We start from the raw sequence: 53,743 nt of genomic DNA on the forward strand, positions 1-53,743 counted from the left end.
CTCTCGATGTTCTCGGAGGTCGGCTCCAGCTGCGCCTCGCGCACCTCCGTGGCCGCCTGGTCGAGCAGATGGGAAGCCACCCGCAGCAGCTGGTGGAGGGGCTTGAGGTTCGTCATGGCCGGGCCGTCTGGCCGCCGGCCCTGCGTGCAAGAAAGAGGTCGGGCGGCGATGCCTGCTGCTGCTGCTCGGCCTCCTTCAGTTTTTCGGCCAGTTGGCGCTCGCGCTCCGCGATGGCGAGGCTCTTGGCCATGTCGTGGCCGTGCTCCTTCACCGAGAAGGCCTTGCACACGCTGCCCTTGCCCGCGGTGAACGTGGTCGCCAGCCAGTAGCCGGGATGGCCCGCGTTGGGCATCTTGAACTGCACCCCGCTCACGCCGCTGGAGTTGGTGATGCGGGTGATCTCGGACTTGGTGCGCTTGGTGGTGCGCGGCCCCGGCGGCTGCAGCGTCAGGCCCTGGCGGATCGCCTCTTCGGCCGGATGCAGCCGCGCGAGGCCGGACATGCGGTCCAGCTGCTTCTCGCGCTCCTCGATGGCGAGGGCCTGCGCCGCGCTGCCCACCGCGTCGACCGGAAAGTCGGTGCGAAGGATTTCGTCCTGCCCGATGTAGGTTTTTGCGACCCATGCCCGCACCCGGCCGCCGGACGCGACCTGGCAGAAGACGCCGGAGACGCCCGTGGTGTTGTTGGCCCGCAGTTTTTCGGCCCGCGTGCGCCGCGCCACCGGCGGCACGCTGCGCACCACTGCGTCGCGCCAGTCCTGTGCCTGCAGCAGCGCCTGCTCCAGGCTGCCGTAGCTGGCCTTGCCGAATTGCCGGTAGTAACGGGTGCCGTTGCGCACGAGCGAGACTTCAAAGCCCCAGGGGCGAGGGGCGATGCCGTACATGGCGGCGGGGTTGGGGATACCTCTGGGCATTTCTTCAGACGCGCTGCTTCTTTCAGCATTTCTGCTGGGGGCTCCCTGGCGGGTTTGGGCTGTTCTGTCAGCCATGCTAGGGATTGCGCGGGGGTGGCGGTATCACCGATTTCCGTAGTCCTGAGGCGACTGGACGGAAGGCCGCGGGTGCGCGCCGGCAGCGGGCTGCCCCACGGCAACGCTGTGCCATTGCGGCGCGGTGGGGGGACGGGGCGCTGGAACTACCGAATCACGCCCAGCCGTCGCGCAATCGCCACCGCCTGCGTCCGACTCTTCGCATCCAGCTTCATATTGATATTCCGCAGGTGCGTCCGCACCGTGCTGTCCGACACGAACAGCTTCTCCGCCATCGCATTGTTCGAGTACCCCTCGGCCAGCAGCTGCAGCACCCGAATCTCCTTGCGCGTCAGCGGCTCCTTGATCCCGTCGCCGGCCGGCGCCGCTTCCACATCGACCGCCGCCATCGGCCCCATCGCCTGCAGCAATCGCTGCAGGTAGTCCGCAAGGATCGGATCGCCGCGCGTCGAAGGGGACGCCGCAGCCTCCTGGGCAGCCGCATTCGCATACCGCTGCACCAGCATCCCCACCGCCGGCCCTTCATCGAGGATCAACCGCATGAAGCCTTCCTGGCTCGCCGTCTGCAGCACGGCGCTGATCTCATCGATCGCGGCGGCGACGTCGCCCGCGCGCTGCAGCGCCATCGCGCGCAGCACGCGCAGCTTCAGCACGCGGCGATAGCGGTTCGATGCGACGGCCGCATGCATCTCGGCATCGAGCACCGTCAGCGCCGCGCGCGCATCGCCGAACGCGATGTCCCAGCGCGCCTTCGCCAGCGCCAGGTAGTCGAGGTCATGCGCGGGCAGGCGCTGTCGCCGCTCGCGCGCCCACAGCTCCGGATCGTCCGCGCGCAACAGCTCATCGCGTGACGCGGGTCCGTTGCCCTGCAGCAGCAGCATGCGCGAGCGCTCCAGCTTCGCGCCGGCCACCACGCGGGGCAGTTGCCGGTGATGCCCGAGGTATTCGAGTTCGGTCAGCGCCTGCACGGCGGCGTCGATGTCGCCCGCATGGAACGCGATGCGCGAGCGCATGACGTGGCTCAGGATCATGTGGTCCGGCAGGCCGACGTCGCGCGCGAGCGGCAGGTACACGTTCAGCAGGTGATCGGCCTGCGGCAACTGGTTCGACTCGTACACGACGCCGGCATACAGCACGCCCGCCCAGGCATTGCCGTGGCTGTGGTTGTAGGAGACGGCATGCGTCGTATCGACCGCCATGCGCAGCCGCGCGGTCGCCTGCCGCAGCCGGCCTTCGTGCAGGTCGAACAGGCCCGCCAGCGATTCGGTGTACATGCGGTTGAAGGTGCTGTTCCCTTGCTCCCGCCGCGCGGCATCGAGCAGCCGCTGCGCCTCCCGCTGGTCGCCGCGCACGGCGAGGATGTGCGCCATCGCGTTGAGCAGCACGCTGTCGGCAAAGGGCAAGCCCGTTGGCAGCCGCGCGAGGCTGGTGCGGCCCACTTCGTAGGCCTCGTCGTGCCGGTCCTGCATCGCGAGCAGCAGCGGCACGAGCGTGTGCGCGCTCGCACGCACTTCAGGGATCTCGCTGTCGATGCAGCCCGATTGCTCGAGCATCTGCATCGCCTCCCACGGCCCGTGCGTGAAGCAGGTGGCCCACAGCGCGATGGGCTGCAGGAACGGGTGCGCGCGCAACTGGTGTTCCGGAATGGCGGAGAACCATCGCGCCAGCATGCGCATGCGGCCTTGCTCGAGAAACTGCCCCGCGTAGCTGTCGAGCAGCGTCAGCGCATGCGGATGGTCGCCGCCTTCGATGGCGTGGTCGATGGCGGGCACCGGCCGGTCCTGCGATTCGTACCAGCCCGAGGCCGCGAGGTGCAGCCGCTCGATCTCGCCGGGGTGCTCGCGCGCCAGTTGCGCGCGCAGGAAGTCGGCGAACAGGCTGTGATAGCGCCACGCGCGGCCGTCTCCGCTCACGGGTGTCAGGAAGAGATTGGCCGCGGCCAGCCGCTCCAGGATGGCCGCGCAGTCGATGCGCGGGTTGAGCGCCTGGCACACCGAGGCATCGAGCTGCCGCAGGATGCTGGTACGCAGCAGGAAGTCGCGAATCTCCTTGGGCTGGTGCGCGAGCACGTCTTCGGCCAGGTACTCGGCCACCGCGCGGTCGGAGCCCGAGAAGCGCTCGACAAAGCCGGTCTCGGTGCCGTGCCGCTCCAGCGCCATCGACGCGAGCCAGATGGCGGCCACCCAGCCCTCGGTCTTGCGGTGCAGCTGCGAGAGCAGGTCGGCCGGCAGCGTCTGCAAGCCTTGCGATGTCTGCGATGCATGGGCCTGCCGCAGGCCGAAGAAGGCGCTGGTTTCCTCCAGCGTGAAGCGCAGGCGATCGGTGTCGATCTCCATCAGCTGGCCGCGTGCGCGCAGCCGGCCCAGGCTCAGGTCGGGCAGGCTGCGCGAGCCGATCACGATCTGCCCGCGGCGCGGCAGCTGCTCGATGATTTCGCGCACGAGCCCGAGCACGGCGGGCTCCTGCACCACCTCGAAGTCGTCGAGGAACAGGGTGAAGGGCGCGTCGTGCGCGGCCAGCGCGGCGACCGCATCGAAGGGGCCGTTGGTGCGGGGCTCTTCCACGCCCAGGCGCTGCGCGGCCTCGGCCAGGCAATTGAGAAAGCGCGAGACGTCGTTGTCGGCGCGGTCCAGCGTGAGCCAGGCGGTGGCGGTGCCTTGCGCCTCCATGCGCTCGCGGATCTGCGCCATGGCCGTGGTCTTGCCGAAGCCGGCCGGGGCACGCACCAGCACCAGCTTCACACCGGCCGCGGCAACCTCTTCGCCGATGGTGGTGCGCGGCACCTGCGTGGCCACGAACGCCGGCGGGTTCAGCTTGGTTTCGAGAATCCGGGGAGAGGGCGGTGGAGAAGCAGGGGAAGGCATCGCAAACGGGGGAGTGAGCGCCTTGAAATTCCGTCGCTTCCGACGATTCCGGCGGTCGATTCTGCTGCCTAAACTGGTTTTCGAACAACCTTCCGGAGACAAGCCAAGATGCAACTCGATGCCAGTATTTCCGCCGTCGTCACTGGCGGTGCCTCGGGCCTGGGCGCCGCCACCGCGCGCCGCCTGGCCAGCCACGGCGTGAAGGTCGCGCTGTTCGACCTCAACGCCGAGCAGGGCGAGGCGCTCGCCAGGGAGCTGGGCGGCGTGTTCTGCAAGGTCGACGTGACCTCCGAAGAGCAGGTCGACGCGGCCTTCGTCAAGGCCCGGGCGGCGCACGGGCAGGAGCGGGTGCTGGTCAACTGCGCGGGCACCGGCAACGCGGTCAAGACCGCGAGCCGCGACAAGGCGACGGGCGAGATCAAGCACTTTCCGCTCGCCAATTTCGATCGCATCATCCAGATCAACCTGGTGGGCACCTTCCGATGCATCGCCAAGTCGGCGGCCGGCATGCTGACGCTCGACATGCTGCAGGACGGCGAGCGCGGCGCCATCGTCAACACCGCCTCGGTGGCGGCGCAGGACGGGCAGATGGGGCAGGCGGCCTACACCGCGTCGAAGGCCGGCATCGTCGGCATGACGCTGCCGATTGCGCGCGACCTGATGAGCGAAGGCATCCGCGTGAACACGATCCTGCCGGGCATCTTCGACACGCCGCTCCTGCAGGGCGCGCCCGACAACGTGAAGGCGGCGCTCGCGGCGTCGGTGCCCTTCCCCAAGCGACTCGGAAATCCGGCGGAGTACGCGACACTGGCCGAGCTGATGATCACCAACGGCTATTTCAACGGTGAGAGCGTGCGGCTGGACGGTGCCATCCGCATGGCGCCGCGGTAAGACAATCTTTTTCGCCAACCAACAACTGGAGACCCGAATGCCCGAAGCCTATATCGTCGCCGCCGCCCGCACCGCAGGCGGCCGCCGCAACGGCCGCCTGTCCGGCTGGCACCCCGCCGACCTCGCCGCGCAGGTGCTCAACGCGCTGGTCGAGCGCACCGACGTCGACCCCGCACTGGTCGAGGACGTCATCATGGGCTGCGTCGGCCAGGTGGGCGAGCAGGCCTCGAACATCGCGCGCAACGCGGTGCTGGCCTCTCGGCTGCCCGAGTCGGTGCCGGCGACTTCGGTCGATCGGCAGTGCGGCTCGTCGCAGCAGGCGCTGCATTTCGCGGCGCAGGCCGTGATGTCGGGCAGCATGGACATCGTCATCGCTGCCGGCGTCGAGAGCATGACGCGCGTGCCCATGGGCACGCCGAACATCCTGCCGATGAAGAACGGCCTGGGCTTCTATGTGAGCCCGCTCATGCAGAAGCGCTACCCCGACATCCAGTTCAGCCAGTTCACCGGCGCCGAGATGATCGCGAAGAACTACGGCATCGAGAAATCCGAGCTCGATGCCTACGCGCTGCGCAGCCACCGCAACGCCATCGCCGCGACGAAGGCGGGCCTGTTCGATGCCGAGATCGTGCCCGTGGCCGCGCGCCTGAACGACGGCACCGAGCCGGGCGACATGCACACCACCGACGAAGGCATCCGCTATGACGCCACGCTGGAGAGCATCGCCGGCGTGAAGCTGATTGCCGAAGGCGGCCGCTGCACCGCGGCCACCGCGAGCCAGATCTGCGACGGCGCGAGCGGGGTGATGGTGGTGAACGAGCGCGGGCTCAAGGCGCTGGGCGTGAAGCCGCTCGCGCGCATCCACCACATGAGCGTGATGGGGCACGACCCGGTGATCATGCTGGAGGCACCGCTGCCCGCCACACAGCGCGCCTTGAAGAAGGCCGGCATGAAGATCGAGGACATCGACCTGTACGAGGTCAACGAAGCCTTCGCGCCGGTGCCGCTGGCCTGGCTGCAGGCATTGGGTGCCGACCCGGAACGTCTGAACGTCAACGGCGGTGCGATTGCGCTGGGCCACCCGCTGGGCGCCTCGGGCACCAAGCTGATGACCACGCTGGTCCACGCGCTCGCGCAGCGCGGCAAGCGCTATGGGCTGCAGACGATGTGCGAAGGCGGCGGCATGGCGAACGTGACGATCATCGAACGGCTTTGAGGGCGGGCGCCAGCAAGCACTCAGGCCTGCCAGGCCTTCAGCGCGGCCCGCAGGCATTCCTCGAAGCCCCGCTCGACGCGCGACGGGTTCACCGACTCGATGCCCAGCGCCTCGTGCGTGACGCCGTGTTCGCCCGAGCGCTGGTCGTAGGAAGACACGTGGTGCACCTGCCGTGTCGCCGCAAAGGCACGCAGCGTGAAGACCGACTCCCGCGAAGCCAGGTCCGCCAGCCTCACACCGGCGACCGGCGAGAAGCGCACCGAGATGTAGGGCTTGTACGGGTTGGCCAGGTCGTCGTCGACGATCGCATCGTGCCGCGAGGCGACGAGGTCCGCGACGAAGGCGTCGAGCAGCGGCCTCACGTCCGCCTCGACCCGCGTCTTGAACTCCGAAAGAAACGCTTCGCGCGCGACCTGCGTGTTGACGGCGGCGGCGGCCTTGCTGGCGGCACGCGCGGCGATCGCGGCCTTGTGTTCTTCGATTGCTTTCTTGACCAGCGACATGGGGTGCTTCAGGTGTGTGCGTTCGCGTTCGCCCGAGGCGTCGAATGCTCGGTTCAGGATCGGGGGCGGGAGGGGCCCGGGAGATTCTTCAATGCAGAAAAATCGGGCGCGGCGACTGTAACGGCGCAACCTGGCTGTCCCCTGCGCAAAGGAAAAAAGTATCGCCTGGCGATACCGAAGGTAGCAGTCAGGGGCGTGGCTTGAGCGGCTTGCGCGCGATATGGATCGCCACGATGCCGAGCGACAGCCGCTCGAACGCGACCTCCGCGAACCCCATGTCCCGGAGTTCGGCGGCCAGCCCTTCGGCCGTGGGGAAATCCTGGATGCCCTTGAGCAGGTAGCGGTAGGCCGAGGCATCGCCGCCGGTCGCCGCCCATCCGATGACGGGCATGCACACGGCCATGTAGCCGAGGTAGGCGCGGTGAAGCCAGCGCACGGAAATGTTCGATGCTTCCAGTGCGATGAAGCGGCCGCCCGGCTTCAGCACGCGGAGTGCTTCGCGCAGCGCCAGCTTGCGCTCGCAGATCTTGAGGCCCAGCGAGATGGAATAGAGATCGACGCTGTTGTCCGCGATCTCCGGCATCGCGTGCGCATCGAGCACCCGGAACTCGACGGGCACCTTCAACTGCGTGGCACGCCGACGCGCGATCGCGAGCATCTGCGGGCTGATGTCCGTGGCGACGATCTTCTGGCCGGACTGCAGGCCTTTGCGCTGCGCCACCTTCAGGACGACGTCGCCTGTGCCTGCGGCGACGTCGAGGAGATCGGTCCACGGCTCTTGCGCGATGAGCGCTGCCACCCTTCGCTTCCACAGCCGATGAATGCCGAAGCTGAAGAGGTCCGACAGGAGGTCGTAGCGTCCGGCGATGCGGCCGAACACGTCATCTTCCTGCGTATGAAAGTCGGCGGCGTTGTTCATGGGCTCATGCGCTCCGGGAAAACAACCGGAACGGCGAGCTCAGCAAGCAGCCGAGCCACAGCGACGCGAGCCCATCCGATGCCTTGTCGTGCCAGCCGTGCTTGTCGTCCCACAGCAGCGCGTCGTCTTCGATCTGCACGCTCCACGTCGCATCGGCGAGCACTTCGCGGCGGATTCGGTTGAGGCAACCGACCCAGTGGCGTGCGCCCTTGTGCATGGCGAAGGGCTTGTTGTCGGGGAGCGCGGTTGCGCCCGAAAGCACCTCTTCGCCCTTGAGGCGGGAGGTTGCGTAGAGAGTGAAGCTTTCCCAGTTGAGGCCCTTGCCTGTGTGGGCGTAGCGCTCGATTTCGGTGGCGACATCGAACGATTGCACGATCGCGTCGATGCGCTGTACTTCGATGGGGGTCAGCGGCGTGGCCCGCTTCGCGGTGTAGTAGATGCTGAAGCCCATGGTGTTCTCGTTTTGATTGAAGCCCGTGTGCGGCGGGATTCTGCGACAGGAGTCAGATATCCACGACCTGCGTCGAGAGAACGATGAAAGTGCTTTCTCCAGTCGTGGACTCCACTCCATCCGGATGGGTCGTTCCAACGCGAAGCAACGAGCGCCCATTCGCGTCTACCCACTCTGCTTGGACTTCGCACGCGACGGCACCTGAAAGCGGATAGCTGCTCTGGGGGCCAATGCTTTCTGCCGTGACGACTGGGGCTTTCTCCGTGAAGAGATGGAGCCGACCTTCGGCATCGATCAATCTGCATTCGACCCATCCGGGCTGGTGGTCATCGATCCAGCGGGAGATCTCGACGGAGATGGCCTTCATCTGTGCTTTCCTATCGCGCGCTCACCGGTGGCGCCTTGCGCCGGATTCTGCCTGTGAGCCCGGCATTCGCTTACCGTAACCGCAGCCGAACGTCCCTTCGAATCGCCCCACTCGCAAGCACGATCCCCGGCACCACCAGTGTCAACGCCATCACCACCGCCACCGTGATGGGCTCGCCCATGAAGAAAGCCGCCCCGAGCGTCGTCAGCACCGGCACGGCCGCCGCCGACAGCGAGGCGCGTGCCGCGCCGAGGTGCGAGATGGCCACCCCGTAGATGACCAGGCCGAGCGTGCCGGCGACCACGCCTTGTCCCACGGCCTGCAGCGCCACATCGGGCCAGGGTGCGCCGAGCAGCCGCGGTATGCCTGTGAAGCACAGCAGCGGCAGCAGCAACAGCGTCGACCAGCCGTTGACGAAGGCCGCACCCTGCCATGCTGTCAGGCCGCAGTGTCCGAACGCGAGTGAGTAGACGGCCCAGAGCATCGCGGCGCCGAGAAAGAGCAGGTCACCTTGCCAGCTCAGCGAGCCCGGCCGGAAGCTGCCCACCGCGAAGAGCGCCATGCCGAGGGCGATGCAGCAGAGACCGATCAATCGGACGCCTTGCACCCTCTCTCCCTTGTGGATGCGCGCGCCGATGGCCGTGAAGAGCGGCAGGCTGCCGGCCATGAAGATGCCCATGTGACTGGCCGGCGCCCACTGCGCGCCGGCGAGCACCAGCAACCCGAAGGGCAGTCCGCCGCCGATGACCAGCAGCGCGAGCGCAATGCGTGGCGCCTTGGGCGAACCTGGCGTCTTGCCGAACAGGAAGGGGCAGAGCAGCAGCGCTGGAATGCCGTAGCGCAGCAGCGCGATGTCCAGCGGGCCGAGCGTGGTGGTGACACCGTGGCGCGAGATGAGTTGCCAGGCGCTGCCCACGAGCGCCGCGGCCAGTGCGGCGAAGAGGCCGATGGGAAGGTTGCGGTCCATCGGGCGAGTCTCGCGACGGCCCGGCGCGAAAGCTATCAGATTCGTGCGCCCTGGCCGAGCAGGCGGCGGGCCTCGCCCAGCGTGACGCCGACCTCCTGTTTGAATACCGCACCCAGGTGGCTCTGGCTGCAGTAGCCGAGGTCGTGCGCGATGCCGGCGAGGTCGCGGTCGCCATCGACTAGGCGTTCCATTGCCGTGGCCAGACGCAGATGCTGGCGATATTGATGCAGGCTGAGGCCGGTCTGCTTCCTGAAACTGCGTGCCATGTGGAATGGAGAGCGCGAGACCGCATCGGCGATTTCGTGCAGCGACAGGCCTGCATGCCGGTCGGCAGTTTCCGCCAGCAATCGCCGGGCGCTGGCGGCGGGGCCTGTCAGCGGCGCCAGTCGTCGTGCAGAGCGCAGTTCGTCGACCAGCGAAGCGATGGACGATGCATCCTCGCTGCCCGATCGAAGCTGCTGCTGTGCGGCATGGACGCGATAGAGCGACCTCGGCGAGAGCAAGGAGAAGGCCGGCTCCGGATGCCCTGAGATCAATGGATGCCGGCTGACGACCACGCTGCGTCGCGTGGCCTGCGCGCCCGGTCGCAACTGGTAGACCGCCGCGTCGCCGAAGCTGATGGCGGTCAGCCCATCGACCAGCCAGGTGTCGTTGCCGAAGCGCAGGTCCAGCATCGCGCGGCTGATCGGAAAGACGATGCGCTGCGACGCCATGACGTACGGCGCACTCCATTCATGGCCGTGCGCGTGGGAGCGAACATGCGCCACCTCGAACTCGCGTCCGGTGTAGAGGAGGGTGCGTTCCTGGGGCATGGCGTGCGTGCGAAGTCGTGGGCGGCAGTGTCAGGCAAACGGATACGGCCCGTCCAGCTTTCCGACATGGCTCACATGGCTCACCATGCCCTCTGCCTCATCCCACAGGTGCAGCATGCAGCCCGGCCGCCCCAGGTAGGACGCGGGCGCCGCATCGGGCGCGAGCTGCAGCGCGATCTCGGTCGTGCTGCTCGGGCACGAACAGACGACGGTGCCCGCCCAGCGCCTGAGCATCGTGCGGTGTACATGCCCGCAGAGCACCAGCTCGATGTTGCCGACGCTTCGCACGATGGCTTCGAGCGGTGCCGTGTCGATGTACCGGTAGCTGTCCATGTACGGAATGCCGCTGGTGAAAGGCGGGTGGTGCAGCATCAGCAGCGTCGGCTTCTCGCGGTCGGATTCGAGCGTGCGCTGCAGCCACGCAAGGCCCTCGGCATCGACATGGCCGTGGTGAAGACCGGGAATGCACGAGTCGAGCGCGACGATGCGCACCGGGTGCGTGTCGATGCAATAGTGCAGCGCGCCCGTGGCGGGCATGTAGGCGTGGTCGGCGAAGGCAGCACGGAAGTTCTCGCGATGGTCGTGGTTGCCGGGAATGACGAGGTAAGGGATCGAGAGCTTTGCGAGCAGACGGCGGGCTTCCGCGTATTCCTCGGGGCGGCCTTCATCGACGAGGTCGCCGGTCAGCAGCACCAGGTCGGGTCGCCGGTCGAGCGCGTGCAGGTGCGCGATGGCCTCTTCGAGCATCCGGTTCGAATCGACCACGCCCTGGTACAGCTGGCCGGCAGGCCGGACATGGGGATCGGAGATCTGGGCGATGAGCATGGGACGGAGTTTCGTGGGTTCCTCCTGCCAAGCAGGATTCGTTCCCTCTGCCGATGTCCTGTCGATCAGATGCCGATGAATTCGGCCACTTCGCCCAGTGGTGCGCGCTCCGTCACCAGCGCATCGAGCGGCTTGCTGCGGTCCGCATACCCGATGGCCATGCCGGTGAACAGCATGCGCTCGGGCGGCAGTTCGATGAACTGGCCGATGGTCTGCGGATAGATCGCCCAGCATTCCTGCGGGCAGCTGTCGAGCCCTTCGGCGCGCAGCAGCAGCATCACGTTCTGCAACATCATCCCGAGGTCGGACCACTGCGGCGGACCCATGCGGCGGTCCACCGTGCAGAACAGTGCGAGCGGCGCACCGAAGAACTGGTAGTTGCGCGCAAACCATTGGCGGCGCGCGGCCTTGTCCTCGCGCGGAATGCCCAGGCGCGCATACATCGCCTCGCCGACCGCGAAGCGGCGGTCGCGGTAGGGTGCGACGAGCTCGCGCGGGTAGATGTCGTATTCGCTGCCTTCGCCGGTCGGCATTTCCTGCACGCGCGTGCGCATGAGCGCCTTGAGTTCGTCGAGCCGCTCGCCGCCCACCACGTGCAGGTGCCAGGGCTGCAGGTTGCCGCCCGAGGGCGCGCGAAGCGCTTCCTGCAGCACGCGGCGGATGACGTCGGGCGCCACGGGCCGGTCGAGGAATTCGCGCACCGATCGACGGCTCGCAACGGCTTCGTACACGTTCATGCTTTGGCTTTCATTCGGGAGGAGAGCGGGGATGGGTTCATCTTGAATGAGGTCGATGCTAGGGACAACCCCGGGGTGCTCAATCGTCCGTTCCGACGATGTGGCATGCAAAGGCCCCTGCCTACGATGCAGCCGGCCGCTGCATGAGATTCCCCCGGCGCACAGGAGACAAGAACATGTTCGGATTGATGCAAGACCGCCCGCTGTTGATCTCTTCGCTGATCGACCATGCGGCCACCTTTCACCCGCATGCCGAGATCGTCGGGCGCACGGTGGAGGGGCCGGTTCATCGCACCAACTATGGCGAGGTGCAGCGCCGCGCGAAGCAGGTGGCCAACGCGATGAAGGTGCTGGGCATCGAGCCTGGCGACCGCGTGGGCACGCTCGCATGGAACACGTACCGCCACCTCGCGCTGTACTACGGCGTCTCGGGTTCGGGCGCGGTGCTGCACACGGTGAACCCGCGGCTCTTTCCGGAGCAGATCGACTACATCGTCAACCATGCAGAAGACAAGGTGCTGTTCTTCGACACCACCTTCGCGCCGCTGGTCGAGAAGCTCGCGCCGCAGCTCAAGTCCGTGCGTGCCTTCATCGCGATGACCGACCGCGCGCACATGCCCGCCATCGATGTGCCCAACCTGCTGTGCTACGACGAGCTCGTCGACGCGCAGAGCGAGCACTACACCTGGCCCGAGTTCGACGAGCGCACCGCCTCGTCGCTCTGCTACACCTCGGGCACCACGGGCAACCCCAAGGGCGTCTTGTATTCGCATCGCTCCACCGTGCTGCATTCGCTGATGGAGTGCGCGCCCGACACCTTCGGCGTCAACTCGCAGATGACGCTGCTGCTCGCGGTGCCGATGTTCCACGCCAACGCATGGGGCATGCCGTATGCGGCGGCCATGACCGGCATGAAGCTGGTGATGCCCGGCCCGCACATGGACCCCCAGAGCCTGTACGAGCTGATGCGCGATGAAAAAGTCGGCTTCTCGCAGGCCGTGCCGACCATCTGGCTGATGCTGTTCCAGTACTTCGATGCGCACCCCGAAATCGACACGCACGCCGTCGGCCTGAAGCGCATCGGTGTGGGCGGCGCGGCCACGCCGCGCGCCATGATCGAGCGCTTCGAGCGCGACTTCGGCGCCGACTTCGTGCAGGGCTGGGGCATGACCGAGACCAGCCCGATCGGCGTGATCGGCAACCTGCTGCCCAAGCACCGCACGCTATCGAAGGAGGAGCAGACCACGGTGAAGATGAAGCAGGGCCGCGGTGTGTGGGGCGTGGAGATCAAGATCGTCGGCGAGGACGGCCAACGCCTGCCGCACGACGGCAAGGCCTTCGGCCACCTGCATGTGCGCGGGCCGTGGATCGCGAGTGGTTACTTCAAGGGCGAGGGCGGCAGCGTGCTCGACGTCGAAGGGTTCTTTCCGACGGGCGACGTCGCCAACATCGACGAAGACGGCTATGTGCAGCTGGTCGATCGCGCGAAGGACGTCATCAAGTCGGGCGGCGAGTGGATTTCATCCATCGACTTGGAGAACGCCGCGAGCGCGCATCCAGCCGTGGCCGAGGCCGCGGTGATCGGCATCGCGCATCCGAAGTGGCAAGAGAGGCCGTTGCTCATCGTGGTGAAGCGCGCGGGCGCGGAGGTCACGGGCGAGGAACTGCTCACTTTTCTTTCGACGCGCGTGGCGAAGTGGTGGCTGCCCGACGACGTGGCTTTCGTCGACAGCCTGCCGCATACAGCCACCGGGAAGCTGCTCAAGACGAAGCTGCGGGAAATGTTCAAGGGATATGTCGCGGCGAAGTCAGTTTGATGACTTGTTCGATTTTTCTGTGGACAACTCTGTGGGTTGCCGGAGGAGGGCGACCGTCAAAGCGAGCATTGACGGGCCTTCCCACCACGTTGCCTGTTGAATGAGCAGCCCTTCGGCCGGCAGGGAACCCGGGCTACGCAAACCGGTGGGTTCGTGACCGGCATAGGGGGAAATCCTCAGCAGATTTCTTGTGCGATGCGCGGCGGTCTTAGGTAATATCGCCGGCCGTTCGTGTGCAGCGTTTGAACGAGCGATCAATCGCTCGCGACGTTGCTCAGTGCCTGTGCTCGCCGTGCGCGGCAGCGGGCTTGGCCGCGCTGTTGAGCGCGCGCACCGGCGCCTTTACCTCCAGCGTTTCGCGCTTGCCGTCCTGGCCTTCGAACACCAGCGTGAGCGGCACCGTGTCGCCTTCCTTCACCTGCTGCTTGAGGTCGAGCAGCATCACGTGATAGCCGCCCGGTTTGAGTTCGACCGTCTTGCCCGCGGGCAGCACGACCGAGGGCACCTGGCGCATGCGCATCACGCCGTCCTGCATGGCCATCTCGTGGACCTCGACGATGGGCGTGACGGGCGAGCTGGCCGAGATGAGTTTCGTGTCCTTCGCGGCGTTGAGCTGCATGAACGCGCCCGTGGCCTGCTGCTGCGGCACGGTGGCGCGGACCCACGCCTCCTTGACGGTGACCTGCGCGTGCGCGGTGGCCACGAGGAACGAAGCGGCGGAGAGGGCGAGGATGCGGGCGATGGGGGGCATGTTCGTCATGAGGGAAATCTCCTTGATTGATTGATTGAATGAATGAATGAGTGAATGGATCGCGTCGAACTGAAGTTCAGGCGGTCGTCTTGAGAATCTTGCGCAGGTCTTCGGCGCATTCCGGCGCGCCCTGTTCGTGGCGCAGCACCAGCCGGATTTGTCCTTGCGGGTCGTACACGTAGCTGAAGGCCGAATGGTCCATCGTGTACGAGGAACCGGTGGGCACTTTCTTGTAATAGGCCTTGAAGGCCTTGGCCGTCTCGCTGGTTCTCTGCAGGTCGCCGTAGAGGCCGATGAAGCTCGCATCGAAAGCGTTCGTGTAGGCCTTGAGCACGACGGGCGTGTCGCGCTCCGGATCGACGGTGACGAAGATCACCTGCAGGCGCTCGCCGTCGGCGCCGAGCATGTGGCGGATCTCGGCGGCGCGCAGCAGCGCGGTGGGGCAGACGTCGGGGCATTGCGTGAAGCCGAAGAACAGCATCACGGCCTTGCCCTTGAAGTCGGCCACGGTGCGCTCGCGGCCGTCGGGGTCGGTCAGGCGGAAGTCCTGCGCGTAGTTGGCGCCGGTGATGTCGATGCCGTTGAAGCTCACGGGCAGCACCTTGCCGCAAGCGGCGAGGGACAGCGCGGCGAGGCCGCCGCCGGCAACGAGCAGATGGCGGCGTGAAAATTGTCGAGGTCGTGTCGTGTGCATGAAAGCTCTCTCTGGCGGTCGCACGAACGCGAGCGCATGAATGGCGGGAACGCGCGATGTGCGGCAACCACCATCGAGGCGGCATCTCACATGCGCAGGAACCGGAAGCGAATCAGCAAAGAGCGGGAGGCCCGCGCGCCGGTGGCGGCGCTGCGGTGATGGTGGCGATGTGCGTGTGCGCAACCGACGCGGCCGCGTGGACCGCGGGCACGACGGCCGGCAGCGAGACGCCGGGCGTTGCGGGTGGTGCGCCGCCGAGCACGCACAGCGGGCAGTCGAGATGACCGGTGCCCAGCTCGCGCGCGCCGTCATCGGTGTGCACGATGGCCTTGACCGAACCGCTGGCCGAACAGACCAGCTCCATCGACAGCGGATGCACCATCGGCGAGGCGATGGCCGCGCCGATAGACAGTGCGAACCACAGCAGCGCCCATCGGATCAACGGCACGCCGGGACGCCGCCAGACCGCATGGGCTGCGTGCCTGTTCGGTGCGGCGTGGAAGGGCGTGGGCATTGGCGTGGATTATCGGCGACGTGTGCGGCCGGGGGCCTGTGCCTGCACTTCGCGGATGAAAGGGCTTTGCTTATGCTCGGCCCCATGAATCAACTTCGAATCTCCACCGCGATCGAGGATATGGACGTGCCGCTCATCCATCGCTTCCTGTCGGAAGAGTCGGCATGGGCGCGGCAGATTCCGATCGAGACCGTGCGCACGTCCATCCGCAATTCGCTGAACTTCGGCGGCTTTCTTGGCGACTCGCAAGTGGCGTTTGCGCGGGTCGTGTCCGACTACGCGACCTTTGCGTACCTCGTCGATGTGTTCGTGCTGAAGGAACATCGCGGCAAGGGGTACAGCGCGGCGCTGGTCGCTGCGGTGATGGCCCATCCGCAACTGCAGGGGCTGCGGCGCTTCATGCTGGCAACCGGCGATGCGCATGGGCTCTACGCGAAGTTCGGCTTCACGCCGCCGTCGCGGCCGCAGACGCTCATGGAGAAGTACGTGCCGGATGTCTATGCGCGTGCGCCCTGAACGGACGATGCGAACGCATGCCCAAGTCTCCCAACCCTGCATTCGACCTGCCGCGCGTTGCCGATGCCGGCATGCGCGAGCTGCATCCCGAAGACGGCGCGCTGCTGCTCATGCACTTTGCATTCCGCGGTCTCGTGGTGAAGGCTGACGCGTTCCTTGCGGAGCAAGGGCTGTCGCGCGTTCATCACCGTCTGCTGTACGCGGTGGCGCGCGCCGACGGCATCTCGATCGGGCAACTGATCGAGATGCTCGGCGTGAGCAAGCAGGCGCTGCACCGACCGCTCAAGTTCCTGCAGGACGAGGGCTACGTCGTTGCGGAACGCGATCCGCAGCAGCACCGGTCAAAGCAACTGCGCCTGACGGTGCGAGGCGCCCGCATCGAGAAACAGGCCTCCGCGCATGAGCGCGAGGCGATGGAGACGGCGTTGCGCGGCGTGTCGGCTGGCGAACAGGACGCGTGGCGCAAGATCATGATCGTGCTGGCGCGGATGGCATGACAGCACGGGTGGGGCTTGGGTAAGATCCTCAGGTCAACTTTATTGACCTGAAGGAGCGCCGATGCAAACCACCGCCTGGACCGTGCTGCTGATCCTGAACACCTTGTGGTTCGGCCTCGGCGCATTCCACTTCTCGCTGAAGCCGGAAGCCTCGGCCAGTTCGCTGGTGCCTCGCGACCAGCGCGCGAGCCCGCTGTTTCGCACGCTGAGCGATTCGATCCGCTTTCTGGGCGGTCTCAATTTCGGATTCATGGTGCTGTGCGCGATGCTGCTGGTGTTCGCCGACCTCTTTCCGCACGCGCTGCAGCAGGCATTCTTTGCAGCGGTGATCGCCGTGGCGCACGCGAGCCAGTTTGCGGCCAACGTTCCGATGATCGGCAAGTGGCGTCGCAATGCACCAGGTGCGTGGCGCGTGCTCGAAGGGCCGATGCTCTTCATCTTCGCGACGGACGGCGCGCTCATGCTCGCGAATGCGGCTTTCGCTGCATGGGTTGCGATGCGATAAGTCTTTCGGAAATTCGATACTTCGCCATTTCGCTTACAGATCCTGGCATGCAGGGGTGTTTACGATTTAGTCACAATGCGGGCATGCCAAACATTGCATCCATCCTCAAAGCCGAAATCTCACGCGTTGCCAGGAAAGAAGTGCGCGCGGAGATCGACATCCTCAAGAAGGCATCCGCCAACCATCGCGCCTCGATCGCGGCATTGCGTCGACAGGTGAGTGCGTTGGAGAAAGAGTTGCGACGTGCCGCCAAGGGCTCCGCGCGGCGGGCACCCGCCGACGATGCCGATGCGGCGGGCGAATCGGCGCCGAAGCGGCGATTCAGCGCGGCGCGGCTGGCTGCGCATCGCGGAAAGCTCGGTCTCTCCGCTGCGTCCTACGGAAAGCTGGTGGGCGTGTCGGGCCAGACGATCTATCACTGGGAGCAGGGGAAGGCCCGGCCGCGCGCGGCGCAGCTCCAGAGGCTTGCCGCTGTCAGAGATCTAGGCAAGCAGGAAGTGGCTGAGCGGTTGGGCGCCGAGTAGGCGCATCGGCCGCAAGCTGGCGGCCAATCGCTTCACCAGGGCTTCCACCAAGGCCGCACAGATTGCCAGTCGGCCAGAGGGCGGGTGTCCAGATCATGGGCTGCAATCGGCGCTCCGCCGCGCAGCCTTCGCACCTCCACTTCGAGCGCATGGGCGATGCCCCGCGCGTCGCGATCGCCTCGAAGCGCGCGCCGTCGCCACTCGGCCGCCTGGGCTGCCAAGCCGTGGGAGTCCGGATCTTCCATTTCGAGCATGGAACGGATTTTTCATTTCCGCGAGCGACTTCCTGTAGGCAAAAGGAGTAAGCCTCTGTACGAAGAGATACAGATAGCTTCGCGCCGGCATCGGACGCGGGTCGAAAGCCGAGCGCAGTTGGCAGGATCTACGGCTTCTCGGTCCTTGTGATGCACCTTGGATGTTCGTAGGCTCGCGGTTTCGAAAGGAAGAACCATGAGCACCAACACGGTCAGACTGCATCGCGTCCTCGCCGCGAAACCAGAAAAGGTCTATCGGGCATTCCTCGATGCCGACGCCAAGGCGCGTTGGCTGCCGCCCAACGGTTTCACCGGGAAGGTCCACGAGATGGACGCCAGGGTGGGTGGCAAGTACAGGATGTCGTTCACCAACTTCACCACGGGCAAGAGCCACTCGTTCGGTGGTGAATATGTCGAACTCGTGCCGAATCAACTGTTGCGCTACACCGATGTTTTCGACGATCCCAATCTGCCCGGGAAGATTCAGGTGACCGTCACGTTGAAGCAGGTGTCGGTCGGCACCGAGCTGAGCATCGTCCAGGAAGGGCTGCCCGAGGTGATTCCTGTAGAGGCCTGTTATCTCGGCTGGCAGGAGTCGCTGCGCAACCTGGCGAGGTTGGTCGAGCCGGAGATCAACGAGTAGCGTTGCAGCAGGCTGCGGTCTCAGAGCGCCAGCAGCCATCCGGCGACTGCGGCCAGCGCGACGACCAGCACCGGCGAAAGACGCGCGTAGACCAGCAGCCCGAATGCCGCCAGTGCCAACCCGAAATCAGCCGGCGAGTGGATGGCGCTCGTCCACACCGGATCGTAGAGCGCCGCCAGCAGGACGCCGACGACTGCGGCATTGACGCCGGCCATCGCGCGCTGGATGCCGTCGCGTTGGCGCAAGGTCTCCCAGAAAGGGAGTGCGCCGATCACCAGCAGCGCAGCGGGAAGAAAGATGGCCAGGAGCAACGCCAGCCCGCCCAGCCAGCCGCCGAACGGGCTGGCCATGACGGCGCCAAGGAAGGCTGCGAACGTGAACAGAGGACCCGGCACCGCCTGGGCGGCGCCGTAGCCCGCCAGGAACACATCGTTGGAGACCAGGCCGGTGGGCACCACGCCGGCTTGCAGCAACGGAAGCACGACATGTCCGCCGCCGAAGACCAGGGCCCCTGCCTTGTAGAACCCGGCGACGGCGGACAGCGCCGGTGATTGCATCGCCGCGGCCAGCAACGGCAATGCTGCGAGCAGGACCACGAAGAGAACCAGCAGGGCAGTACCGGTCACCTTGCTCACCCCGTAGTCGCGGTGTTGTGCTGCGGGAAGCTGACCCAGCTTCAGCGCCCATCGCCCGACCAGGCCCCCCGCGACGATGGCTGCGATCTGTCCCATCGCCGTGGGAACTGCCAGCACCAGCAGCGCCGCGACGATGGCCACGCCCGCACGCAGGCGATCCGGGCACAGCGACCTGGCCATTCCCCACACCGCCTGTGCGACGACGGCGACCGCGACGACCTTCAGGCCATGCACGGCGCCCGATTGCGAAAGGGCCGCCCATCGCGTGACGCCGGCCGCAAAGAGGATGAGCGCCGCCGCCGAAGGCAGCGTGAAGCCGATCCACGCCGCCATCGCACCGCCCCAGCCCGCGCGCCCCAGTCCCAGCGCGATGCCGACCTGGCTGCTCGCGGGGCCGGGCAGGAACTGGCACAGCGCCACCAGGTCCGAGTAGCTCTTGTCGTCCAGCCACCCGCGGCGCTCGACGAACTCTGCGCGGAAGTAGCCCAGGTGCGCCACCGGTCCGCCGAAAGAAGTCAGGCCGAGCTTGAGGAATGCGAGGAAGACTTCGAGGACCGTGCCGCGTGAGCGGTGTTCCGGTTCGGGTTGCTGCGACAGGTTCATGAGAGTGGCGTCTTGGGCAAGACCAGACGAAAAAAAGCCCTAAGTAGTTGATCTACCTAGGGCTTTTGACTTTAGCGGAGAACCGCGAAAGTAGTGTTGGTGGCTCTTCACGGACTCGAACCGCGGACCTGTGGATTATGATTCCATCGCTCTAACCGACTGAGCTAAAGAGCCGTTTCAGCGTTTTGCGCTGAGCCCAAAATTATAGCCCAGTCCGCAGGACCAGTTCAACCACCCGCCGGCAACTTGCCCAATTCTTCCGATACCAGCCGCACGATCAGCCGGTCCAGCGTCTGGACCGAGTAGTTCGCCACGTCGTGCCGCGTCTCCGAACCCGGCCCGCTCGCGGGGCTCGAGCCCTCCTTGTAAGTCAGGAACACGAAGCGACCGCCCGTGTACTGGGCGATCTGGCGCTGGATGTATTCGCCCTGCTTGTCGAGCCCTGAGGCGCCCACGCTGAACACCTTGATGCCTTTGCCCAGCGCCGCGACCATGCTGTCGTCGTACTGCGGACCGCTGTAGTCCAGGTGCGGCGGCGCATCGGCCAGCAGCACGACGAGGCGGGTGGTGCCGGTGCCGCGCCAGCTCAGCTGGTGCACCGTTTCGGCCAGCGCCTCGTTCATCGCCTCGGGGTAGTCACCGCCGCCCGCGGCTTGCAACGCGTTCAGCACGCCCTGGAAGGCATCGAGGTTGTCGGTGAAATCGTGCCGGCGCACGACGAAGTCGTCGGTGACGTCGCGGTAGGCCACCAGCCCGAAGCAGGTGTCGGGGCGGCTCGGCAGCCGTGCCACCTCGTCGGCGATGGTGCGCAGCGTGGTCTTGAGCCTGGCGATCTCGTCGGCCATCGAGCCCGTGGCGTCGATGAGAAAGACCAGGTCGAGTTGCGTGCGCGCGGGCGCGGCGCCGGGCTTGTCGATCACCACGTCGACCGCGCTCTTCTGGCCGCGCCGCAGGAAGGCGGTGCCTTGCCGGCCGTTCTTGCGGACCGTGACCTCGTACATCCGGCTGTGCGTCCTGTCGAAGGCGAGCGGATGCAGCCAGGCGCGCCCGCCCGCATCGGTGCGGGCCCACATGGCGGCGCCGCTGGGCGCCTGCACCGCGACTTCGGCATCGGGCACCACGGCACCGCGCGCGTCGCGCACCTGGAGCAGGTAGCGCATGCTGATGTCGCGCTCGCGGTGGGCCACCTGGGTGCGGCCGCGGAAGTTCAGGTATTCGCTGAAGTCGGCGTTGTCGTCGACCATGCCGGCGGTGACGGGCTCGTTCGCCGGGCGGCCGGCCTGGGCGATGCTGGCGCGCGAGGTCGGCGGTGCCGGCGATACAGGCGCCACGGCGATCGGTGCCGGCGCAGAGTCCGCCACGGGAGGCAGGGCCGCGCTCAGCTCGCGGGCACTCGATCCGTAGGCCTTCGTCTCGGCCGCCGCAGCCGGTGTCGGCTTGCGCAATGCCCCGGACGGCGTGGCGTCGAGGCGCCCCATCGTCGGCGCAGGGGTGGGCCTGGGCCTTTCGAGCTGAGCGTTCCGCACGCCCGGCGTCTCATGGGTCTGCACCGGCCGCGCGCAATGGGTGGCCGAGGGTGCCTGGAAGTTCGGTTCGGTCTGCGAGATCTGCAGGGCAGGTTGGGGCCAACGCGCGTTGGCGCCCGTGGCCGGGATTTCGGTCGCGCCGCAGGCGCTCAACAGGAGCTGGGCGCACAGCAGCACGACCAGCGGACGGCGAAAACGGGGAGCGAAGGGCTGGGCCATGAAGGACTCCGGGTTGTGGGATGCAGGCTGATACGGCCGGCCTGCGGCCACGGGGTTAGGCCGTGCGACTTTTTTTCTGGAGGCGAACCCCGATGCCCTCCGCCGTCCGTACAAGCTCAGGTGAAAATCCGCCGATGTCTGCGCTCCCCCGCGCCCCTTCCGCCAAAGCCGCCACCGAGCGCGACGCCATGCCCGACGATCAGTTGATGCTGGCCTACGCTCATGGTGACGCCGCCGCCTTCGACGTGCTCTATGCACGCCACGAGGGCGGGCTGTTCCGCTTCGTCAAGCGCCTGCTGGGCGCACGGCTCGCGGCGCAGGCCGACGAGGTGTTCCAGGACACCTGGGTGCGCATCATCTCGGCGCGCGACAGCTTCTCGCCGCAGGGCGCCGCGTGGCGCACCTGGGCTTTCACGATCGCGCACAACCTTGCGATGGACCGGCTGCGCGTGAGCGGGCGCGAGGTGACGCTCGACGCGCATCCGGACGACGACGGCGATGCCGTGCCCACGCTCGACCGCGGCGTGCGCGGCGCGGTCGATGCCGCGGCGCATCCGTCCGCCGAAGAGCTCGCCTTTTGGCGCGCCGCCGGCCGGCGTCTCCTGGCCTGCCTCGACGAGCTGCCGGCCGACCAGCGCGCCGCGTTCCTGCTGCATCACGAAGACGGCCTGACCGTCGAGGCGCTGGCGGCGAGCCTGGAGATCGGTTTCGAGACGGTGCGCAGCCGCCTGCGCTACGGGCTGCAGAAATTGCGCGGCTGCATGGAACGCTACCTGTCGGTGCTGGAGCAACGCGCATGAGCAACGACATCGATCTTCAAGGCAAGGACGACGGCGACCTGCGCGACCTGGCGCTGCGCCGCGCGCTCGACCATGCGCCCGACCGCGATGCAACGCCCGATCCGCGCACGCGCGATGCGATTCTGAAAATGGCGCACAACCTGGCCGCTGCGCCCGCATCGGCGCCGGCCTCCGCCGCCAACAACGCGAGCGCCGCGCCCTGGTGGCGCCGGCTGTTCGGCGGAGGCGACACGCGCGCGCGCATGCCCTGGAATGCGGCCTTTGCCACCGTGCTCGTCGCCGGCTTCGTGACCGTGCTGTGGCACCGCGAGCCGATTCCCGACGCGAGGCTCGATGGCGAGGCGAAGGTCGCCAGCGCGCCGGCACCCGCTGCGGCGCCGACGCCACCTTCGGCAGAGGCCGCATCGCAAGCGCCCAGCCCTGCCATCGCCGCGCAGCAGGCACCGGCCGCGCCAGCCCCAGTGGAACCCGCGCGCGATGCTGCAGCCAAGGAAGCGCCGGAGCGCGCCACGGCCGATGCCGCACGCAAGCTGCCACCGGCATCGGCTCTTGCCCGCAAACAAGCCGCCCCCGCGCCCGAGACGAAGGTAGCGCCCGCAGAATCGGTGCCGCCTCCCGCGCCGGCCATTGCACAAGCGCCTGTAGCGCCTGCCCCGCCGTCGGCCGCCATCGCAGCTGCGGCGCCGCCACCGGCACCCGCGGCACCTGCGGCGGAGGCGCCGGCCATCGCCGAATCACCGGCGCGCACACGCCAGAAGAGCGAAAGCGTGCAGGAAGAAAGAGAGCTGGAGAGGCGCAGTGCGTATGCCGCTGCGACTGCGCCCCGGGCGGCGCCTGCCCCCATCGCCGTGCCCGAAGGAAGCTCGCCCGCGATCGCGGCTGCGCCCGCCGCGCCGGCCGCACCTGGTGCCGCACCGCCCTTGCGCCGCGAATCAGCGGGCAGCGCCTCCGGGTCGGTTGCGCTGGGAGGCAGTCCGAATGCAGACGTTTCCGGTGCTGTGCGCGATGCGGCCCCGCCGCGTGCCGCAGCTGCCAAGGCAGCCAGGTCGCAGGCCGGGGCTTCATCGTTCTCCGCGCTGGACCGCTGGACGTCCTTCGATTTCATGCGCGCAGGCCTGGGCGTGCGCCACGCACGCGGCGACATCGAAGGCCTGGCGGCATTGGTGAATACGGTGGCCCGCTCGGCCACGGCGGCCGATGCCCAACTGGCGGCGCCGGTCGAGGCGCGCCTGTCGCTCTATCAGGGCGGCACGCTGATCGCCGTGCTCGAGATCGCAGGCGACCAGGTGCGCTGGACGCCGCAGCCCGGCGGCACCGCAACGGTCGGTACGCCGCCGTCGCAGACGCTCGCCGCGCTGCGGGCGCTGCTGACGCGCTAACCAATAGTCGCGCGCCGAAACGCCTCAGGCGTTCTTGAAATCAGGCGCCCGCTTGTTCAGGAAGGCGTCCATGCCTTCCTTCTGGTCCACCGTGGCGAACAGCGCGTGGAACAGCCGGCGCTCGAACATCACGCCGTCGCTCAAGCCGCTTTCGAAGGCGCGGTTGACCGATTCCTTGGCCGCCATCACCGAGATCTGCGAGAAGCCGCAGATCACCAGCGCCGCGCCCAGCGCCTCGTCGGCGAGTTTTTCGTAGGGCACCACGCGGCTCACGAGGCCGGCGCGCTCGGCTTCGGCGGCGTCCATCATGCGGGCGGTGAGTACCATGTCCATCGCCTTGCTCTTGCCCACCGCGCGCGGCAGGCGCTGCGTGCCGCCGGCGCCGGGGATCACGCCGATCTTGATTTCGGGCTGGCCGAACTTGGCGGTGTCGGCCGCGATGATGAAGTCGCACATCATCGCCAGCTCGCAGCCGCCACCGAGCGCAAAGCCGGCAACCGCGCCGATCACGGGCTTGCGGATCGTGCGGATGGTCTCCCAGTTGCGGGTGATGTAGTCGCCCTTGTAGGTGTCGATGAAGCTGTACTTGGCCATCGCCGCGATGTCGGCGCCAGCCGCGAACGCGCGCTCGCTGCCGGTGAGGATGATGCAGCCGATGGCGTCGTCGGCGTCGAAGGCCTTGAGCGCCTGGCCCAGCTCGGTCATGAGCGCGTCGTTGAGCGCGTTCAGGGCCTTGGGGCGGTTGAGGGTGATGATGCCGACCTTGCCTGCTTCGGTCCGCACTTCGATGTTTTCGTAGCTCATGGTGTCTCCGGGAGAGGTGGGAAAAATTCGTTCGGGCCACTATACCGAGCAAGGCTTCTGGCCTGCTGACACCTGAATCCTTCCAATTGAGAATCGCTCTCATCTAGAATGGCCGCATGGAGTTCCCGATGCAAGAACATGCCGTGTTGCTGCGGGCGTATGCCCGGGTGCAGGAACGCTGCTCGCGCCTGCTGGCCGAACAGGCTGCGCTGGTCGAGCGGCTCGAGGCGCAGATCGTGCGCCTGCGCGGCGCGCTGGTGGCGCGCGATTCGGCGATCGCGATGGTGCGTGAAGAGCTCGCGGTGCGAGCGGCCGTGGGTGGCGCGCTGCCCAAGCGCCTGCACGCGCTGCTGTCGCCAGCCGGCCGGCGCCACGAGATGCCGCCCACGCCCGAAGCGCCCGGCGATCTGCGCGAAAAGGCTGTGCTGTGCGTCGGCCGTGAAGAAGAGGCGCCGTCGCTCGCACGGCAACTGGTCGAAATCGCCGGCGGGCGCTACCTGCATCACGACGGCGGCGACGATGCCGACGACCCCGCGCTCGAAGCCGGCCTGCGCGCCGCCGATCTTGTGATCTGCCAGACGGGCTGCGTGAGCCACGGTGCCTACTGGCGCGTGCAGGACCATTGCCGGCGTACCGGCAAGCCCTGCGTGCTGGTGGGCGAGCCGCAGCCGATGCTGTTCGTTCGGCAGCAACCCGCGGCGACCGAAAAAGTCGATTAGCCGGCCAGCCAGCCGGTGACTTTGGCGGCGTCGTGCGTAAAGAGGCGCCAGGTCGTCACGCCTGTCGGCAACGTGAGCGGCAGCCGGAGCAGCTTGCGGTCGCGCGCGACGATGGCAGTGAACTTCGTTGCATCGCCCAGGTACAGCGCGAGGTCGTCGAGCTTGGCGATGCGCCAGGCCTGTGACGATTTTTTCTTGCCGACGGCGGGCAGCTCGATGCCGATCCACTCGTCGTTGGCGGAGAACCCGGCCTTTTCAGCCGCACCGCCGCGCAGCACCACCTTCACCTGCACGCTGCCGTTGGCTTCGGCCACGCGCAGGCCGAGCACCTGCGCCTGCTGCGACGGGTCCTCGAGCGTCGCCACGCCATGCGCGCGGAGCAGTTGCGAGAGCGGCAGCTCCTCGGTCGAATGCACCCAGCGTGCGAGTTCCTGGGCATACGAGCGGCCGCTCACGGCTTCGAGTGCGGCCGCGATGTCCGCTTCGCTGATCGGCCCGCCACTGCTGTGCGTCCACAGGTGGCGCATCACGTCGTCGAGCGAGCCCTTGCCCTCGTGGCGCAGCGTGAGGTCGAAGCACAGCGCCACCAGCGCGCCCTTGGTGTAGTAGCTCACCGTGCTGTTGGGCGTCTGCTCGTCCTGGCGGTAGTACTTGACCCAGGCGTCGAAGCTCGCGTCGGCCACCGGCTGCACGAGCCGGCCCGGCGTCTGCTGCACCTGGTTGATGGTCTTGTTGAGGAGGCGCAGGTAGGCCGCGTCGTCGATGCGGCCCGCACGGCGCAGCAGCAGGTCGTCGTAGTAGCTGGTGAAGCCCTCGAAGAACCACAGCAACTGCGTGTAGTTCTCGCGGCTGTAGTCGTAGTGGGCGAACTCCGCCGGCCGCATCCGCTTGACGTTCCAGGTGTGGAAGTACTCGTGGCTGATGAGGCCCATCAGCGTGGTGTAGCCCTCGGGCTGCTTCTTCTTTTCACCGCGCTGCGGCAGGTCGCGGCGGTTGCAGATGAGCGCCGTGGAATGGCGGTGCTCCAGCCCGCCGTAGCCGTCGTCCACCGCGTTCAGCATGAAGACATAGCGGTCGATCGGCAGCTTCGGTCCGCCGCGCTTGCCGGCCTTGTCGCCGTGCCAGAAACGCATCTCGGCTTCGCAGATGGCCTTGGTGTCGGCAATGAGCCGGTCGCCGTCGAACGAGGCGGCGGCGCCTGCGATCACGAAGCGGTGCGGCACGCCGCAGGCGTCGAATTCGGCGCTCCAGAAGGCGCCCATTTCGACCGGACTGTCGGCCAGCTCGTCGTAGCCGCTCGCCTGGTAGCTGCCGAAGCCCTGCTTGTCGACCTTCGAAGGCACGAGCGCGGTGGCGCATGCCCAGGCGGTGCCGTCGGCCGTCGATGACGGGGCGACGATGTCGAGCGCATGCGGCGCATCGGTCTGCCCTTCGACGCGCAGGCACAGGCTGGTGCCGTTGAAGAAACCGCGTTCGGCGTCGAGCCAGGCAGTGCGCACCGAGTTGTCGTACGCGCAGACCTGGTAGTGCAGCACCAGCGGCTGACCCGGCGCGCAATCGACCAGCCAGCTGCATTTGTCGACCTGCGTCAGCGTGGGTTTGCGGCGTCCCTGCGTGGCGCGCAGGCCCTGCAGGTTCTTGGCGAATTCGCGTACGAGGTAACTGCCCGGAATCCACACCGGCAGCGTCACCCGCTGCAGCGCGGCGGGCGCGTCGATGGTCAACGTGACCGAGAAGAGATGCGCATGCAGGTCCGCGCATTCGATGCGGTAGCGCACGCCCGCAGCGGGCGCGGACGCGGCGCGCCGCGTAACGGCTTTCGTCGCCATCAGCTGGCGGAAGCGGCGAGTTGCTTCTCGACCTGCTCTGCGGGAATGGCGCCCGGCGTGCGCGTGCCGTTGCTGAAGATCAGCGTGGGCGTGCCGGTGATGTTGTACTTGCGGCCGAACTCGACGTTGCGCTGCAGCGCGGTCACGTCGCAGCTGCTCGCCGCCGTGGCGGGCTTGGCGTTGCCTTCCATCCAGTCGCTCCAGGCCTTGCCCTTGTCCTTGCTGCACCAGATGTCGCGCGACTTGGCGCTCGAATCGGCGCCGAGCACCGGGTAGAGGAACAGGTAGACGGTGACGTTGTCGATCGTCTTCATGTCCTTCTCGAAGCGCTTGCAGTAGCCGCAGTTCGGATCTTCGAACACCGCCAGCTTGCGCTTGCCGTTGCCGCGCACGATCTTGATCGAGTCCTTCAGCGGCAGCTTGTCGAAGGCGACTTCGCTGAGCTTCTCGACGCGCTCCTCTGTGAGGTTGCGGCGCGTCTTCACGTCGATCAGGTTGCCCTGGATCAGGTAGCTGCCCTGCTCGTCGGTGTAGAAGATCTGCGAGCCGTTCACGCGCACTTCGTAGAGCCCGTTGACCGGCGATTTCGTCACTTCGTCGATCGCCGGGAACTGCGGAATGTGCGTGGGGAGGTTCTTGCGAATCTCGGCTTCGCCGGCGGCGGCGGTCATGACCGCGCCCAGCGTGCAGGCGGCGAGAAGAAGGGTGCGAGCGAGGGTCATCGAGAAGTCCGTGCTATTCATTCGGGTATGGGGTGTCATGCCTTCAAGCCCATGGCTTGTGCGGTGATCCAGTGCTTGACGAGGCGCGTGCGGTCGAATCCGCGCATGCCCCAGTTGCGCAACGCAGGCAGTGGGCCCAGGTTGTGCGAGAAAAGTTGCTGCAGGCCGTCCGTCGCCAGGCTCATCTGCAGCACGTCGGCGCGGCGGGCACGTTCGTAGCGGCGCAGGAGGCGTGCATCGCCCACGCTGCGCCAGTAGTCGCGCGTCTTGATCACTTCGGCCAGTGCTGCTGCATCGGCCAGGCCGAGGTTCAAGCCCTGGCCCGCGAGCGGATGCACCGTGTGGGCGGCATCGCCCGCGAGTGCCCACGACCGGTTCGGCTGCCCGGGCATCGCGCCGGTCCAGCGGTCGGCGATGGCGCGCGCGAGCGGCCAGGCCGCGCGTTCGCTCGCGAGCTTGAGCGCACCGAGCGCGCCTTGGCTGGCTTCGGTCACCGCGGCGTTGAATTCGTCGTCGCCCTGTGCGAGCAGTGCCGGTGCGCGCAGCTGGTCGACCGACCACACCAGCGCGACCGTCTTGCCGTGCGTGCCGCCCAGCGGCAGCAGCGCGAGCACCTCGCCCTTGTCGTTGAACCACTGGCGCGCGATGCCGTCGTGCGACTGCTCGGCTTCGAGGCGCGCGGCGACCGCGTGCTGCGGATAGCGCGTGAATTCGTAGCTCACGCCGAGCGCTTCGCGCGTGGCGCTGGCCTTGCCTTCGCACACCACCGTGAGCGGTGCGGGCACGGGCACGGGCTCGGTCACGACTTCGATCTGCGGTTGGAAGCGCACCGCATCGGCCAGTTGCTGCTCGAGCGCCGGTACATCGACGATCCAGGCCAGCGCATCGACCTTCTGGCGTGCCGCGCTGAACTGCACGCGGCCGCCTTCGTCGCCATGCACCAGCATCTCGCGCACCGGTGTGGCATGGGCCGCATCAGGCCAGGCGCGCAGCGATTCGAGAAGAGTGCGGGAGGCGGTGTTGAGCGCGTAGGCGCGGATGTCCTGTTTGCCCTGCGCAGTTGGTGGCACCACGAGCGCCACGCGCACGCGCTCGCGAGCGAGCAGCAGGGCCAGCGTACGGCCGACGATGCCGGCGCCGCGAATGCAAACTTCTGGGGGGAGGGCCATCTGACAATTGTAGGAGTTGCCCGTTCGCCGGCGCCCTGCGCCTGCCCCCGGTGGGCGAGGGGCTTCCCGACGGCGCGGATGCGGGACAATCGCGGTCGCTTTCCAAGGATCCAAGGAACCCCACCGTGTCGCAGCCCGTTTTCGACCTCGAAGCCACCATCTCGCGCCTGTTCGTCTACCCCGTCAAGTCATGTGCCGGTGTCGAGCTGAATGAAATGCTGCTGACCGAAACCGGCCTGGAGTTCGACCGGGCCTGGATGGTGGTCGATGCCAACGGCGAATTCGTCACCCAGCGCCAGATCCCGCGCATGGCGCTCATCAAGCCGCAGATGAAGCACATGGAAGTGGTGCTGCGCGCCCCCGGCATGCTGGCCCTGCACCTGGCCTTCGACCGGGTCGAGAAGCCGGTGCGCGTGCGCGTGTGGAAAGACGAAGTGGCTGCCTACGACATGGGCGACATCGCCGCCCAGTGGTTCAGCGATTTCCTCTCCGAGCCCGGCAAGCCGCAGACCTTGCGGCTGGTGCGCTTCGACCCCGAGCAGAAACGCCTGTCGAGCCTCAAGTGGACCGACGGTGTCGAGGCGCTGAACCAGTTTGCCGACGGCTATCCGCTGCTGGTGGCGAGCGAGGGTTCGCTGGCCGAACTCAACGGACGGCTCGCGGCGGCGGGGCACGAAGCGGTCGGCATCGAGCGCTTCCGGCCCAACATCGTGCTGGCCGGCATCGAGTCGCATGACGAAGACCGCGTCGATGCGCTGCACGTCACCACGGGCGAAGGCGAAGCCGAACTGAAGCCGGTCAAGCCCTGCACGCGCTGCCCGATTCCCGACATCGACCCGGCCACCGCCGTCAGCAGCCCTGAGGTCGGCAACGTGCTGCGCACCTACCGCGCGGATGCGCGCGTCGATGGGGGCATCACCTTCGGCATGAACTGCATCGTGGTGCAGGGCGTCGAATACATGCTCAAGGTCGGGCAGACCGTGGGCGCGAACTACCGGTTCGAATGACTCAGAACGTCACGCCGGCGCACAGCACGATGTTGGCGTAGGGCGTGCATTCGCCGGTGCGGATGACGGCTCTGGCCCGTGCGCTCAGGCGTTTGAGTTCCTCGTGCGAGATCGTCTCCGGCACCACGGCCAATTGGCCCTCGCACCATGCGGGCAGCGTGCCGGCGGGCAGTTGCTCCACCGCCTCGCGCGCCAGCAGCGCGCGCTCCACCTGCATCTCCGACAGCACGGCCTTGAGCACGTCTGCAACGCGCGGAATGCCGGGCGTGAGCGCGAGGTCGATGCGCTTCGGGCCATCGGGAATCGGCAGGCCCGCATCGCCGATGACCACCATGTCGCCATGCCCCAGCGCGGCAATCACTTGCGAGAGTTCGGCGTGCAACAGGGGAGAGCGTTTCACAGCGTGATCCAGTCGGGAGGCAGGGGACTCTGCAGCACGGCGTCGCGCTGCGGAATGGAGGGTTGGGCGCCGGACTGCTGGATGCAGAGCGCCGCAGCGCGGATGCCCAGGCGCACGGCTTCGTCGAACGATTGGCCTTCGCCCAGCGCCACGGCCAGCGCACCGAGAAAAGTGTCGCCGGCGGCGGTGGTGTCGACCGCCTGCACCTTCGGCGCGGGATGGTGACGCGCACCATCGGCGTCGACGGCCACCGCGCCGCGCGAACCGAGCGTGACGACCACGCGCGCGATGCCCTTGGCGCGCAGCGCCTTGCCGGCCAGCGCGGCTTCCTGAGGACTGTCGGCGGACTGGCCGCACAGCGTCTGCGCTTCGATCTCGTTGACCACCAGCGTGTCGATGCGCGGCCAGAGCGGCTCGGCAATCGCCTGCACCGGCGACGGGTTGAGCAGCACCTTGCAGCCCGCTTCATGCGCCACCGAGATCGCGCGCGCGATCTGGTCCATCGGCGTCTCGAACTGCATCACGAGAAAGGCCGCGCCCTGTACTTGCTGGCGCAGCGCCGCTTCGTCGATTTCGACCTTCGCGTTGGCGCCGGGAATCATCACGATGCGGTTCTGCCCGCTGTCTTCCACCAGGATCAGCGCCGTTCCTGTGGGCTCGGCATCGACCGTGCGCAGCGCGGCAGTGTCGATGCCGTCGCGCTCCAGCGATTCGCGCAGCGCGCGGCCGTGGGCGTCGTTGCCCACGCAGCCGATCATGCGCACCTGTCCGCCTTCGCGCGCGCAGCTCACCGCCTGGTTGGCGCCCTTGCCGCCGGGAATGTTGGCGATCGAATGGCCGATCAGGGTTTCGCCCGCGGCCGGTGCATGGGGGACGCGCAGCACCAGGTCCATGTTGAGGCTGCCGAGCACCACGATGCGTGGTGCCGACGAATCGGGGCTGCGGGAAGAAGGCTTCGAACTCACGGGGTGCGGGACTTTCGGTTTTCCGTTGAAGGCGCCGCGCCGGAGGCGGGCGTCGAAGAAGAAGGCGCGGGCGCGGTGGCTTCCTTGAAGCTCGCATGGCGCGCGGTCGAGGCGCGCACCCGCAACTCGGGCTGCAGCACCACCTTGCGCGCATCGCGCCGCTTGCCGCCCACGCGCTCCAGCAGCATGTCGACCGCCAGCGCGCCGATGCGCTCCTTGGGCTGTGCCACGGTGGTGAGTGGCGGGCTGGTGTAGGCCGAGAGTTCGATGTCGTCGAAGCCGACGATCGAGAGCTCGTCGGGCACGTGCACGCCGCTTTCGTGCGCGGCGCGCAATGCGCCGATGGCCATCAGGTCGTTGCAGACGAACACGGCCGAAGGCGGATGTTCGGTGCGCAGGATGGCGTGCATCGCCTCGTAGCCGCTCTGGCTGGTGAACGCGCCGCGCCACAGCAGCGCATCGGCGTTCGGTGTGGTTCCGGCCTCGGCCAGCGCCATGCGCCAGCCTTCGATGCGCTGCTCGCTGGGCGTGAGGCCCACCGGTCCGCCGATGCAGGCGATGCGCTTGTGGCCGAGCGACAAGAGGTGCCGCACCGCGAGCAGGCCGCCCTGCATGTGTGCGGTTTCCACCAGGTCGCAGCTCGGGTCGGCGATCTCGCGGTCGACCAGCACCGTGGGGATGCGCAGGCCTTGCAGTTGCGTGACCAGCGAATCGTCGTCGCCCGTCGACACCACGATCAGCCCGTCGATGCGGCGCTCGGCCAGCACCTGCAGGTACACGCTTTGGCGACGGGGCTCGTCGTCGGTGTTGCACAGCACCAGCGTGTAGCCGGCGCCGAAGCACCGGTCTTCCACGATGCGCACGATCTCGGCGAAGTAGGGGTTGGAGCTGTTCGGAATCAGCATCCCGAGCGTCGAGGTGGTGTTGCTCTTCAGGCTGCGTGCCATCGCGTTGGGCACGTAGCCCAGTTCGCGGATGGCGAGCTCGACCCGCTCGCGGCCCTTGGCGCTCACATGGCGCGTGTCGTTGACCACGTGCGAGACGGTGGTGACGGAGACTCCCGCGCGCAGCGCGACGTCCTTGATGGTGGCCATGGTTTTTCCTCGTTCCTCGTGAGGCGTCAGGCCAGGCGGCGATCCGCGCGGCGTTGGCGCAAGGTGTCGATGATCACCGCAACCACGATCACGGCGCCCGTGATGATCCGTTTGCTCGGCTCGCTCGCGCCCACCTGCGCGAGCCCGGCCTCGAGCACCGCGATGATCAGCACGCCGAAGAAGGTGTTGACCACCGAGCCGCGCCCGCCCATGAGGCTGGTGCCGCCGATGACCACGGCCGCGATCACCTGCAGCTCGATGCCGACACCCGCATTCGGGTCGGCCGCTTCGAGGCGCGCCGACTGCATCAGGCCCGCAAGCCCTGCGAGAAGACCGGTGACGGCGAACACGATGATGCGGATCGGCCGTGGATCGACGCCCGCGAGGCGCATCGCCTCTTCGTTCGTGCCGATGCCCACCACATGCCGGCCGAACACCGTGCGCGTGAGCACCATCTGCCCGACGATCACCAGCACCACCGCGAGCACGAAAGCAGCGGAGATACCGCCGATCCACGGCGCGGCCAGGCCCGAGATCGCATCGCCGACGTACTGCGTGCGCGAATCGGTGACCAGGTACGCGCCGCCGCGCACCGCTTCGAGCATGCCCAGCGAGACGATGAAGCTCGGCAGTCGCCAGGCGACCGACACCGCGCCCGTCACCGTGCCGCAGATCAGGCCGGTGGCCAGGCCGAGCACTGCGGCCAGCGGCACGGAGAGCTTCCATTCGAGGATGGCCGCAGCCGTCACGGCCGCGCTAAGCGCGAGCACCGAGCCGACAGACAGGTCGATGCCCGCGATGATCAGCACGAAGGTCATGCCCACCGCCATCACGGCGAGCGCGGGGATTTCGTTGGCGATCGAGATGAAGGTGTCGCGCGTGAGGAAGTATTCGCTCATCGAGCCGAAGAGCGCGACCATGCCCACCAGTACGACCGTGAGGCCGAGGTAGGTGCCCAGCTGGCCTTTCAGTGCAGAGGTGCGCGGGTTGGAATTCGAGGCGGCTGCGTTCATGGTGTCTCGGCGGTGGCCGGTTGGGCCGGGTTCGAATCGGGGAGGGCGGAGGGAGATGCCGGCGTGGCGGCGGGGCGTCCGGTGGCGTCGCTGAAGGCGGCGGCGAGCAGCGATTGTTCGCTCCACTCGCCGCGCTCGAACACCGCGACCAGCCGGCCCGCGCTCATCACGCCGATGCGGTCGCACATGGCCATCAGCTCGCGCAGGTCGCTCGAGACCATCAGCAGGGCCTTGCCGGCGTCGGTCATGCGGTCGAGTTCGGCGTACAGGTCGGCGCGCGCACCGACGTCGACGCCGCGCGTCGGTTCGTCCAGCAGCAGCACCTTGCATTCGCGGTGCAGCCAGCGTGCGAACACCACCTTCTGCTGATTGCCGCCGCTCAATGTGGCGACGGGTTGTTCGATGCTGCGCGAGCGGATGCGCAACAGTTCCACCAGTTGCCGCGCGATGTTGCGCTCCTTGGCGCGCTGGAGCCAGCCGGCGTGCGAGATCGCGCCCAGGTCGCTCAGCGTCGCGTTGACGCGGATCGATTGCGTGAGCAGCAAGCCCTGTGACTTGCGGTCTTCGGTGACGAGGCCGATGCCGGCGCGAATCGCCTGCATCGGCGAGCGCCAGCCCTTGCGCACGCGTTGCACCGGTTCTGCACCGGTCTTCGCGTCGTAGAGAGAAATTTCGCCGCGGTCCGCGCGGTCGGCGCCGAACAGCAGGCGAACCAGCTCGGTCCGGCCCGAGCCGACCAGGCCGGCGAGGCCCATGATTTCTCCGGCGCGCAGGTCGAGGTCGACATCGCGCACCATCTGCGCCCGGCCGAGGCCGCGCGCGCTCAGCAGCACCGGCCCCGCGACGCGGCGCTCGCGCCCTTCGTGCTCGTGCACCGCGCGGCCGACCATGCGCTGCACCAGCTCGGACTCGCGCACGCCGGCCATGGCGCGAACGTCCACCAGCCTGCCGTCGCGCAGCACCGCCACGCGGTCGGCAATGCGCTGCAGTTCTTCGAGGCGGTGCGACACGTAGACGATCGCCACGCCGCGCGCCTTCAGCAGTTCGATCTGCTCGAAGAGGTGCGAGGTCTCGCGCGGCGTGAGCATCGCGGTGGGCTCGTCGAGCACCAGCACGCGCGTGTCGTCCTGCAGGTTGCGCGCGATCTCCACCATCTGCTGCTGGCCGATGCCCAGTCGCGCGACGGGCGTGGCCGGGTCGATGTTCTCCATGCCGATCTTGGCGAGCTGGCGCGAAGCCAGTTCGTACAGCTTCGCCTTGCGGATCCAGCCGGTCTTGTTGGGCAGGCGGTCGAGCAGCAGGTTCTCGGCCACCGACAGCGTGGTGACCAGCCCCAGCTCCTGCATCACCATGCGCACGCCCAGGCGCTCGGCATCGCGGCGCGAGCCGGGCTGGAAGGGCTTGCCGTCCAGCAGCATCTGGCCGCGCGTGGGCTGCACCAGGCCGCAGACGATCTTGGACAGCGTGCTCTTGCCGGCGCCGTTCTCGCCCGTGAGGGCGAGCACTTCGCCGGCGTTCAGGACGATCGAGACGTCGTCCAGCACCGGCGCCGCATAGTCCTTGCCGAGCGCGCTCAGCGAGAGCACAGGCGTACTGCGATCGTTTTCAGCCATCGATGGCAACCTCACTTATTCCAGAAACACCGAGGAACCGGCTTTGCCGGGCCTCAGGTGTTGCCCCCGGTAGGGGGTTGGCGAAGCGACACGAAGTGCGCGAAGACTGGGGGCGAGCAACATTTACTTGGAGTCTTTGGTGACGAGCACCACGTCGGTCTTCACTTCGGCGGGCATCTCCGACTGCTTCTTCTTGTCGGCGATGGCCTTCAGAGCGGTCTCGATGCCGAACACGGCCTGCTTGGCTGCGAACTGGTCGGCGGTGGCGAGCACGCGGCCGTCCTTGAGCATCGGCTTGATGGCGCCGATGTTGTCGTAGCCCACCACCAGCACCTTGCCGGTCTTGCCCGCGGCCTTCACCGCTGCCACGGCGCCCAGCGCCATGCTGTCGTTGCCGGCGAGCAGCGCCTTGAGGTCGGGGTGCTCGCGCATCATGCCGGCGGCCACCGTGTTGCCCTTGTCGATTTCCCACTGGCCCGACTGCATGCCCACCACCGTCACGTTGGCGGCCTTCATGGCGTCCTGGTAGCCGAGGGTGCGCTGCTGCGCATTGAAGGTGGTCGAGACGCCTTCGATGATGCCGACCTTGTCGCCCGCCTTCAGCTCCTTGGCCAGCGCATCGCCCACCAGCTTGGCGCCGGCGCGGTTGTCGGGGCCGACGAACGGCACCTGGATGCCCTTTTCCTTCAGCGCGGCGGCATCGAGCTGGTTGTCGATGTTGACGACCAGGATGCCCTTGTCGATCGCGGCCTTGATCACCGGGACCAGCGCCTTCGAATCGGCCGGTGCGATGACCAGCGCATTGATCTTCTGCGCCACCATCTGCTCGACCATCTTGATCTGGGCGGAGGTGTCGGTCTCGTCCTTGATGCCGTTGGCCACCAGCGTGTACTTGGCGGCGTTGGCCTTGTTGTGTGCCTTGGCGCCGTCTTCCATGGTGCGGAAGAACTCGTTGGCCAGCGACTTCATGACCAGCGCGACCTTGGGCTTGTCCTGTGCGAAGGCGGGCGTGGCGGCGATGGCGCCCAGCAGCGTGAGCGCGGCGGCGCTTTGCAGGGTGCGGCGGGTGAACTTCATGGTGTGTCTCCTGGGGTGGTTGAGCGGTACGCCGGTCTGTGCCGGGGGTGTCGATATTAACCAACGAAAACGTTTGCGCAAACGTTTGCTAATCCGGTTTAACCCTGAGATTTCGGGTGATGGAGGAAGTGGCCGATGACCTGTGGCGCGGGCATGAAACCATGGTCGCCTAAAATCGCGGGTTACCCAAGAGGACCTCCCATGAGTTTGCAATGCGGCATCGTCGGCCTGCCCAACGTCGGTAAATCCACCCTTTTCAATGCGTTGACCAAGGCCGGCATCGCAGCGGAGAACTATCCGTTCTGCACCATCGAGCCCAACGTGGGCGTGGTGGAAGTGCCCGATCCGCGCCTGGCCCAGCTGAGCGAGATCGTGAATCCCGAGCGCGTGGTGCCCGCCATCGTCGAATTCGTCGACATCGCCGGCCTCGTGGCCGGCGCCAGCACCGGCGAAGGCCTGGGCAACAAGTTCCTCGCGCACATCCGCGAGACGGATGCCACCGTGAACGTGGTGCGCTGCTTCGACGACGAGAACGTGATCCACGTGGCCGGTAAGGTCGACCCGATCTCCGACATCGAAGTGATCCAGACCGAGCTTTGCCTGGCCGACTTGGCCACGGTCGAGAAGGCGCTGCACCGCCACACCAAGGTCGCGCGCTCGGGCGACAAGGAAGCGCAAAAGCTCGTCGGCCTGCTCGAACGCTGCCAAGCCTCGCTGAATGAAAACATCCCGGTGCGCGCGCTCGAGTTCACGAAGGAAGAGCAACCGCTGGTCAAGAGCTTCACGCTCATCACCGCCAAGCCCGCGATGTTCGTGGGCAACGTGGCCGAAGACGGCTTCGAGAACAACCCCTACCTCGACCGCCTGCGCGAATACGCGGCCAAGCAGGGCGCGCCCGTGGTCGCCATCTGCGCCAAGATCGAAGCCGACCTGGCCGAGATGGACGACGAGGACAAGAAGATGTTCCTCGCCGAAATCGGCCAGGACGAGCCGGGCCTGAACCGCCTGATCCGCGCGGCCTTCAAGCTCCTCGGCCTGCAGACCTACTTCACCGCCGGCGTGAAGGAAGTGCGCGCCTGGACCATCCACATCGGCGACACCGGCCCGCAGGCGGCCGGCGTGATTCACGGCGATTTCGAGAAGGGCTACATCCGCGCCCAGACCATCGCGTTCGACGACTACATCGCCTTCAAGGGCGAACAAGGCGCGAAGGACGCGGGGAAGATGCGGTCGGAAGGCAAGGAGTACGTCGTGAAGGATGGCGACGTGATGAACTTCCTGTTCAGTTCCTGAGCGTGCAAGTCCCGTTTCGATGAGCCATCCCAAGATCGTTGTCATCGCGGGACCGAACGGTGCGGGCAAAACCACTTTCGCCCGTGCCTTCCTGCCGGAAGAAGCGCAATGTCCGCGGTTCATCAATGCTGATCTGATTGCGGCTGGCCTTTCTCCTTTTGCGCCGGAAGACCAAGCCATCAAGGCAGGACGCCTGATGCTGGAAGAGATGGCAGGTTGCGTCGGCCGCAGAGAGAGCTTTGCATTCGAGACGACGCTGTCGGGGCTGGGCTATCTGCGTCATATCCGCGCGTGGCGTGCGTCGGGCTATCACGTCAGCCTTTTCTTTCTGGCGCTACCGACCGCAGAATTGGCCATTGCGCGGGTGGCCGAACGCGTCAGGCAAGGCGGCCATCACATTCCAGAGGACGTGATTCGCCGCCGCTTCCGGGCAGGGCGACAGAATTTCGATGGACGCTATCGCACTGCGGTAGATGCCTGGGCCCTGTACGACAGCGCTGGCGATGCGCCAGCTCTCATTGAGTGGAAGGAAGCACAATGACCCGTGACCAACTCAGCCAAGCGAAAGACAAGGACTTGCCCGCGTCCCTGATTGCGATACAGCGCGCCGCGCGGGCGGCACGCGAGGCCGCGGTGCGCACAAACACTGCCATCGTTGTGCAGCGCGACCAGAAGCTGGTTCGCATCACGGCGGAGGAGCTCCGCAAGGCGGGGGTGAAGTAAGCCCCGTCTACTTCGCGGCTTGCTGCTTGCCCCACACCACCGTGTTGTCCACCGCATAAGCCGCACACACCACCTTGCGCTCCGCGCATCCCTTGAGATGCTCGGTCAGCGCCGCCGAGTTGGTGGCCGTGCCGAACTTGTTGTCGCTCGTGATCAGGAAAGCGCGCGGCCGCGCCTGCAGCAGAAACTGGCGGTACGCGACGCGTATCTGCGCGGGGTCGGTGCCGACGACCGGCAGGCCGGCTTCGTCGGCCAGGTCGGCATGGCCTGAAGGCGCGGGCTCGCCGTTGGCATTGAGCGCCACGCCGACGTTCTTCAGCAGCTCGCGCCACTTCGTCATCTCCGCGATCACGCGCTGCGGCAGTTCCATCACCCACTGCGCCGGATAGGCAAAGCCGAGGTTCGCACCGCCGGGCGCCACGCTGTCGGTGACGCCGACGAGCCGGCCCTCCTCATCGAACAGCCCGCCGCCGCTCGAACCCGAAGACACCGGCGCGGAGGTCTGGATGATCGGCAACTGGCCTTGCGACCGGGGCCGCAAGGCGGAGATCAGCCCTTCGCTCAATGTGAGTTCGAGTCCGTGCGGGCTGCCGATGGCGAACACGCGCTGGCCGACACGCAGGCCTTCGACCGGTGCGATCTGCACGGCTGGCAACTGCAGCGGCGTTTCCGTCATCAGCACGCACAGGTCGCGCGATGGGTCGGGGTCGCGCAGGATGCTCTTGATCTTGATGGTGGTCTGGCCCTGGGTCACGGTGGCCGACATGGCGCCGTTCACCACATGGCAGGCCGTGGCCAGTGCCGCGGGCGTGACCGCCACTGCGCTGCCGACGCTGGTCTTGTTGTTGCCTTGGTCGCCCTTGACGGTCCAGACCGCGGGCGATGCCTTGCGAAAGATTTCTTCGGGCTGCAGTGCCCACGTGTGCGAAGCCAGGGCGCCGAGCCAGAGGCCGGCTGCGAGGGGCTTCCAAGGCCAGGACTGCAGGGAGTTTTTCATCTGGACGAGTGTAGGAAGCGGCCCTCCGGCTCCCCGTAGGCGGGGGCGCTGTATCGGTGGGTGTCAAAGCCCCGTGGTCGCTGCCGTTGGTTAGACTGCGCGCGCCCCGATTTCTCCACAAGGCCCGCCGCCATGCTCACCGTTCACCACCTCAACAATTCGCGCTCGCAGCGCGTGCTCTGGCTGCTCGAAGAGCTCGAACTGCCGTACGAGATCGTTCACTACCAGCGCGATGCGCAAACCATGTTGGCGCCCGCTTCGCTCAAAGCCATTCACCCGCTTGGCAAGTCGCCGGTGGTGACGACCGACGACGGCCTCACGCTCGCGGAATCGGGCGCGATCATCGAGACGGTGATCGAGCGCTACGGCCACGGCCGCCTCGCGCCCGCGGCCGGCACGCCGGAGGCGTTGCGCTATCGCTACTGGATGCACTTCGCCGAAGGCACGGCGATGTCGCCGCTTCTGCTCAAGCTGATCTTCGACCGCATCGAGACGACAAAGATGCCCTTCTTCGCAAAGCCCATCGCCAAGGCCATTGCGGCCAAGACCAAGGGGGCTTTCATCAATCCGAACATCGCGAGCCACCTGAACTATATGGAGTCCGAACTCGGCAAGAGCGAGTGGTTCGCCGGCGATGAATTCAGCGGCGCCGACATCCAGATGAGTTTCGTGATCGAAGCCGCACAGGCGCGCGGCGGGCTCGATGCGAAGCGGCCGAAGCTGATGGCGTACCTGGAGCGCATTCATGCACGTCCTGCGTACAAGCGTGCGCTGGAACGCGGCGGCCCCTACGGCCTGCTGAGCTGAAGTTCCGTCACGACGGGAACACGTAGAGCAGCGCGACCGTCATCGTGACGTAGCGCAGGAGTTTCCCGATGGCCATGTAGCCCAGGCACGGCCAGAACGGCAGCTTGAGCCAGCCCGCAACTGCGCACAGCGGATCGCCCACCAGCGGCAACCAGCTCAGCAGGCACGCCTTCGGTCCCAGGCGTTCGAGCCACCCGAGCACGCGCACGTGATGTTTCGAGTGCGCGTATTTGTCGGCGACCTTGTGCGCGCCGTAGCCCATCCACCAGTCGACTGCGCCACCCAGCGTGTTGCCTACCGTCGCGACTGCGATGGCCGGCCAGAACATCTCGGGGTTGAGCCTGAGCAGGCCGAACAGGATGGGCTCGGAGCCCACCGGCAGCAGCGTGGCGGAAACGAAAGCGGCGACGAAGAGCGTCGAGAGGCCGTACTGCGGCAGCGCCAGCAGCGCCATGAGGGAGTCGAGCCAAGCTTGCATAAGGTCGGCGGAGTATAGGCAGCGCCCACATCGCAACCACGTCGGAGAAAGCCCCGCGAAACATTGGTGTTTACGCCTGTTCTGCAGGCGCAAATCGTTTCAGTCGCTGAAATCGCAGGTGGCTACAATCGTGCCTCATTTTTCAGCAGCCGAACGCGCACCGCCTCCTTCCCCATGACCTTGCAGATCGGCACCCACACGCTGGAAAACCGCCTGTTCGTCGCGCCCATGGCCGGCGTGACGGACCGGCCCTTCCGCATGCTGTGCCGCGAACTCGGCGCGGGTTATGCGGTCAGCGAGATGGTCACCTCGCGCAAGGAACTCTGGGGCACGCTCAAGACATCGCGCCGCGCCAACCACGACGGCGAGCCGGGCCCCATTGCGGTGCAGATCGCCGGCACCGATGCGGCCATGATGGCCGAGGCCACGGTCTACAACATCGAGCGCGGCGCGCAGATCATCGACATCAACATGGGCTGCCCGGCCAAGAAGGTCTGCAACAAGTGGGCGGGTTCGGCGCTGATGCGCGACGAGCCGCTGGCACTTGAAATCGTGCAGGCCGTGGTCGATGCGGCGCAACCCTACAACGTGCCGGTCACGCTCAAGATGCGCACCGGCTGGAGCGAAGACAACCGCAATGCAGTGAAGCTCGCGCGCGATTTCGAATCGGCCGGCGTGCAGATGCTCACCGTGCACGGCCGCACGCGTGAGCAGGGCTACAAGGGCCACGCCGAGTACGACACCATCGCGGCAGTGAAGGCCGCGGTGCGCGTGCCGGTGGTGGCCAACGGCGACATCACTTCGCCCGAGAAGGCGCGCGACGTGCTCGCGGCCACCGGCGCAGACGCGGTGATGATCGGCCGCGCGGCGCAGGGCCGGCCCTGGATCTTTCGCGAGATCTCGCACTTCCTGGATACCGGCACTTACCTTGCCTCGCCGCTGGTGGTTGAAGTCCGCCGCCTGCTGCTCGATCATCTGGTGGAGCACTACGCGCTCTACGGCGATTTCAGCGGCGTGCGCACCGCGCGCAAGCACATCGGCTGGTATGTGCGCGCGCTGCCCGACGGCGAAGCGTTCCGCGGCCGGATGAACACCATCGAGGACTGCGCGGAGCAACTGCGTGCGGTCGGCGACTATTTCGACGGGCTTGCGGACCGCATGGACCGCATGCCCGCACACCAGGCGGCCGAAGAACTGTCCGGTGAAGAGGAGACGGCCTGCGCCGTCGATTGAGAGAAGAAGAGAAGAAGCAATGAGCAAGAAACACATCGAAGACTGCGTGCGCACCAGTCTGGATAGCTACTTTCGCGACCTGCGCGGCACCGAGCCCGACGGCATGTACGAGATGCTCGTGCGCGTGGTCGAGAAGCCTTTGCTCGATGTCGTGATGACGCGCGCCGAGGGCAACCAGTCGAAGGCCGCGCAATGGCTGGGCCTCAACCGAAACACGCTCCGCAAGAAATTGGTCGAGCACAAACTTTTGAAATAACTTCACGGCATACCCATGGCTCAGACCGCACTCATCTCCGTTTCCGACAAGACCGGCATCCTCGAATTCGCCCAGGCGCTGCATGCGCTGGGCATCAAGCTGCTGTCCACCGGCGGCACCGCCAAGCTGCTCGCCGATGCGGGCCTGCCGGTGACCGAAGTCGCCGACCACACCGGCTTTCCCGAAATGCTCGACGGCCGCGTGAAGACGCTGCACCCCAAGATCCACGGCGGCCTGCTCGCGCGGCGTGACCTGCCCGCGCATGTGGCGGCGATCAAGGAACACGGCATCGACACCATCGACCTCCTGATCGTCAACCTCTATCCGTTCGAGTCGACCGTGGCCAAGCCCGGCTGCACGCTGGAAGACGCGATCGAGAACATCGACATCGGCGGCCCGGCCATGGTGCGCAGCGCGGCCAAGAACTGGAAGGACGTGGGTGTGCTCACCGATGCGGCGCAGTACCCCGTGGCGCTCGCCGAGCTCAAGGCAGCCGGCAAGCTCAGCGACAAGACCAAGTTCGCGTTCTCGGTGGCCGCGTTCAACCGCATTGCCGACTACGACGGCGCGATCAGCGACTACCTCTCGGCCATCGACTTCGACGCCAGCATCGGCCAGCCTGCGCCCACGCGCTCGCTGTTCCCTGCGCAAAGCAACGGCCGCTTCGTGAAGGTGCAGGACTTGCGCTACGGCGAGAACCCGCACCAGCAGGCTGCGTTCTACCGCGACCTCTATCCGGCGCCCGGCTCGCTCGTCTCGGCCAAGCAGCTGCAAGGCAAGGAGCTCAGCTACAACAACATCGCCGACGCCGATGCGGCATGGGAATGCGTCAAGAGCTTCGACGTGCCGGCCTGCGTGATCGTCAAGCACGCCAATCCCTGCGGCGTGGCCGTGGGCAAGGACGCGAACGAGGCCTACGCCAAGGCCTTCAAGACCGACCCGACCTCGGCCTTCGGCGGCATCATCGCCTTCAACCGGCCGGTCGACCTTGCCACTGCGCAAGCTGTCAACAAGCAGTTCGTCGAAGTGCTTATGGCACCGGGCTACACGCCCGAGGCGCTCGAGGTGTTCCAGGCCACCAAGGCCAAGCTCAACGTGCGCGTCCTCGAAATTGCGTTGCCGCCGGGCGGCGCCACCGATTGGGACAACGGCCGTAACCTGATGGACGTGAAGCGCGTCGGCTCGGGCCTGCTCATGCAGACCGCCGACAACCACGAGCTCGCCGCGAGCGACCTCAAGGTGGTCAGCAAGAAGCAGCCCACGCCGCAGCAACTGCAGGACCTGCTGTTCGCATGGAAGGTCGCGAAGTACGTGAAGAGCAACGCGATCGTGTTCTGTGCCGACGGCATGACGATGGGCGTCGGCGCGGGCCAGATGAGCCGCCTCGACTCGGCCCGCATCGCAAGCATCAAGGCCGAACACGCGGGCCTGTCGCTCAAGGACACGGCGGTGGCGAGCGATGCCTTCTTCCCGTTCCGCGACGGCCTCGATGTGGTGGTGGATGCGGGCGCGAGCTGCGTGATCCAGCCGGGCGGTTCGATGCGCGATCAGGAAGTGATCGATGCCGCTGATGAGCGCGGCGTGGTGATGGTCCTGTCAGGCGTGCGCCACTTCCGTCATTGACGGAAGCGCGGTTCGGTGCCCGCCTATTCGTGGGTGCCGAACCGGTACTTCAACTGGAAGGTGATCGCGCCGTAGAGGCGGTTCCTGATCGTCGGCACGTAGGCGATGTTCAGGCCCCAGTTCTTGCCTTCGATGGCGGCCGTCGGAAGGATCGCCGGGAACCAGTTGCCGTTGCGATAGTTGGGGTAGCCGTCGAAGCCGCCCACCACAGCGCCGAACTTCACGCCGTAGAACTCGAAGGGCAGCACGTACAGCCCGACGTAGTGCGACTGCCTGCGGTCGCTGTTGTGGAACGCACCCGCAGTGATGCGGTAGGTGTCGTTCAGCGGGTACTCGAAGCCCAGGCCGAAGTTGGAATTTTCCAGGCCCTTGCCGCTGTCGAAGTGCGCCGAATAGAAGCCCGGATTGACCCAGATGTTCTTCGGCTCGAAGGACTGCGCTTGCGCCAGGCCGGGTAGAAGAAGAGCAAGAGCAACACTCGATACCGGCAGCAGGCGCAGGGCGTTCATGGACTAAGGCGTTCTGAAAATCTCTCGTGCCGCTTCTATGGTGGCTGCGATGTCGTCCTCCCCGTGCGCTGCGCTCACGAAGCCAGCTTCGTAAAGCGCGGGGGCAATATACACGCCGCGATCGAGCAAGCCATGAAACAACGCATTGAACTTGGCGTTGTCGGTTGTCATCACGGTGGCATAGTTTTGCGGCAGGCCCTTCATGAGGAAAAAGCCGAACATGCCGCCTTCGCTGTCGGCGTTGAAGGGCTGGCCTTCCGCGGCTGCGGCGGCCTTCAGGCCCTCGACCAGCGAGCGCGTCTTCTTGCCGAGCGCTTCGTAGAAACCGGGCTTGGCGATCTCCTTCAGCGTGGCGAGACCGCAGGCCGTGGCCACCGGGTTGCCCGAGAGCGTGCCCGCCTGGTAGACCGGACCCTGCGGCGCAAGCTGTTCCATGATGGCGCGCGGACCGCCGAAGGCCGCCAGCGGCATGCCGCCGCCGATGACCTTGCCGAGCACCGTGAGGTCGGGCTTGATGCCCAGCACGCCCTGCGCGCCGTGCAGGCCGACGCGAAAGCCGGTCATCACCTCGTCGAAGATCAGGAGCGCACCGTGCTTCGTGCAGAGCTCGCGACAGCGCCGGGCGAATTCGGGCGTGGCGCGCACGAAGTTCATGTTGCCGGCGATGGCTTCGATCATCAGGCAGGCGATGTCGTTGCCGTGCAGCGAGAAGGCCTCCTCGAGCTGCTGCAGGTTGTTGTACTCGAGCACGATGGTGTGCTGCACCACCTCGGGCGGCACGCCGGCCGAGGTCGGGTTGCCGAAGGTGGCGAGGCCGGAGCCGGCCTTCACGAGCAGTGCGTCGGCATGGCCGTGGTAGCAGCCTTCGAACTTGATGATGCTCTTGCGACCGGTGGCACCGCGCGCCAGGCGCAGGGCGCTCATCGCGGCCTCGGTGCCCGAGCTCACGAGCCGCACCATTTCCATGGAGGGCACGAGCGCGAGGATGGCCTCGGCCAGTTCGATCTCGCGCTCGGTAGGGGCGCCGTAGGAGAAGCCTTCGAGCACGGCCTTCTGCACCGCCTCGACCACCGCGGGGTGGCCGTGGCCCAGGATCATCGGACCCCAGGAGCCGATGTAGTCGATGTAGCGCTTGCCGTTGGCGTCCCAGAAATAGGCGCCTTGGGCGCGCTGGATAAAGCGCGGCGTGCCGCCGACGGCCTTGAAGGCGCGCACGGGCGAATTCACGCCGCCGGGGATCACGGCGCGGGCGCGCTCGAAGAGGGTGTCGTTCTTGTCGGTCATCAATTCAACAATCAGTGGCGGGTGTCATGGGGAGGCAAGGCGAAATCCTGGGGCGCGTCCGGGTCATCGTCGCCCTCATCGTCTTCGGGCTCGGCCCAGAACAGGCGGTCGGGCAGCACGTGGCCCATGCCGGGGCGGAAACCCGCGTCCAGGCACCGGTCCATGTAGGCGAGGGCTTCGCTCGTGGCGGCCACTAGGTCGGTGCCGCTCGCAAGCAGGGCGGCCAGCGCGGCCGAGAGCGTGTCGCCCGCGCCGGCGAAGACCGCCTCGAGCCGCTCGTATTTCTCGTTGGCGAGCACCGACTGCGGCGAGGCCAGCACGTTGTCGATGAACTGGTCGGGCAGCACCATGCCGGTCACCAGCGTGTAGGGCACGCCGAACTCGCCGGCGGCCTTGGCGATGTCTCGCGCACCGGGCGCTCGCTCGCCGCTCCAGTCCGGAAGCAGCCACCGCCACAGCGTGCTGTGGTTTCCGACCAACACCGTCGTCTGGGGCAAAACGAGCTCGCGAAAGGCGTCCAGATAGGCTTCGATCTGGTTCTCGTCCCACCAGGACAGGTTGGGCATGTAGGCCACGACGGGCACTTCGGGATAGTCGGAGGCGGTCTCGGCGATCGTGCTCAGGGCATCGGGCGTTCCGACGAAACCCACCTTGATCAGCTGGACTTCCACGTCCTCCAGGATGGCCCGCGCCTGCTCGGCGATGGCTTCCTCGTCGAACGCGAAATGGTCGAATATCTCGGCCGTGTCCCGGGCGTAGGCGCCCGTCACCACGGGCAGAATGTGTGCGCCCACCGACGCCATGGCGAGGGCGTCGGCCGCCAGGCCGCCGGCACCGCTCGGATCGCTGGCATTGAAGACCAGCACGCAGGGCGGATTCAGGTCGCGTTCGGCGACCTCTTCGGCGTCCTGCGAGGGGTCGTTAAGATCGCCCGGTTTGCGGGCGTTGTCTGCTGGAAGTAAGTAGATGGTCATACGCCGGGCGGAATCCCCTGGATGGTGGCATAGGCGCGACGTTTATCGCTCGCCAGTGAGATACGCATAGATACACTCGTTGCATTTAATGAACAAGGACTTTAAGCTCCGATGAATACGAAAACTTGGATGTGCCTGATTTGTGGGTGGATCTATGACGAAGCGGTGGGTGTACCGGAAGACGGGATCGCGGCAGGCACGGCCTGGGCCAATGTTCCGATGAACTGGACCTGTCCTGAGTGCGGTGCACGCAAGGAAGACTTCGAAATGGTTGAAATCTGAAGATTGGCATAGGGCTACGCGATCTGCGTCGATGTACGGCGCGGCGGGCATCCAAGTCTCATGAGCAGGAGCGTTTGCAATGGGCCCGAATGGATCAGGTTACAAGGTGCTGGTCATTGATGACAGCAACACCATCCGGCGCAGTGCCGAGATTTTTCTGAAGCAGGGTGGGCACGAGGTTCTTCTGGCGGAAGACGGTTTCGATGCGCTCTCCAAGGTTAACGACCACAAGCCCCACCTGATTTTCTGCGACATCCTCATGCCGCGTCTCGATGGCTACCAGACGTGCGCCATCATCAAGCGCAACGCCCATTTCTCCAAGGTTCCGGTCGTCATGCTGTCTTCGAAAGACGGTGTATTCGACAAGGCCCGCGGCCGCATGGTCGGGTCGCAAGACTACCTGACCAAGCCTTTCACCAAAGACCAACTGCTGCAGGCCGTGCAGCAGTTTGGCATCGTTCAACAGGAAGTGCAGTAATGCCTATTCGAAAAATCCTCGTCGTCGACGACTCCAAGACTGAATTGGTGTTTCTGACCGACCTCCTCCAGAAGAACGGCTTCGCCGTGAAGACGGCCGAAAACGCCGACGACGCGATGCGCCGCCTCGAAGAAGACCAGCCCGACCTGATCCTCATGGACGTGGTCATGCCCGGCCAGAACGGCTTCCAGCTCACGCGCGCCATCGCCCGCGACCCGAAGTACGCGGCCATCCCGATCATCCTGTGCACCAGCAAGAACCAGGAAACCGATCGCGTCTGGGGCATGCGCCAGGGCGCACGCGACTACATCGTGAAGCCGGTCAACGCGGCGGATCTGATGTCCAAGATCAGCGCGCTGGCCTGAGCGGGAGTCGGCTGAGTCCATGGCGAATCGCGACGCACTGAGAGCCTTCCAGTCCCGGCTTGCAAGCCGTCTGCAGGCTGCGCGCACGACAGGCGTGGCCGCGACGTGGCTTGCCGTCGAGGCGGGCGAGGGCAAGTACCTCTTCCCGCTGGGACACGCCGGCGAAATCTTTCCCTGGACGCCGCCGCAGCCCGTGCCCTACACGGCGCCGTGGTTCCTCGGCGTCGCCAACCTGCGCGGCGGCCTCTATGGCGTCGTCCAGCTCTCGGGCTTCGCCACAGGCGGGCCCGGCGCACTGGCCGCCACCGAGGCGGCGCGCATCCAATCGCGGCTCGTTGCGTTCAACGAGCTGCTCGAAGTCAACTGCGCATTGCTGGTCGACCGACTGGCGGGGTTGCGGGGCGCGGAGGCCTTCACGGCCTCCGAACCTCCGGGCGCAGAAGCACCTGCGTGGCATGGGCATCTGTACACCGACGCAGCAGGAGAGCGCTGGCAGGAAGTCAACCTGCAAGCACTCTCGCAGCAACCCCAGTTTTTGAGTATTGGTGCGTAGTGCCTCGGCACGAAGCACTGGCAACCACCTGAAGGACCGACCGTGAGCTCGATCGCCGACAAGTTCAAGAAATTACTGCCCGTGAGCAACGGGAACGACAAGGCCCGCGTCGACGGCTCCGGTTCGATATCGCTCGACGATGTCGATACGGTTCAGGTTCCGGACGAGAAAACCGTGCGCATCGCCAGAAAGGGCGAAAGCGCCTTCGCCGCTGCGCCTGTGCCCACCGGCTTCGCCGATGGCGACGGCCTGGCCGGCGGCGAGAATCCCGACGCGGCGGCGCTCGAGGCCATCCCGGCCGCGGGCCGGACAGGCTCCAGCCAGGCAAAGCAGCAGCGGATCCTGGCCATCCTGCTGGCCGTCACGGTGCTGCTGCTGCTCCTGGTGGCCGGCTCCGCCATTCTTCGCGCGGAACGCCTCGCCCAGCAGGTGGCAGCCACCGGCCAGTCGCTGATGCAGTCGCAGCGTCTGGCGAAATCGATTTCCCAGGCCCTCGTCGGCAGCGCCTCGGCGTTCGTCGAAGTGAAGGACAGCGCCGACGACCTGACGCGCCGCGTCTCGGGCCTGACCAACGGCGACGACGCATTGCGCCTCGAACGCGTGGGCAACCAGTACGACGAGGAGATGAACAAGATCAATCCTCTCGTCGCACGCGCCGACACCAGCGCCAAGGCCGTGCTGGCCCAGCGCCAGATCCTGACCCAGGTGGGTGCCGCCTTGCGCGACATCAACCAGCAGTCGTCCACGCTGCTCGAAATGACGGAAACCGTCGCCTCGCTGAAGATGCAGCAGAACGCCACGCTGCCCGAAATTTCGGCGGCCGGCCAGCTCGTGATGCTGACGCAGCGCATCGGCAAGTCGACCAACGAATTCTTCACGGTCGAGGGTGTGAACCCCGACGCCGTGTTCCTGCTCGGCAAGGACCTGAACACCTTCCAGGAAACCACCCGCGGCCTGCTCGACGGCAATGCGCAACAGCGCTTCCCCGGCTCGAAAGACCCGCAGACGCGCCAGCAGCTCGAAGCCATCCTGAAGACCTACGAGCAGATGCGCACGCAGGCCTCCGCCATTCTGGGCAACCTGCAGGGTCTGGTGGCCGCGCGTGAAGCGCAGGCGTCCATCCTGACCGACAGCGAACCGCTGCGTAAGTCGCTCGGCGACCTGCAGGACAAGCTGTCCGCCCGCACGGGCCTCGGCGCCGGAACGATCGTGCTGCTGTTCGTGCTGTCGCTGGCCGCCCTGGCCCTCGCCGGCGCCATCGGTTTCGTGCAGGTGCGCGAAGGCCGCGAACGCGCCGCAACCGCCGAACGCGAGCGTCTGGCTGCCGAGCAGACTTCGGAAGAAGCCGGCCGCATCAACAACGCCAACCAGGCCGCCATTCTTCGGCTGATGAACGAACTGCAGACAGTGGCCGAAGGCGACCTGACGCAGGAAGCGACCGTGACCGAGGACATCACCGGCGCCATCGCCGACTCGGTGAACTACACGGTGGAAGAACTGCGTTTGCTGGTGGGCAACGTGCAGAACACGGCAACCCGCGTGGCGCAGACGACGTCGCAGGTGGAAAACACCTCGACCGAACTGCTCGCCGCCTCGACCGAACAGCTGCGCGAAATTCGCGAAACCGGTCAGTCGGTGCTGACCATGGCCGAGCGAATCAACGGCGTGTCCACGCAGGCGCAAGAGTCCGCCACGGTGGCGCGTCAGTCGCTGCAAGCCGCATCGTCGGGTCTGCAGGCCGTGCAGAACGCCATCGGCGGTATGAACTCCATTCGCGACCAGATCCAGGAAACTTCCAAGCGGATCAAGCGCCTGGGCGAGTCGTCGCAGGAGATTGGCGAAATCACCGAGCTGATCTCGGACATTACCGAACAGACGAACGTGCTGGCGCTGAACGCCGCCATTCAAGCGGCATCCGCCGGTGAAGCCGGTCGAGGCTTCTCGGTGGTGGCGGAAGAAGTTCAGCGACTGGCCGAACGCTCCGCAGACGCCACGCGCCAGATTTCGGCGCTGGTGAAGGCAATTCAGACCGACACGCAGGATGCGGTGGGCGCCATGGAGCGTTCCACGCAGGGTGTGGTCGAAGGGGCCAAGCTGTCCGACAACGCGGGTACCGCGCTGACCGAGATCGACCGCGTGTCGCGCCGCCTCGCCGAGCTGATCGAGCAGATTTCGCAGTCCGCCTCCCGCGAAGCCGATTCGGCGAACGTGGTGGCCGCCAACATCCAGCACATTTTTGCGGTGACCGAGCAGACCGGTGAAGGTACGCGGACCACGGCCCAGCAGGTGCGGGAGCTGTCGCAGATGGCGGAAGAACTGCGCCGCTCGGTAGCCCGTTTCAAGATTGCCTGACGACAACAGATAGATAAGAACGGCGAGCAACCACGTGTCGATTCAAACCCCTGCCACGGCCCCCATCGCCGGCAACCTGCCGGCCACCGAAGACCTCGGGCCGTTGGCCTGGGTGCTGGGAGAAATCCAGAAATCCCTCGACGGTGTGGGCAAGTCGTTGCGGCGCTTCGTGCGCGACGTGGGCGGTGCAACGGAGCCCGAGAGCGGCCCGCTGCAGATGGCCCGCCAACAACTGCACCAGGCCGTCGGTGCGCTGCAGATGGTGGGACACGCTTCGCCCGCGCTGGTGCTCGGTGCCATCGAATTCGCGGTGCAGGGCTTCATTGCCGAACCGCAGCGCTGCACCGACAGCGCCGTGCTGAAGATCGAGCGCGCCGGCTTCGCCGTGACCGATTTCCTCAGCGCGCTGCTGGCCGGCAAGTCCGTGTCGTCGGTCGCCCTCTTTCCCCAATACCGCGATGTGCTGGAACTGGGCGGCAACGAGCGCGTCCATCCGGCCGATCTCTGGAGCACCGCCTGGCGCTGGGTCGAGGTCAAGCCTGCGCTCACGCAGGCGGCTGTCGCCTATGACCCGTCCGTGCGCTCGCGGCTCGACCGCGAAGTGCTGCAGCTGGTCAAGGCCGGCGACATGCAGGCCGCCAAGAACCTGCAGGGCCTGTGCCTGGGGCTCGGACGCGGCGCGCTGCTGCCCCGCGTCGCCAGCTTCTGGACCCTGGCCGCGGGCTTCTTCGAAGCGCTGTCGCTCGGCCTGATTCCCGCCGACGCCTACGTCAAGCGCGCCGCCACGCGCGTGCTGCTGCAGTACGCCACGCTGGCGCGCGGCGACAGCCTGGTGTCCGACCGTCTTGGCCAGGACCTCCTGTTCTTCTGCGCACAGGCCGTGCCCACCGCCCGCGACGAGGCCGCCACGCTGCGCACCGTGCGCAGCGCCTGGGGCGTGGCCCATGAGCAGCACATCGACTACACCGTCGAGCAGTTCGGCCGCTTCGATCCGCTGGTGCTCACGCAGGCCCGCAAGCGCATCGAGACCGCCAAGGAAATGTGGTCGGCGCTCTCGGGCGGCGACATCACCCGCACGCGCCAGGTGGCCGACACCTTCGCGCAGCTGGGCGAATCGCTGCAGAAGTTGCACCCGCCGAGCCTGCCGATGGTCGAGGCGCTGACGCACGCCGTCGAGGCTTCCGTGAAGTCGGGCCAACCGCCCGACACCGAGCTGGCGATGGAAGTCGCCACCTCGGTGCTGTACCTGGAAGCCGCGCTCGAAGACCTCGATCCCAGCGATCCGCAGCTCACCTCCCGCACGCTGCAGCTCGCGGGCCGCATCGAACGCGTGCGCGCGGGCGGCCATTCCGAGCCGCTCGAGCCGTGGATGGAAGACCTGTACCGCCGCGTGAGCGATCGCCAGACCATGGGCACCGTGGTCGACGAGTTGCGCAGCCACCTGAGCGAGCTCGAGAAGTCGCTCGACCAGTACTTCCGCCGCCCTGCCGAAAAGGGGCTCCTGCGCACCGTGCCGACGCAACTCATGCAGATGCGCGGCGTGTTCTCCGTGCTCGGCCTCGACCAGGCCGCGCTCACCGTGCAGCGCATGCGCGACGACGTCGAGGCCATGCTGATCAGCACCTCGCCCGCCGAGGAAATGGCCGGCTTCGACGCGCTGGGCAACAACCTGGGCGCGCTGGGCTTCCTGATCGACATGCTGGGCTACCAGCCCGCGCTGGCCAAGCGCCTGTTCGTGTTCGACGCCGAAGCCGGCGAACTCAAGCCGCTCATGGGCCGCCAGGCGGCCGACAGCCACGAAGGCGAAGTCGCGGCGCCCGTGGCCGAGCCCGTGCTCAGCATCGACGAAGTCGACGCCCAGATCGCCTCGAAGCTCGCTGCGCTCGCCGCGCCTGCCAAGAAGACCAAGCCGACGCCGCTCGAGGAATTCAGCCGCAAGGCCGCGAGCTGGACCTCCAAGATCACCGGGCCGGGCGCATTGCCCGACACCGAGGTCACCGAGCTCGAGGAAGACGATCTCCAGAACATCTTCCTGGACGAAGCCCGCGAGGTGGTGCACAACGGCCTGGCCGCGATCACTGAGCTGGGCAACCATCCGGACGACATCGAAGAACTCACCATCCTGCGCCGCGCGTTCCACACGCTCAAGGGCAGCTCGCGCATGGTCGGCCTCACCGACTTCGGCGATGCCGCCTGGTCGCTCGAACAGGTGCTCAACACCTGGCTGGCCGACCAGCGTCCGGCCACGCCGGAGATGCTGTCCGCCACCGAGCGCACCCTGCGCGACTTCGGCCAGTGGGTCGAAGCCATCGCCTCGGGCGAATCGCATTCCTGGCAGGCCGGCCCGTTCAGCCGCGTGGCCGATGCGCTGATGGCCGGCGAGCCCGTGCCGCCGCCGGTGCGCGTGGCCGACGCCGAGCAACTGGCCGTGGCCGCCCGCCACATCGCCGCGGAGCCCGAGCTGCCGCCGCTGCCCGACCTGTCGTTCCTGCCGGACCTCCCGGTGCAGGTCGTGTCCGAGCCGCTCCCCGAACTGCCCGCGCTCGAGGAGCCGCAGAAGCCCGTGTCCGCGGACGTGGACGACGATTTCACGTCCACCGACTTCATCGATTTCGAGACGAAGCAGCCCACCTCGCCCGCACCGCTGGCGGCACTGCCCAGCGGAGACGACTTCGATTTCCTGTCGCCCGCGAAGACGCCGGCGCCCGCCGAGCCGGCCGCTGCGCAATTCGTCGAGCCCGAAGCGGGCATCGAGGCCACCGTGCCGACCGCCACCAGCCTGCCCGACTTTGCCTGGGACCTGAACCCGTTGCCTGTGCCAGCGAACGAGCCCAAGGCCAACGACATGGCCCTGCCTCCGCTGGAGGCGTTGCCCGAGTTGGAATTGACCCTCGAGACGCAGCCGGAGCCCGAACCCGTGGCTGCGGTCGAAGCTCCCGCCGAGCCGCCGGCCGTCGTGGCAGAAGAAGAAACGCCGGAGCCTGTTGCCGAACACGAGCCCGTCGAGACGGTGGAAGCCATCGAAGTGACGGAAGCCGTGGAGGTGGTGGAAGAAGAACCCGCCGCCTCCTCCAGCGCCGAAGACCAGGTCAAGGTGATCGGTCCGCTGCGCATCGGCATCGCGCTCTACAACGTCTACCTCAACGAAGCCGACGAATGGTCCAGGCAACTGGCCACCGACGTCGGCGAATGGGCGCTCGAATCGCACGAGCGCCTGCCCGACTCGACCATTGCACTGGCGCATTCGCTGGCCGGCAGCTCCGCCACCGTCGGCTTCCACAGCCTCTCGGGCATGGCGCGCCTGCTCGAATCGGCGCTGCAGCACCTGCAGATGCAGGGCAGCGGCACGCGTGAACAGGGCGTGGTGCTGGTCGCCGCGGCCGACGAGCTGCGCCGCCTGCTGCATCAGTTCGCCGTGGGGTTCCTGCGCGATCCGGCCGAAGGCACGCTGCAGGCGCTGCGCGACATCGCGGCGGCACCCATGCCGCTCGAAGCCGCCGTGCGCAGCGAAGTCCGGCCGTTCCAGCAGATCGTGTCCAGCGACGGCATGGCCGACGTGGCACTGGACGATTCCGAAGACGCCATCGACCTGGCCGATGCGGTCGATGCCGACCTGTTCCCGATCTTCGAGGAAGAGGCCGCCGACCTGCTGCCCCAGCTGGGCGAAGCGCTTCGCCAGTGGTCGCATCACCCCGACGACAGCGCGC

The 53,743-nt window shown here is 66.9% G+C and carries 57 protein-coding genes and 1 tRNA gene (2 of these 58 running past the window's edge); 25 read left to right on the plus strand and 33 right to left on the minus strand.

Features of this window, described 5'->3' with window-relative positions; all coding sequences use genetic code 11:
- The 3 genes from ACSFA7_RS28670 to ACSFA7_RS28680 form a co-directional block, all read right to left on the minus strand.
- Positions 1–116, minus strand: partial view of a hypothetical protein gene (locus ACSFA7_RS28670; RefSeq protein ID WP_435502493.1) — the beginning only. Its footprint begins 265 nt before the window's first position; the window shows 116 of its 381 coding nt (coding positions 1–116); it begins with the start codon at positions 114–116; the stop codon falls past the left edge of the window.
- Positions 113–913 (minus strand): AP2 domain-containing protein, encoded by an 801-nt coding sequence (locus tag ACSFA7_RS28675; RefSeq protein WP_435502494.1) that lies wholly within the window; start codon positions 911–913, stop codon positions 113–115. Before ACSFA7_RS28675 ends, ACSFA7_RS28670 begins: the two co-directional genes overlap by 4 nt.
- A 221-nt stretch (positions 914–1,134) precedes the next feature.
- Positions 1,135–3,852: a winged helix-turn-helix domain-containing protein gene (locus ACSFA7_RS28680; protein ID WP_435502495.1), complete on the minus strand. Its 2,718-nt coding sequence runs from the start codon at positions 3,850–3,852 to the stop codon at positions 1,135–1,137.
- Positions 3,853–3,960: 108 nt separating this feature from the next.
- Here ACSFA7_RS28680 and ACSFA7_RS28685 point away from each other — a divergent pair, with 108 nt between their 5' ends.
- On the plus strand, positions 3,961–4,743 hold the full coding sequence (locus tag ACSFA7_RS28685; protein WP_435502496.1) for an SDR family NAD(P)-dependent oxidoreductase: 783 nt from the start codon (positions 3,961–3,963) through the stop codon (positions 4,741–4,743).
- Between the two features lie 37 nt (positions 4,744–4,780).
- A complete protein-coding gene (locus ACSFA7_RS28690) occupies positions 4,781–5,959 on the plus strand; it encodes an acetyl-CoA C-acetyltransferase (protein ID WP_435502497.1) in 1,179 nt (392 codons plus the stop codon).
- 20 nt (positions 5,960–5,979) lie between these two features.
- Here the strand turns inward: ACSFA7_RS28690 and ACSFA7_RS28695 are convergent, their stop codons facing one another.
- The 8 genes from ACSFA7_RS28695 to ACSFA7_RS28730 form a co-directional block, all read right to left on the minus strand.
- A complete protein-coding gene (locus ACSFA7_RS28695; protein ID WP_435502498.1) occupies positions 5,980–6,462 on the minus strand; it encodes a hypothetical protein in 483 nt (160 codons plus the stop codon).
- Between the two features lie 187 nt (positions 6,463–6,649).
- On the minus strand, positions 6,650–7,381 hold the full coding sequence (locus tag ACSFA7_RS28700; protein ID WP_435502499.1) for a ubiquinone/menaquinone biosynthesis methyltransferase: 732 nt from the start codon (positions 7,379–7,381) through the stop codon (positions 6,650–6,652).
- 4 nt (positions 7,382–7,385) lie between these two features.
- Positions 7,386–7,832, minus strand: coding sequence for a hypothetical protein (locus ACSFA7_RS28705; RefSeq protein ID WP_435502500.1), 447 nt, complete (start codon positions 7,830–7,832; stop codon positions 7,386–7,388).
- Positions 7,833–7,884: 52 nt separating this feature from the next.
- Positions 7,885–8,199, minus strand: coding sequence for a hypothetical protein (locus ACSFA7_RS28710; protein WP_435502501.1), 315 nt, complete (start codon positions 8,197–8,199; stop codon positions 7,885–7,887).
- A 70-nt stretch (positions 8,200–8,269) separates the two neighbouring features.
- On the minus strand, positions 8,270–9,166 hold the full coding sequence (locus ACSFA7_RS28715; RefSeq protein ID WP_435502502.1) for a DMT family transporter: 897 nt from the start codon (positions 9,164–9,166) through the stop codon (positions 8,270–8,272).
- Between the two features lie 35 nt (positions 9,167–9,201).
- Entirely contained in the window at positions 9,202–9,978 is a 777-nt protein-coding gene (locus tag ACSFA7_RS28720; RefSeq protein WP_435502503.1) for a helix-turn-helix domain-containing protein, read from the minus strand.
- A gap of 30 nt (positions 9,979–10,008) precedes the next feature.
- Positions 10,009–10,803, minus strand: coding sequence for a phosphodiesterase (locus ACSFA7_RS28725; RefSeq protein WP_435502504.1), 795 nt, complete (start codon positions 10,801–10,803; stop codon positions 10,009–10,011).
- 65 nt (positions 10,804–10,868) lie between these two features.
- Entirely contained in the window at positions 10,869–11,540 is a 672-nt protein-coding gene (locus ACSFA7_RS28730) for a nitroreductase (RefSeq protein ID WP_435502505.1), read from the minus strand.
- A 176-nt stretch (positions 11,541–11,716) separates the two neighbouring features.
- On the opposite strand from ACSFA7_RS28730, the gene ACSFA7_RS28735 reads away from it, so the two are divergent.
- Complete coding sequence (locus tag ACSFA7_RS28735) at positions 11,717–13,357, plus strand: 3-(methylthio)propionyl-CoA ligase (protein ID WP_435502506.1); 1,641 nt, start codon at positions 11,717–11,719, stop codon at positions 13,355–13,357.
- A gap of 274 nt (positions 13,358–13,631) precedes the next feature.
- Here ACSFA7_RS28735 and ACSFA7_RS28740 read toward each other — a convergent pair whose 3' ends face one another.
- The 3 genes from ACSFA7_RS28740 to ACSFA7_RS28750 all read right to left on the minus strand — a co-directional run bounded on the left by ACSFA7_RS28740 (position 13,632) and on the right by ACSFA7_RS28750 (position 15,316).
- Positions 13,632–14,117: a copper chaperone PCu(A)C gene (locus tag ACSFA7_RS28740; RefSeq protein ID WP_435502507.1), complete on the minus strand. Its 486-nt coding sequence runs from the start codon at positions 14,115–14,117 to the stop codon at positions 13,632–13,634.
- A gap of 67 nt (positions 14,118–14,184) precedes the next feature.
- A complete protein-coding gene (locus ACSFA7_RS28745) occupies positions 14,185–14,802 on the minus strand; it encodes an SCO family protein (protein WP_435502508.1) in 618 nt (205 codons plus the stop codon).
- Positions 14,803–14,914: 112 nt separating this feature from the next.
- The gene (locus ACSFA7_RS28750) at positions 14,915–15,316 is read right to left on the minus strand and encodes a DUF2946 family protein (protein ID WP_435502509.1); all 402 of its coding nucleotides are present in this window, start codon (positions 15,314–15,316) and stop codon (positions 14,915–14,917) included.
- 84 nt (positions 15,317–15,400) lie between these two features.
- On the opposite strand from ACSFA7_RS28750, the gene ACSFA7_RS28755 reads away from it, so the two are divergent.
- The 4 genes from ACSFA7_RS28755 to ACSFA7_RS28770 all read left to right on the plus strand — a co-directional run bounded on the left by ACSFA7_RS28755 (position 15,401) and on the right by ACSFA7_RS28770 (position 17,358).
- Positions 15,401–15,832 (plus strand): GNAT family N-acetyltransferase, encoded by a 432-nt coding sequence (locus tag ACSFA7_RS28755; protein WP_435502510.1) that lies wholly within the window; start codon positions 15,401–15,403, stop codon positions 15,830–15,832.
- A 17-nt stretch (positions 15,833–15,849) separates the two neighbouring features.
- A complete protein-coding gene (locus ACSFA7_RS28760; protein WP_435502511.1) occupies positions 15,850–16,329 on the plus strand; it encodes a MarR family winged helix-turn-helix transcriptional regulator in 480 nt (159 codons plus the stop codon).
- A 61-nt stretch (positions 16,330–16,390) separates the two neighbouring features.
- Positions 16,391–16,834 (plus strand): hypothetical protein, encoded by a 444-nt coding sequence (locus ACSFA7_RS28765; RefSeq protein ID WP_435502512.1) that lies wholly within the window; start codon positions 16,391–16,393, stop codon positions 16,832–16,834.
- Between the two features lie 83 nt (positions 16,835–16,917).
- On the plus strand, positions 16,918–17,358 hold the full coding sequence (locus ACSFA7_RS28770; protein WP_435502586.1) for a helix-turn-helix domain-containing protein: 441 nt from the start codon (positions 16,918–16,920) through the stop codon (positions 17,356–17,358).
- A gap of 32 nt (positions 17,359–17,390) precedes the next feature.
- Here ACSFA7_RS28770 and ACSFA7_RS28775 read toward each other — a convergent pair whose 3' ends face one another.
- Positions 17,391–17,612: a hypothetical protein gene (locus ACSFA7_RS28775; protein ID WP_206175669.1), complete on the minus strand. Its 222-nt coding sequence runs from the start codon at positions 17,610–17,612 to the stop codon at positions 17,391–17,393.
- A gap of 196 nt (positions 17,613–17,808) precedes the next feature.
- On the opposite strand from ACSFA7_RS28775, the gene ACSFA7_RS28780 reads away from it, so the two are divergent.
- The gene (locus ACSFA7_RS28780; RefSeq protein ID WP_435502513.1) at positions 17,809–18,255 is read left to right on the plus strand and encodes an SRPBCC family protein; all 447 of its coding nucleotides are present in this window, start codon (positions 17,809–17,811) and stop codon (positions 18,253–18,255) included.
- Between the two features lie 20 nt (positions 18,256–18,275).
- Here the strand turns inward: ACSFA7_RS28780 and chrA are convergent, their stop codons facing one another.
- The 3 genes from chrA to ACSFA7_RS28795 all read right to left on the minus strand — a co-directional run bounded on the left by chrA (position 18,276) and on the right by ACSFA7_RS28795 (position 21,238).
- On the minus strand, positions 18,276–19,493 hold the full coding sequence (gene chrA, locus ACSFA7_RS28785) for a chromate efflux transporter (protein ID WP_435502514.1): 1,218 nt from the start codon (positions 19,491–19,493) through the stop codon (positions 18,276–18,278).
- 97 nt (positions 19,494–19,590) lie between these two features.
- Positions 19,591–19,667, minus strand: a tRNA-Met gene (locus ACSFA7_RS28790).
- Between the two features lie 53 nt (positions 19,668–19,720).
- The gene (locus ACSFA7_RS28795) at positions 19,721–21,238 is read right to left on the minus strand and encodes a vWA domain-containing protein (protein ID WP_435502515.1); all 1,518 of its coding nucleotides are present in this window, start codon (positions 21,236–21,238) and stop codon (positions 19,721–19,723) included.
- Between the two features lie 134 nt (positions 21,239–21,372).
- Between ACSFA7_RS28795 and ACSFA7_RS28800 the strand changes: the two genes are divergently transcribed.
- Positions 21,373–22,038 carry a sigma-70 family RNA polymerase sigma factor gene (locus ACSFA7_RS28800; protein ID WP_435502516.1) on the plus strand — a complete coding sequence of 222 codons (666 nt, stop codon included), beginning with the start codon at positions 21,373–21,375 and terminating at the stop codon, positions 22,036–22,038.
- Entirely contained in the window at positions 22,035–23,417 is a 1,383-nt protein-coding gene (locus ACSFA7_RS28805) for a hypothetical protein (protein ID WP_435502517.1), read from the plus strand. Before ACSFA7_RS28800 ends, ACSFA7_RS28805 begins: the two co-directional genes overlap by 4 nt.
- Before the next feature lie 24 nt (positions 23,418–23,441).
- Here ACSFA7_RS28805 and ACSFA7_RS28810 read toward each other — a convergent pair whose 3' ends face one another.
- Positions 23,442–24,221 (minus strand): enoyl-CoA hydratase, encoded by a 780-nt coding sequence (locus tag ACSFA7_RS28810; protein WP_435502518.1) that lies wholly within the window; start codon positions 24,219–24,221, stop codon positions 23,442–23,444.
- A gap of 128 nt (positions 24,222–24,349) precedes the next feature.
- Between ACSFA7_RS28810 and ACSFA7_RS28815 the strand changes: the two genes are divergently transcribed.
- Positions 24,350–24,940 (plus strand): DUF2325 domain-containing protein, encoded by a 591-nt coding sequence (locus ACSFA7_RS28815; protein WP_435502519.1) that lies wholly within the window; start codon positions 24,350–24,352, stop codon positions 24,938–24,940.
- Here the strand turns inward: ACSFA7_RS28815 and ACSFA7_RS28820 are convergent.
- The 3 genes from ACSFA7_RS28820 to ACSFA7_RS28830 are packed head-to-tail and all read right to left on the minus strand — an operon-like array spanning position 24,937 to position 28,660.
- Positions 24,937–26,769, minus strand: a complete 1,833-nt coding sequence (locus tag ACSFA7_RS28820; RefSeq protein WP_435502520.1) for a M61 family metallopeptidase — start codon at positions 26,767–26,769, stop codon at positions 24,937–24,939. The genes ACSFA7_RS28815 and ACSFA7_RS28820 overlap by 4 nt on opposite strands.
- Positions 26,769–27,491: a DsbC family protein gene (locus ACSFA7_RS28825; RefSeq protein WP_435502521.1), complete on the minus strand. Its 723-nt coding sequence runs from the start codon at positions 27,489–27,491 to the stop codon at positions 26,769–26,771. Before ACSFA7_RS28825 ends, ACSFA7_RS28820 begins: the two co-directional genes overlap by 1 nt.
- A 35-nt stretch (positions 27,492–27,526) precedes the next feature.
- The gene (locus ACSFA7_RS28830; protein WP_435502522.1) at positions 27,527–28,660 is read right to left on the minus strand and encodes an FAD-dependent monooxygenase; all 1,134 of its coding nucleotides are present in this window, start codon (positions 28,658–28,660) and stop codon (positions 27,527–27,529) included.
- A 125-nt stretch (positions 28,661–28,785) separates the two neighbouring features.
- On the opposite strand from ACSFA7_RS28830, the gene ACSFA7_RS28835 reads away from it, so the two are divergent.
- Positions 28,786–29,667 (plus strand): MOSC domain-containing protein, encoded by an 882-nt coding sequence (locus ACSFA7_RS28835; RefSeq protein WP_435502523.1) that lies wholly within the window; start codon positions 28,786–28,788, stop codon positions 29,665–29,667.
- 1 nt (position 29,668) lies between these two features.
- Here ACSFA7_RS28835 and rbsD read toward each other — a convergent pair whose 3' ends face one another.
- The 6 genes from rbsD to ACSFA7_RS28865 form a co-directional block, all read right to left on the minus strand.
- Positions 29,669–30,067: a D-ribose pyranase gene (gene rbsD, locus ACSFA7_RS28840; protein ID WP_206175610.1), complete on the minus strand. Its 399-nt coding sequence runs from the start codon at positions 30,065–30,067 to the stop codon at positions 29,669–29,671.
- Positions 30,064–31,032, minus strand: a complete 969-nt coding sequence (gene rbsK, locus ACSFA7_RS28845) for a ribokinase (protein ID WP_435502524.1) — start codon at positions 31,030–31,032, stop codon at positions 30,064–30,066. Before rbsK ends, rbsD begins: the two co-directional genes overlap by 4 nt.
- Entirely contained in the window at positions 31,029–32,126 is a 1,098-nt protein-coding gene (locus tag ACSFA7_RS28850) for a LacI family DNA-binding transcriptional regulator (protein ID WP_435502525.1), read from the minus strand. Before ACSFA7_RS28850 ends, rbsK begins: the two co-directional genes overlap by 4 nt.
- 26 nt (positions 32,127–32,152) lie before the next feature.
- On the minus strand, positions 32,153–33,139 hold the full coding sequence (locus ACSFA7_RS28855) for an ABC transporter permease (protein ID WP_435502526.1): 987 nt from the start codon (positions 33,137–33,139) through the stop codon (positions 32,153–32,155).
- Entirely contained in the window at positions 33,136–34,752 is a 1,617-nt protein-coding gene (locus tag ACSFA7_RS28860; RefSeq protein ID WP_435502527.1) for a sugar ABC transporter ATP-binding protein, read from the minus strand. Before ACSFA7_RS28860 ends, ACSFA7_RS28855 begins: the two co-directional genes overlap by 4 nt.
- A gap of 123 nt (positions 34,753–34,875) precedes the next feature.
- Entirely contained in the window at positions 34,876–35,829 is a 954-nt protein-coding gene (locus ACSFA7_RS28865; RefSeq protein ID WP_435502528.1) for a sugar ABC transporter substrate-binding protein, read from the minus strand.
- Between the two features lie 201 nt (positions 35,830–36,030).
- Here ACSFA7_RS28865 and ychF point away from each other — a divergent pair, with 201 nt between their 5' ends.
- From ychF to ACSFA7_RS28880, 3 genes are read left to right on the plus strand one after another with little or no spacing between them, the layout of a single operon-like run.
- Positions 36,031–37,122 carry a redox-regulated ATPase YchF gene (gene ychF / locus ACSFA7_RS28870; RefSeq protein ID WP_435502529.1) on the plus strand — a complete coding sequence of 364 codons (1,092 nt, stop codon included), beginning with the start codon at positions 36,031–36,033 and terminating at the stop codon, positions 37,120–37,122.
- 19 nt (positions 37,123–37,141) lie between these two features.
- A complete protein-coding gene (locus ACSFA7_RS28875) occupies positions 37,142–37,663 on the plus strand; it encodes an ATPase (protein ID WP_435502530.1) in 522 nt (173 codons plus the stop codon).
- Entirely contained in the window at positions 37,660–37,845 is a 186-nt protein-coding gene (locus ACSFA7_RS28880; RefSeq protein ID WP_435502531.1) for a hypothetical protein, read from the plus strand. The genes ACSFA7_RS28875 and ACSFA7_RS28880 overlap by 4 nt, the downstream gene beginning before the upstream one ends.
- Positions 37,846–37,852: 7 nt before the next feature.
- Here the strand turns inward: ACSFA7_RS28880 and ACSFA7_RS28885 are convergent, their stop codons facing one another.
- Positions 37,853–38,842: a trypsin-like peptidase domain-containing protein gene (locus tag ACSFA7_RS28885; protein WP_435502532.1), complete on the minus strand. Its 990-nt coding sequence runs from the start codon at positions 38,840–38,842 to the stop codon at positions 37,853–37,855.
- Between the two features lie 132 nt (positions 38,843–38,974).
- Between ACSFA7_RS28885 and ACSFA7_RS28890 the strand changes: the two genes are divergently transcribed.
- Positions 38,975–39,649, plus strand: coding sequence for a glutathione S-transferase (locus ACSFA7_RS28890; protein ID WP_435502533.1), 675 nt, complete (start codon positions 38,975–38,977; stop codon positions 39,647–39,649).
- Between the two features lie 7 nt (positions 39,650–39,656).
- On the opposite strand, the gene ACSFA7_RS28895 is transcribed toward ACSFA7_RS28890, so the two are convergent.
- Positions 39,657–40,127: a YqaA family protein gene (locus ACSFA7_RS28895; RefSeq protein ID WP_435502534.1), complete on the minus strand. Its 471-nt coding sequence runs from the start codon at positions 40,125–40,127 to the stop codon at positions 39,657–39,659.
- A gap of 174 nt (positions 40,128–40,301) precedes the next feature.
- On the opposite strand from ACSFA7_RS28895, the gene dusB reads away from it, so the two are divergent.
- From dusB to purH, 3 genes are read left to right on the plus strand one after another with little or no spacing between them, the layout of a single operon-like run.
- Positions 40,302–41,360 carry a tRNA dihydrouridine synthase DusB gene (dusB, locus tag ACSFA7_RS28900; RefSeq protein ID WP_206175600.1) on the plus strand — a complete coding sequence of 353 codons (1,059 nt, stop codon included), beginning with the start codon at positions 40,302–40,304 and terminating at the stop codon, positions 41,358–41,360.
- Between the two features lie 19 nt (positions 41,361–41,379).
- Positions 41,380–41,616, plus strand: a complete 237-nt coding sequence (locus tag ACSFA7_RS28905) for a Fis family transcriptional regulator (protein WP_007838304.1) — start codon at positions 41,380–41,382, stop codon at positions 41,614–41,616.
- Positions 41,617–41,631: 15 nt separating this feature from the next.
- A complete protein-coding gene (purH, locus tag ACSFA7_RS28910; RefSeq protein ID WP_435502535.1) occupies positions 41,632–43,239 on the plus strand; it encodes a bifunctional phosphoribosylaminoimidazolecarboxamide formyltransferase/IMP cyclohydrolase in 1,608 nt (535 codons plus the stop codon).
- A gap of 23 nt (positions 43,240–43,262) precedes the next feature.
- Here purH and ACSFA7_RS28915 read toward each other — a convergent pair whose 3' ends face one another.
- From ACSFA7_RS28915 to thiD, 3 genes are read right to left on the minus strand one after another with little or no spacing between them, the layout of a single operon-like run.
- Positions 43,263–43,748, minus strand: coding sequence for a hypothetical protein (locus ACSFA7_RS28915; protein WP_435502536.1), 486 nt, complete (start codon positions 43,746–43,748; stop codon positions 43,263–43,265).
- Between the two features lie 3 nt (positions 43,749–43,751).
- On the minus strand, positions 43,752–45,032 hold the full coding sequence (hemL, locus tag ACSFA7_RS28920) for a glutamate-1-semialdehyde 2,1-aminomutase (protein WP_435502537.1): 1,281 nt from the start codon (positions 45,030–45,032) through the stop codon (positions 43,752–43,754).
- An 11-nt stretch (positions 45,033–45,043) separates the two neighbouring features.
- A complete protein-coding gene (gene thiD / locus ACSFA7_RS28925) occupies positions 45,044–46,006 on the minus strand; it encodes a bifunctional hydroxymethylpyrimidine kinase/phosphomethylpyrimidine kinase (protein WP_206175596.1) in 963 nt (320 codons plus the stop codon).
- Between the two features lie 111 nt (positions 46,007–46,117).
- On the opposite strand from thiD, the gene ACSFA7_RS28930 reads away from it, so the two are divergent.
- The 6 genes from ACSFA7_RS28930 to ACSFA7_RS28955 form a co-directional block, all read left to right on the plus strand.
- Positions 46,118–46,288 carry a rubredoxin gene (locus tag ACSFA7_RS28930; protein ID WP_435502538.1) on the plus strand — a complete coding sequence of 57 codons (171 nt, stop codon included), beginning with the start codon at positions 46,118–46,120 and terminating at the stop codon, positions 46,286–46,288.
- A gap of 79 nt (positions 46,289–46,367) precedes the next feature.
- Positions 46,368–46,766: a response regulator gene (locus tag ACSFA7_RS28935; protein WP_013543588.1), complete on the plus strand. Its 399-nt coding sequence runs from the start codon at positions 46,368–46,370 to the stop codon at positions 46,764–46,766.
- Positions 46,766–47,131, plus strand: coding sequence for a response regulator (locus ACSFA7_RS28940; RefSeq protein WP_013543587.1), 366 nt, complete (start codon positions 46,766–46,768; stop codon positions 47,129–47,131). The genes ACSFA7_RS28935 and ACSFA7_RS28940 overlap by 1 nt, the downstream gene beginning before the upstream one ends.
- Before the next feature lie 19 nt (positions 47,132–47,150).
- Positions 47,151–47,684: a chemotaxis protein CheW gene (locus ACSFA7_RS28945; protein ID WP_435502539.1), complete on the plus strand. Its 534-nt coding sequence runs from the start codon at positions 47,151–47,153 to the stop codon at positions 47,682–47,684.
- 42 nt (positions 47,685–47,726) lie between these two features.
- Positions 47,727–50,036 (plus strand): methyl-accepting chemotaxis protein, encoded by a 2,310-nt coding sequence (locus tag ACSFA7_RS28950; protein ID WP_206175594.1) that lies wholly within the window; start codon positions 47,727–47,729, stop codon positions 50,034–50,036.
- 34 nt (positions 50,037–50,070) lie between these two features.
- Positions 50,071–53,743, plus strand: the 5' portion of a protein-coding gene (locus ACSFA7_RS28955; RefSeq protein ID WP_435502540.1) for a hybrid sensor histidine kinase/response regulator. It continues 2,321 nt past the right edge of the window; the window shows 3,673 of its 5,994 coding nt (coding positions 1–3,673); it begins with the start codon at positions 50,071–50,073; its stop codon lies off the right edge, out of view.

The sequence above is a fragment of the Variovorax trehalosi genome, from assembly GCF_051216415.1.
Taxonomy (GTDB): domain Bacteria; phylum Pseudomonadota; class Gammaproteobacteria; order Burkholderiales; family Burkholderiaceae_C; genus Variovorax.

What these genes read in the sequence shown, in the direction of transcription:
- ACSFA7_RS28780 (WP_435502513.1), top strand. Translation starts at nt 17,809, where the DNA reads ATGAGCACCAACACGGTCAGACTGCATCGCGTCCTCGCCGCGAAACCA.
- ACSFA7_RS28685 (WP_435502496.1), top strand. Translation starts at nt 3,961, where the DNA reads ATGCAACTCGATGCCAGTATTTCCGCCGTCGTCACTGGCGGTGCCTCG.
- ACSFA7_RS28705 (WP_435502500.1), bottom strand. Translation starts at nt 7,832, where the DNA reads ATGGGCTTCAGCATCTACTACACCGCGAAGCGGGCCACGCCGCTGACC.
- ACSFA7_RS28775 (WP_206175669.1), bottom strand. Translation starts at nt 17,612, where the DNA reads ATGCTCGAAATGGAAGATCCGGACTCCCACGGCTTGGCAGCCCAGGCG.
- ACSFA7_RS28865 (WP_435502528.1), bottom strand. Translation starts at nt 35,829, where the DNA reads ATGAAGTTCACCCGCCGCACCCTGCAAAGCGCCGCCGCGCTCACGCTG.
- ACSFA7_RS28905 (WP_007838304.1), top strand. Translation starts at nt 41,380, where the DNA reads ATGAGCAAGAAACACATCGAAGACTGCGTGCGCACCAGTCTGGATAGC.
- ACSFA7_RS28730 (WP_435502505.1), bottom strand. Translation starts at nt 11,540, where the DNA reads ATGAACGTGTACGAAGCCGTTGCGAGCCGTCGATCGGTGCGCGAATTC.
- ACSFA7_RS28680 (WP_435502495.1), bottom strand. Translation starts at nt 3,852, where the DNA reads ATGCCTTCCCCTGCTTCTCCACCGCCCTCTCCCCGGATTCTCGAAACC.
- ACSFA7_RS28915 (WP_435502536.1), bottom strand. Translation starts at nt 43,748, where the DNA reads ATGAACGCCCTGCGCCTGCTGCCGGTATCGAGTGTTGCTCTTGCTCTT.
- ACSFA7_RS28675 (WP_435502494.1), bottom strand. Translation starts at nt 913, where the DNA reads ATGCCCAGAGGTATCCCCAACCCCGCCGCCATGTACGGCATCGCCCCT.
- dusB (WP_206175600.1), top strand. Translation starts at nt 40,302, where the DNA reads ATGACCTTGCAGATCGGCACCCACACGCTGGAAAACCGCCTGTTCGTC.
- ACSFA7_RS28930 (WP_435502538.1), top strand. Translation starts at nt 46,118, where the DNA reads ATGAATACGAAAACTTGGATGTGCCTGATTTGTGGGTGGATCTATGAC.
- ACSFA7_RS28860 (WP_435502527.1), bottom strand. Translation starts at nt 34,752, where the DNA reads ATGGCTGAAAACGATCGCAGTACGCCTGTGCTCTCGCTGAGCGCGCTC.
- ACSFA7_RS28700 (WP_435502499.1), bottom strand. Translation starts at nt 7,381, where the DNA reads ATGAACAACGCCGCCGACTTTCATACGCAGGAAGATGACGTGTTCGGC.
- ACSFA7_RS28815 (WP_435502519.1), top strand. Translation starts at nt 24,350, where the DNA reads ATGCAAGAACATGCCGTGTTGCTGCGGGCGTATGCCCGGGTGCAGGAA.
- ACSFA7_RS28825 (WP_435502521.1), bottom strand. Translation starts at nt 27,491, where the DNA reads ATGACCCTCGCTCGCACCCTTCTTCTCGCCGCCTGCACGCTGGGCGCG.
- ACSFA7_RS28890 (WP_435502533.1), top strand. Translation starts at nt 38,975, where the DNA reads ATGCTCACCGTTCACCACCTCAACAATTCGCGCTCGCAGCGCGTGCTC.
- ACSFA7_RS28945 (WP_435502539.1), top strand. Translation starts at nt 47,151, where the DNA reads ATGGCGAATCGCGACGCACTGAGAGCCTTCCAGTCCCGGCTTGCAAGC.
- ACSFA7_RS28770 (WP_435502586.1), top strand. Translation starts at nt 16,918, where the DNA reads ATGCCAAACATTGCATCCATCCTCAAAGCCGAAATCTCACGCGTTGCC.
- ACSFA7_RS28820 (WP_435502520.1), bottom strand. Translation starts at nt 26,769, where the DNA reads ATGGCGACGAAAGCCGTTACGCGGCGCGCCGCGTCCGCGCCCGCTGCG.
- ACSFA7_RS28715 (WP_435502502.1), bottom strand. Translation starts at nt 9,166, where the DNA reads ATGGACCGCAACCTTCCCATCGGCCTCTTCGCCGCACTGGCCGCGGCG.
- ACSFA7_RS28735 (WP_435502506.1), top strand. Translation starts at nt 11,717, where the DNA reads ATGTTCGGATTGATGCAAGACCGCCCGCTGTTGATCTCTTCGCTGATC.
- ACSFA7_RS28830 (WP_435502522.1), bottom strand. Translation starts at nt 28,660, where the DNA reads ATGGCCCTCCCCCCAGAAGTTTGCATTCGCGGCGCCGGCATCGTCGGC.
- ACSFA7_RS28765 (WP_435502512.1), top strand. Translation starts at nt 16,391, where the DNA reads ATGCAAACCACCGCCTGGACCGTGCTGCTGATCCTGAACACCTTGTGG.
- ACSFA7_RS28695 (WP_435502498.1), bottom strand. Translation starts at nt 6,462, where the DNA reads ATGTCGCTGGTCAAGAAAGCAATCGAAGAACACAAGGCCGCGATCGCC.
- ACSFA7_RS28690 (WP_435502497.1), top strand. Translation starts at nt 4,781, where the DNA reads ATGCCCGAAGCCTATATCGTCGCCGCCGCCCGCACCGCAGGCGGCCGC.
- ACSFA7_RS28885 (WP_435502532.1), bottom strand. Translation starts at nt 38,842, where the DNA reads ATGAAAAACTCCCTGCAGTCCTGGCCTTGGAAGCCCCTCGCAGCCGGC.
- ACSFA7_RS28750 (WP_435502509.1), bottom strand. Translation starts at nt 15,316, where the DNA reads ATGCCCACGCCCTTCCACGCCGCACCGAACAGGCACGCAGCCCATGCG.
- ACSFA7_RS28795 (WP_435502515.1), bottom strand. Translation starts at nt 21,238, where the DNA reads ATGGCCCAGCCCTTCGCTCCCCGTTTTCGCCGTCCGCTGGTCGTGCTG.
- ACSFA7_RS28710 (WP_435502501.1), bottom strand. Translation starts at nt 8,199, where the DNA reads ATGAAGGCCATCTCCGTCGAGATCTCCCGCTGGATCGATGACCACCAG.
- chrA (WP_435502514.1), bottom strand. Translation starts at nt 19,493, where the DNA reads ATGAACCTGTCGCAGCAACCCGAACCGGAACACCGCTCACGCGGCACG.
- ACSFA7_RS28720 (WP_435502503.1), bottom strand. Translation starts at nt 9,978, where the DNA reads ATGCCCCAGGAACGCACCCTCCTCTACACCGGACGCGAGTTCGAGGTG.
- ACSFA7_RS28800 (WP_435502516.1), top strand. Translation starts at nt 21,373, where the DNA reads ATGTCTGCGCTCCCCCGCGCCCCTTCCGCCAAAGCCGCCACCGAGCGC.
- ACSFA7_RS28875 (WP_435502530.1), top strand. Translation starts at nt 37,142, where the DNA reads ATGAGCCATCCCAAGATCGTTGTCATCGCGGGACCGAACGGTGCGGGC.
- ACSFA7_RS28810 (WP_435502518.1), bottom strand. Translation starts at nt 24,221, where the DNA reads ATGAGCTACGAAAACATCGAAGTGCGGACCGAAGCAGGCAAGGTCGGC.
- ACSFA7_RS28935 (WP_013543588.1), top strand. Translation starts at nt 46,368, where the DNA reads ATGGGCCCGAATGGATCAGGTTACAAGGTGCTGGTCATTGATGACAGC.
- thiD (WP_206175596.1), bottom strand. Translation starts at nt 46,006, where the DNA reads ATGACCATCTACTTACTTCCAGCAGACAACGCCCGCAAACCGGGCGAT.
- ACSFA7_RS28755 (WP_435502510.1), top strand. Translation starts at nt 15,401, where the DNA reads ATGAATCAACTTCGAATCTCCACCGCGATCGAGGATATGGACGTGCCG.
- ACSFA7_RS28740 (WP_435502507.1), bottom strand. Translation starts at nt 14,117, where the DNA reads ATGACGAACATGCCCCCCATCGCCCGCATCCTCGCCCTCTCCGCCGCT.
- ychF (WP_435502529.1), top strand. Translation starts at nt 36,031, where the DNA reads ATGAGTTTGCAATGCGGCATCGTCGGCCTGCCCAACGTCGGTAAATCC.
- ACSFA7_RS28895 (WP_435502534.1), bottom strand. Translation starts at nt 40,127, where the DNA reads ATGCAAGCTTGGCTCGACTCCCTCATGGCGCTGCTGGCGCTGCCGCAG.
- ACSFA7_RS28805 (WP_435502517.1), top strand. Translation starts at nt 22,035, where the DNA reads ATGAGCAACGACATCGATCTTCAAGGCAAGGACGACGGCGACCTGCGC.
- ACSFA7_RS28855 (WP_435502526.1), bottom strand. Translation starts at nt 33,139, where the DNA reads ATGAACGCAGCCGCCTCGAATTCCAACCCGCGCACCTCTGCACTGAAA.
- ACSFA7_RS28760 (WP_435502511.1), top strand. Translation starts at nt 15,850, where the DNA reads ATGCCCAAGTCTCCCAACCCTGCATTCGACCTGCCGCGCGTTGCCGAT.
- hemL (WP_435502537.1), bottom strand. Translation starts at nt 45,032, where the DNA reads ATGACCGACAAGAACGACACCCTCTTCGAGCGCGCCCGCGCCGTGATC.
- ACSFA7_RS28850 (WP_435502525.1), bottom strand. Translation starts at nt 32,126, where the DNA reads ATGGCCACCATCAAGGACGTCGCGCTGCGCGCGGGAGTCTCCGTCACC.
- ACSFA7_RS28745 (WP_435502508.1), bottom strand. Translation starts at nt 14,802, where the DNA reads ATGCACACGACACGACCTCGACAATTTTCACGCCGCCATCTGCTCGTT.
- ACSFA7_RS28725 (WP_435502504.1), bottom strand. Translation starts at nt 10,803, where the DNA reads ATGCTCATCGCCCAGATCTCCGATCCCCATGTCCGGCCTGCCGGCCAG.
- ACSFA7_RS28940 (WP_013543587.1), top strand. Translation starts at nt 46,766, where the DNA reads ATGCCTATTCGAAAAATCCTCGTCGTCGACGACTCCAAGACTGAATTG.
- ACSFA7_RS28880 (WP_435502531.1), top strand. Translation starts at nt 37,660, where the DNA reads ATGACCCGTGACCAACTCAGCCAAGCGAAAGACAAGGACTTGCCCGCG.
- purH (WP_435502535.1), top strand. Translation starts at nt 41,632, where the DNA reads ATGGCTCAGACCGCACTCATCTCCGTTTCCGACAAGACCGGCATCCTC.